Annotated in this window: 52 protein-coding genes, 2 pseudogenes and 1 riboswitch (1 of these 55 running past the window's edge); of the genes and pseudogenes, 33 read left to right on the top strand and 21 right to left on the bottom strand. The window is 59.2% G+C overall.

Annotation, left to right across the window (positions count from 1 at the left end; translation table 11 throughout):
* The 14 genes and pseudogenes from NKJ17_RS16905 to NKJ17_RS16835 all read left to right on the top strand — a co-directional run.
* Nucleotides 1-376 carry the 3' end of an NAD-dependent succinate-semialdehyde dehydrogenase gene (locus NKJ17_RS16905; protein ID WP_352689483.1) on the top strand. The gene continues 1,100 nt to the left of window position 1, outside the view, so the window shows 376 of its 1,476 coding nt (coding positions 1,101-1,476); its start codon lies beyond the left edge, outside the window; it ends in the stop codon at nt 374-376.
* Between the two features lie 656 nt (nt 377-1,032).
* Nucleotides 1,033-1,494, top strand: coding sequence for a phasin (locus NKJ17_RS16895; RefSeq protein WP_352689482.1), 462 nt, complete (start codon nt 1,033-1,035; stop codon nt 1,492-1,494).
* A gap of 572 nt (nt 1,495-2,066) precedes the next feature.
* The gene (gene queC / locus NKJ17_RS16890) at nt 2,067-2,765 is read left to right on the top strand and encodes a 7-cyano-7-deazaguanine synthase QueC (protein ID WP_352689481.1); all 699 of its coding nucleotides are present in this window, start codon (nt 2,067-2,069) and stop codon (nt 2,763-2,765) included.
* Entirely contained in the window at nt 2,765-3,121 is a 357-nt protein-coding gene (queD, locus tag NKJ17_RS16885) for a 6-carboxytetrahydropterin synthase QueD (protein WP_352689480.1), read from the top strand. Before queC ends, queD begins: the two co-directional genes overlap by 1 nt.
* Nucleotides 3,118-3,856 (top strand): annotated as a pseudogene (gene queE / locus NKJ17_RS16880) (7-carboxy-7-deazaguanine synthase QueE). The gene queD and the pseudogene queE overlap by 4 nt, the downstream one beginning before the upstream one ends.
* A gap of 232 nt (nt 3,857-4,088) precedes the next feature.
* Nucleotides 4,089-4,205: riboswitch (TPP riboswitch) on the top strand.
* A gap of 103 nt (nt 4,206-4,308) precedes the next feature.
* Nucleotides 4,309-6,144 carry a phosphomethylpyrimidine synthase ThiC gene (thiC, locus tag NKJ17_RS16875; RefSeq protein WP_352689479.1) on the top strand — a complete coding sequence of 612 codons (1,836 nt, stop codon included), beginning with the start codon at nt 4,309-4,311 and terminating at the stop codon, nt 6,142-6,144.
* A complete protein-coding gene (gene thiO, locus NKJ17_RS16870) occupies nt 6,141-7,142 on the top strand; it encodes a glycine oxidase ThiO (protein WP_352689478.1) in 1,002 nt (333 codons plus the stop codon). Before thiC ends, thiO begins: the two co-directional genes overlap by 4 nt.
* Nucleotides 7,111-7,308 carry a sulfur carrier protein ThiS gene (gene thiS, locus NKJ17_RS16865; RefSeq protein ID WP_352689477.1) on the top strand — a complete coding sequence of 66 codons (198 nt, stop codon included), beginning with the start codon at nt 7,111-7,113 and terminating at the stop codon, nt 7,306-7,308. Before thiO ends, thiS begins: the two co-directional genes overlap by 32 nt.
* A 3-nt stretch (nt 7,309-7,311) precedes the next feature.
* Nucleotides 7,312-8,085 carry a thiazole synthase gene (locus NKJ17_RS16860; protein WP_352689476.1) on the top strand — a complete coding sequence of 258 codons (774 nt, stop codon included), beginning with the start codon at nt 7,312-7,314 and terminating at the stop codon, nt 8,083-8,085.
* The gene (locus NKJ17_RS16855) at nt 8,082-8,687 is read left to right on the top strand and encodes a thiamine phosphate synthase (RefSeq protein WP_352689475.1); all 606 of its coding nucleotides are present in this window, start codon (nt 8,082-8,084) and stop codon (nt 8,685-8,687) included. Before NKJ17_RS16860 ends, NKJ17_RS16855 begins: the two co-directional genes overlap by 4 nt.
* Nucleotides 8,678-9,442, top strand: a complete 765-nt coding sequence (locus NKJ17_RS16850) for a hydroxymethylpyrimidine/phosphomethylpyrimidine kinase (RefSeq protein WP_352689474.1) — start codon at nt 8,678-8,680, stop codon at nt 9,440-9,442. Before NKJ17_RS16855 ends, NKJ17_RS16850 begins: the two co-directional genes overlap by 10 nt.
* Nucleotides 9,443-9,723: 281 nt before the next feature.
* Nucleotides 9,724-10,833: an alanine dehydrogenase gene (ald, locus tag NKJ17_RS16845; RefSeq protein WP_352689473.1), complete on the top strand. Its 1,110-nt coding sequence runs from the start codon at nt 9,724-9,726 to the stop codon at nt 10,831-10,833.
* A gap of 648 nt (nt 10,834-11,481) precedes the next feature.
* Nucleotides 11,482-12,906, top strand: a complete 1,425-nt coding sequence (dgt, locus tag NKJ17_RS16840) for a dGTP triphosphohydrolase (RefSeq protein WP_352689472.1) — start codon at nt 11,482-11,484, stop codon at nt 12,904-12,906.
* Nucleotides 12,903-13,703, top strand: a complete 801-nt coding sequence (locus tag NKJ17_RS16835; RefSeq protein ID WP_352689471.1) for a hypothetical protein — start codon at nt 12,903-12,905, stop codon at nt 13,701-13,703. The genes dgt and NKJ17_RS16835 overlap by 4 nt, the downstream gene beginning before the upstream one ends.
* Before the next feature lie 138 nt (nt 13,704-13,841).
* Here NKJ17_RS16835 and NKJ17_RS16830 read toward each other — a convergent pair whose 3' ends face one another.
* Entirely contained in the window at nt 13,842-14,543 is a 702-nt protein-coding gene (locus NKJ17_RS16830; RefSeq protein WP_352689470.1) for an RES family NAD+ phosphorylase, read from the bottom strand.
* A gap of 5 nt (nt 14,544-14,548) precedes the next feature.
* On the bottom strand, nt 14,549-14,947 hold the full coding sequence (locus tag NKJ17_RS16825) for an antitoxin Xre/MbcA/ParS toxin-binding domain-containing protein (RefSeq protein WP_352689469.1): 399 nt from the start codon (nt 14,945-14,947) through the stop codon (nt 14,549-14,551).
* Nucleotides 14,948-15,101: 154 nt separating this feature from the next.
* Between NKJ17_RS16825 and NKJ17_RS16820 the strand changes: the two genes are divergently transcribed.
* The 4 genes from NKJ17_RS16820 to NKJ17_RS16805 are packed head-to-tail and all read left to right on the top strand — an operon-like array spanning nt 15,102 to nt 17,533.
* Nucleotides 15,102-15,806: a multiubiquitin domain-containing protein gene (locus NKJ17_RS16820; protein WP_352689468.1), complete on the top strand. Its 705-nt coding sequence runs from the start codon at nt 15,102-15,104 to the stop codon at nt 15,804-15,806.
* Nucleotides 15,803-16,132, top strand: coding sequence for a hypothetical protein (locus tag NKJ17_RS16815; RefSeq protein WP_352689467.1), 330 nt, complete (start codon nt 15,803-15,805; stop codon nt 16,130-16,132). Before NKJ17_RS16820 ends, NKJ17_RS16815 begins: the two co-directional genes overlap by 4 nt.
* Nucleotides 16,129-16,647, top strand: a complete 519-nt coding sequence (locus tag NKJ17_RS16810; protein WP_352689466.1) for a hypothetical protein — start codon at nt 16,129-16,131, stop codon at nt 16,645-16,647. The genes NKJ17_RS16815 and NKJ17_RS16810 overlap by 4 nt, the downstream gene beginning before the upstream one ends.
* Entirely contained in the window at nt 16,634-17,533 is a 900-nt protein-coding gene (locus NKJ17_RS16805) for a HesA/MoeB/ThiF family protein (protein ID WP_352689465.1), read from the top strand. The genes NKJ17_RS16810 and NKJ17_RS16805 overlap by 14 nt, the downstream gene beginning before the upstream one ends.
* Before the next feature lie 85 nt (nt 17,534-17,618).
* On the opposite strand, the gene NKJ17_RS16800 is transcribed toward NKJ17_RS16805, so the two are convergent.
* From NKJ17_RS16800 to NKJ17_RS16780, 5 genes are all read right to left on the bottom strand, one after another.
* Nucleotides 17,619-18,707, bottom strand: a complete 1,089-nt coding sequence (locus NKJ17_RS16800; RefSeq protein ID WP_352689464.1) for a PfkB family carbohydrate kinase — start codon at nt 18,705-18,707, stop codon at nt 17,619-17,621.
* On the bottom strand, nt 18,704-19,720 hold the full coding sequence (locus NKJ17_RS16795; RefSeq protein ID WP_352689463.1) for a hypothetical protein: 1,017 nt from the start codon (nt 19,718-19,720) through the stop codon (nt 18,704-18,706). The genes NKJ17_RS16800 and NKJ17_RS16795 overlap by 4 nt, the downstream gene beginning before the upstream one ends.
* Nucleotides 19,721-19,820: 100 nt before the next feature.
* Nucleotides 19,821-21,731: a hypothetical protein gene (locus tag NKJ17_RS16790; protein WP_352689462.1), complete on the bottom strand. Its 1,911-nt coding sequence runs from the start codon at nt 21,729-21,731 to the stop codon at nt 19,821-19,823.
* 7 nt (nt 21,732-21,738) lie between these two features.
* Entirely contained in the window at nt 21,739-22,881 is a 1,143-nt protein-coding gene (locus tag NKJ17_RS16785; protein ID WP_352689461.1) for a phosphoribosyltransferase-like protein, read from the bottom strand.
* Nucleotides 22,878-24,821: a sucrose-6-phosphate hydrolase gene (locus NKJ17_RS16780; RefSeq protein WP_352689460.1), complete on the bottom strand. Its 1,944-nt coding sequence runs from the start codon at nt 24,819-24,821 to the stop codon at nt 22,878-22,880. The genes NKJ17_RS16785 and NKJ17_RS16780 overlap by 4 nt, the downstream gene beginning before the upstream one ends.
* Before the next feature lie 595 nt (nt 24,822-25,416).
* Here NKJ17_RS16780 and NKJ17_RS16775 point away from each other — a divergent pair.
* The 14 genes and pseudogenes from NKJ17_RS16775 to NKJ17_RS16710 all read left to right on the top strand — a co-directional run bounded on the left by NKJ17_RS16775 (nt 25,417) and on the right by NKJ17_RS16710 (nt 41,607).
* Entirely contained in the window at nt 25,417-26,061 is a 645-nt protein-coding gene (locus tag NKJ17_RS16775) for an RraA family protein (RefSeq protein WP_352689459.1), read from the top strand.
* Nucleotides 26,062-26,174: 113 nt separating this feature from the next.
* The gene (locus NKJ17_RS16770) at nt 26,175-26,474 is read left to right on the top strand and encodes a UxaA family hydrolase (protein ID WP_352689458.1); all 300 of its coding nucleotides are present in this window, start codon (nt 26,175-26,177) and stop codon (nt 26,472-26,474) included.
* Nucleotides 26,471-27,661, top strand: coding sequence for a UxaA family hydrolase (locus tag NKJ17_RS16765; protein ID WP_352689457.1), 1,191 nt, complete (start codon nt 26,471-26,473; stop codon nt 27,659-27,661). The genes NKJ17_RS16770 and NKJ17_RS16765 overlap by 4 nt, the downstream gene beginning before the upstream one ends.
* A 351-nt stretch (nt 27,662-28,012) precedes the next feature.
* Entirely contained in the window at nt 28,013-28,795 is a 783-nt protein-coding gene (locus tag NKJ17_RS16760; RefSeq protein ID WP_352689456.1) for an IclR family transcriptional regulator, read from the top strand.
* A 471-nt stretch (nt 28,796-29,266) separates the two neighbouring features.
* Complete coding sequence (locus NKJ17_RS16755) at nt 29,267-30,931, top strand: phytoene desaturase family protein (RefSeq protein ID WP_352689455.1); 1,665 nt, start codon at nt 29,267-29,269, stop codon at nt 30,929-30,931.
* A gap of 168 nt (nt 30,932-31,099) precedes the next feature.
* Nucleotides 31,100-32,227, top strand: coding sequence for an S-(hydroxymethyl)glutathione dehydrogenase/class III alcohol dehydrogenase (locus NKJ17_RS16750; RefSeq protein ID WP_352689454.1), 1,128 nt, complete (start codon nt 31,100-31,102; stop codon nt 32,225-32,227).
* A gap of 169 nt (nt 32,228-32,396) precedes the next feature.
* Entirely contained in the window at nt 32,397-32,966 is a 570-nt protein-coding gene (gene gfa, locus NKJ17_RS16745; protein WP_352689453.1) for an S-(hydroxymethyl)glutathione synthase, read from the top strand.
* A 103-nt stretch (nt 32,967-33,069) separates the two neighbouring features.
* Entirely contained in the window at nt 33,070-33,456 is a 387-nt protein-coding gene (locus tag NKJ17_RS16740; protein ID WP_352689452.1) for a RidA family protein, read from the top strand.
* A gap of 342 nt (nt 33,457-33,798) precedes the next feature.
* Entirely contained in the window at nt 33,799-35,007 is a 1,209-nt protein-coding gene (locus NKJ17_RS16735; RefSeq protein ID WP_352689451.1) for an aromatic ring-hydroxylating oxygenase subunit alpha, read from the top strand.
* A gap of 64 nt (nt 35,008-35,071) precedes the next feature.
* The gene (locus NKJ17_RS16730) at nt 35,072-35,968 is read left to right on the top strand and encodes a PDR/VanB family oxidoreductase (RefSeq protein WP_352689450.1); all 897 of its coding nucleotides are present in this window, start codon (nt 35,072-35,074) and stop codon (nt 35,966-35,968) included.
* Nucleotides 35,969-36,539: 571 nt separating this feature from the next.
* Nucleotides 36,540-38,128: pseudogene (locus tag NKJ17_RS16725) on the top strand (ABC transporter substrate-binding protein).
* A 3-nt stretch (nt 38,129-38,131) separates the two neighbouring features.
* A complete protein-coding gene (locus tag NKJ17_RS16720; protein WP_352689449.1) occupies nt 38,132-39,088 on the top strand; it encodes an ABC transporter permease in 957 nt (318 codons plus the stop codon).
* Nucleotides 39,089-39,097: 9 nt separating this feature from the next.
* Complete coding sequence (locus NKJ17_RS16715; RefSeq protein WP_352689448.1) at nt 39,098-39,922, top strand: ABC transporter permease; 825 nt, start codon at nt 39,098-39,100, stop codon at nt 39,920-39,922.
* On the top strand, nt 39,922-41,607 hold the full coding sequence (locus NKJ17_RS16710; RefSeq protein WP_352689447.1) for an ABC transporter ATP-binding protein: 1,686 nt from the start codon (nt 39,922-39,924) through the stop codon (nt 41,605-41,607). Before NKJ17_RS16715 ends, NKJ17_RS16710 begins: the two co-directional genes overlap by 1 nt.
* Before the next feature lie 259 nt (nt 41,608-41,866).
* Here the strand turns inward: NKJ17_RS16710 and NKJ17_RS16705 are convergent, their stop codons facing one another.
* The 8 genes from NKJ17_RS16705 to NKJ17_RS16670 all read right to left on the bottom strand — a co-directional run bounded on the left by NKJ17_RS16705 (nt 41,867) and on the right by NKJ17_RS16670 (nt 49,042).
* Nucleotides 41,867-43,213, bottom strand: a complete 1,347-nt coding sequence (locus NKJ17_RS16705) for an aspartate aminotransferase family protein (protein ID WP_352689446.1) — start codon at nt 43,211-43,213, stop codon at nt 41,867-41,869.
* Between the two features lie 53 nt (nt 43,214-43,266).
* A complete protein-coding gene (locus NKJ17_RS16700; protein WP_352689445.1) occupies nt 43,267-44,274 on the bottom strand; it encodes a Gfo/Idh/MocA family protein in 1,008 nt (335 codons plus the stop codon).
* A 150-nt stretch (nt 44,275-44,424) separates the two neighbouring features.
* Nucleotides 44,425-45,270: a fumarylacetoacetate hydrolase family protein gene (locus NKJ17_RS16695; protein ID WP_352689444.1), complete on the bottom strand. Its 846-nt coding sequence runs from the start codon at nt 45,268-45,270 to the stop codon at nt 44,425-44,427.
* 15 nt (nt 45,271-45,285) lie between these two features.
* The gene (locus NKJ17_RS16690) at nt 45,286-45,963 is read right to left on the bottom strand and encodes a hypothetical protein (protein ID WP_352689443.1); all 678 of its coding nucleotides are present in this window, start codon (nt 45,961-45,963) and stop codon (nt 45,286-45,288) included.
* 17 nt (nt 45,964-45,980) lie between these two features.
* Nucleotides 45,981-46,565 carry a fumarylacetoacetate hydrolase family protein gene (locus NKJ17_RS16685; protein WP_352689442.1) on the bottom strand — a complete coding sequence of 195 codons (585 nt, stop codon included), beginning with the start codon at nt 46,563-46,565 and terminating at the stop codon, nt 45,981-45,983.
* Nucleotides 46,566-47,126: 561 nt separating this feature from the next.
* Nucleotides 47,127-47,303, bottom strand: coding sequence for a hypothetical protein (locus tag NKJ17_RS16680; protein WP_352689441.1), 177 nt, complete (start codon nt 47,301-47,303; stop codon nt 47,127-47,129).
* Nucleotides 47,300-48,016 carry an SMC-Scp complex subunit ScpB gene (gene scpB / locus NKJ17_RS16675; RefSeq protein ID WP_352689440.1) on the bottom strand — a complete coding sequence of 239 codons (717 nt, stop codon included), beginning with the start codon at nt 48,014-48,016 and terminating at the stop codon, nt 47,300-47,302. Before scpB ends, NKJ17_RS16680 begins: the two co-directional genes overlap by 4 nt.
* Before the next feature lie 3 nt (nt 48,017-48,019).
* A complete protein-coding gene (locus NKJ17_RS16670) occupies nt 48,020-49,042 on the bottom strand; it encodes a DUF1403 family protein (RefSeq protein WP_352689561.1) in 1,023 nt (340 codons plus the stop codon).
* A gap of 124 nt (nt 49,043-49,166) precedes the next feature.
* On the opposite strand from NKJ17_RS16670, the gene NKJ17_RS16665 reads away from it, so the two are divergent.
* Complete coding sequence (locus tag NKJ17_RS16665; RefSeq protein ID WP_352689439.1) at nt 49,167-50,279, top strand: tyrosine-type recombinase/integrase; 1,113 nt, start codon at nt 49,167-49,169, stop codon at nt 50,277-50,279.
* Between the two features lie 16 nt (nt 50,280-50,295).
* Here the strand turns inward: NKJ17_RS16665 and NKJ17_RS16660 are convergent, their stop codons facing one another.
* From NKJ17_RS16660 to NKJ17_RS16635, 6 genes are all read right to left on the bottom strand, one after another.
* Nucleotides 50,296-50,640, bottom strand: coding sequence for a helix-turn-helix domain-containing protein (locus NKJ17_RS16660; protein WP_352689438.1), 345 nt, complete (start codon nt 50,638-50,640; stop codon nt 50,296-50,298).
* Between the two features lie 76 nt (nt 50,641-50,716).
* Nucleotides 50,717-50,926, bottom strand: a complete 210-nt coding sequence (locus tag NKJ17_RS16655; protein WP_352689437.1) for a hypothetical protein — start codon at nt 50,924-50,926, stop codon at nt 50,717-50,719.
* A gap of 375 nt (nt 50,927-51,301) precedes the next feature.
* Nucleotides 51,302-52,507, bottom strand: a complete 1,206-nt coding sequence (gene repC, locus NKJ17_RS16650) for a plasmid replication protein RepC (RefSeq protein ID WP_352689560.1) — start codon at nt 52,505-52,507, stop codon at nt 51,302-51,304.
* Nucleotides 52,508-52,665: 158 nt separating this feature from the next.
* Complete coding sequence (gene repB, locus NKJ17_RS16645) at nt 52,666-53,709, bottom strand: plasmid partitioning protein RepB (protein WP_352689436.1); 1,044 nt, start codon at nt 53,707-53,709, stop codon at nt 52,666-52,668.
* Nucleotides 53,709-54,911, bottom strand: a complete 1,203-nt coding sequence (repA, locus tag NKJ17_RS16640; protein WP_352689435.1) for a plasmid partitioning protein RepA — start codon at nt 54,909-54,911, stop codon at nt 53,709-53,711. The genes repB and repA overlap by 1 nt, the downstream gene beginning before the upstream one ends.
* A gap of 1,535 nt (nt 54,912-56,446) precedes the next feature.
* Nucleotides 56,447-57,517, bottom strand: coding sequence for a site-specific integrase (locus tag NKJ17_RS16635; protein ID WP_352689559.1), 1,071 nt, complete (start codon nt 57,515-57,517; stop codon nt 56,447-56,449).
* Nucleotides 57,518-57,671 lie beyond the last annotated feature (154 nt).

Raw genomic sequence — 57,671 nt, 5'->3', positions numbered from 1 at the left:
CCGTATTGGCAAATCAGGAACATTCTTCGAGCCGACGGTGATCACAGAGGTCGAAAGGACAATGCGGGTCGCACAGGAAGAGACCTTCGGACCGTTGGCTCCTCTCATCCGCTTCAACGATCCCGACCAGGTGGTGCGCGAGGCCAATGACACCATCTACGGTCTTGCAGCCTACTTCTACGCCTCCAATCTCAAGCGTGTCTGGCGCGTTGCCGAAGCTCTCGAATACGGCATGGTCGGCATCAATACGGGACGCATGTCCTCCGAGGCCGCACCCTTTGGCGGAATGAAGCAATCAGGGATTGGCCGGGAGGGGTCGCGCCACGGCCTCGAGGATTATCTCGAAATGAAGTACCTCTGCATGGGAGGCCTTTAGCACATCCCGGGCGGATCGCCACGACTCTGCCCGTGACCGTTGCAGCGTCTCGCGACCGCTCCGATCCGAATTTCATTCGGCTTCGCGACGAGGTGTTATCCTGGCTTGGCGTGTCGCGGACTGGAAACGATGCTGACGCCGAGGGCCACGCGCCGCGGCGCCCGACCGGCAGGTCAATGAGGCTTGACCACCCAGGCCTGCAGGCTGGGCGGCTTTTGCGCATGCTGACGCAACAGCGGCGGCAGGAACGGTTGCGCGCACACGGATTGCCGCCGCGCCAGAAGCTGCTCATGGTCGGACCGCCCGGTTCCGGCAAGATGATGACCGCCGCAAGATGGCGGGCGAGTTGAAGTTGCCACTGTTCACGGTTCTTCATGATGGCCTAATCGGCAAGTTGATTAGCGAGACTGCCATTCGTCTGCCGCTGGTTTTCTAAGCGATCGCAGCCCAGCGCCGCGTCTCTTCTTCGACGAGGTCGACGCCATCGGTTCGCAGCGGTCTTCCCCAGGATCTGTGCGATGCCCTCTATGACCCCGCGCAGCATCGGTGCAGCCAGCTCGCGCAAATTCATGGCAGCTTCATAAATCCGTTGCGACGATTTCGTACCAGGGGGGGACGGCTTTGTTTTGAGGCCGCCCCTGGAATAGGATGGAAAAATGTCCAAGATCACCGGCAAGACCGAAACGATCGAAAACGTCGAATTCCCTACCTTCGACCCGTCCAAGGCTACAGAGCAAGTTCGCGCTGTCGCCGACCAGGGCGTTGAGCAGTCGAAGGAGGTATTTTCCAAATTGAGCTCGGACGCCGAAACGACTCAAAGGGCTTTCGAGTCCACCTTTGACATGGCCAAGACCACCAGCAAAGAGATGCTCCTGAAGACGATTGCCGCTCTGGAAGCAAATGCCGAAGCCGGCTTCACGCACCTCGAAGCACTGGTTGCCGTGAAGTCGCCGTCCGAGTTTTTCGAACTGCAGACCGCCTTCCTGCGCAAACAGATCGAAAATTCCGCCGAACAGGCCAAGGCCCTCCAGGCATTGATGTTGAAAGCTACCGAGGGCGTGTCCAAGCCGATCAAGGATGCCTTTGAGACGGCTTTGAAGGTGCGCAAGGCCGCCTGATTGCTTAAGGCGACCGAGACTGGAGGACAGTGCCTCGTAGACTGAGGCGCCTGGCGCCGGTCTTCTTCCATGTGGTTGGACGGCTTTGTCTGCCCGACCGCATGGGATCATCTGGACCAAGGTTTTCGAACTGCTGGCTAGCAGCCTGTCTCCGTGTCAAAGCTGGTCCAACCCGCCTCGTAAGTCGCGTTCGTCGCGCTTGTAGAAGCACGTCACCCATTCGAGAATACCCATATTGGTGGAAGCCGAGATCGACGGCACCCCGCTTTGCGCTTCTCAATCCGCACATGAAGTCGAAGGCGCCTGGGGCTCTATAGCAACGCCGCGGATCCAAAGGCCGGAAACAGCCGAGCGACGCCGGCTTCAGGCAGTCTTTATGCAGTGCCGGCCGCAGCCGCCAGCGGTCGAAGATGCGCGACAAGTCGGGTGCAAGTCATGCTTTGGAACCTGACACCAAGGCATGTGCGCCTCAATCGCGTCCATCCCATTCACAAAACCAGCTCGGTGGAGTACTGGGAGCGCAGAGAAATCTCCGGTCGCAGCCTTACCCGGTCAAAACAAGGACTCAAACCATGAATGCCCTCGTCATCTGCTCCGGCGGATTGGACTCTGTTTCGCTCGCTCACAAGGTGGCGACCGAGCAGAAACTCATTGGCCTGCTTTCGTTCGATTATGGCCAGAGGCACAAAAAGGAACTCGGCTTTGCCTCCATCTGCGCCAAACGGCTGGGTGTTCCGCACCAGATCGTCGATATCCGCGATGTCGGCCGGAACCTAGGCGGCTCGGCGCTGACTGACAGTGTGGACGTGCCCGACGGGCACTATGCCGAAGACTCCATGAGGATCACGGTGGTGCCGAACAGGAACGCCATCATGCTGGCCATCGCCTTCGGGGTTGCCGCCGCGCAGAAGGCCGATGCGGTGGCCACTGCCGTCCATGGCGGAGACCATTTCATCTATCCCGATTGCCGGCCCGCTTTTATTGATGCCTTTCAGACGATGCAGAACCATGCGCTCGCAGGCTACGCCGATATCCGCCTTTACGCTCCCTATGTGAATATGACGAAGGCCGACATCGTCAGCGAGGGGGCAAAGTACGCCACGCCGTTCGAGGCGACGTGGTCCTGCTACAAGGGCGGCGCACGTCATTGCGGTCGCTGCGGGACATGCGTCGAACGGCGCGAAGCATTCGATCTGGCCGGCATTGCCGACCCGACAGACTATGAGGACGCGGACTTCTGGCTCCACGCTCTCCAGACAAGGAGCGCGTGATGTTCCGCATTACCAAAGAGTTCCACTTCTCGGCCTCGCATCAGCTCGGCTCCTTGCCACCCGATCATCAGTGCGCGCGTCTACACGGCCACAACTACATCGTCGTGGTGGAGCTTTCAGGTGGCGAACTGGACGAACATGGCTTTGTGCGCGACTACCAAGACCTGGCGGCGCTCAAGCACTACATCGACGAGACGTTCGACCATCGCCATCTTAACGACGTCCTGGGGCATGACCGTGTCACGGCGGAATGTCTGGCCAGGCACTTCCACGACTGGTGCAAGGTGCGGCTACCACAAACCTCCGCCGTGCGGGTGAGCGAGACGCCGAAAACCTGGGCGGAATACCGGCCATGACTTGCGCAATGCATCCCGGAATTCGGGTGAGCGAGATTTTTGGGCCGACCATTCAGGGCGAAGGCATGCTGATCGGCTTGCCGACGGTGTTCGTAAGAACGGGCGGGTGCGATTATCGCTGTTCCTGGTGCGACAGCCTGCATGCGGTGGACAGTCGCTTCCGCCATGATTGGGAGATGATGTCTGCCGACGCGGTGTGGCAAAAGGTCATTGCGCTTTCCGGCGGCCAGCCCGTGATGGTGTCGCTGTCGGGCGGCAATCCGGCTATCCAGCCGCTTGGCCCGCTGATCGACCGCGGGCATGGCGAGGGCTACCGTTTTGCATTGGAAACCCAAGGCTCGGTGCCGAAGCAATGGTTCGCTAATCTCGACGTGCTGGTGCTCAGCCCCAAGCCGCCCTCAATGTGAAATGACGACAGATTGGGCCGCGTTCGACACCTGCGTCGAGGCGGCGCGGGACAAGCCACAGATGGCGCTCAAGCTCGTTGTCTTCGATGACGATGACTATGCCTATGCCAAAGACGCCGCGGCGCGCTATCCGCAATTACCCGTCTATCTGCAGCCCGGCAATCACACGCCGCCGCGTCCCGGTGACGAAGACGCGTTGATCGACATGGCCGGGGTGATGAAGCGCATGGAATGGCTGGTCGAAAAGGTGACCCGCGACAGGTGGTTCGAGGCGCGTGTACTGCCGCAGCTTCATGTTCTGCTGTGGGGAAACAAACGGGGCGTCTAGTCCACGCGGAAGGATTGCCGATGACGAGCAAGATAGATATCTAAAGCAATCTCATCAATTGGGCGATAGCAACGTCGGTTCGGCAAGCCCGAAAATGCCGTGCTGAAAAGGTTTCGAATCCGCATGATGGCTCCCCTATCGTGATGCGACTTGCTCTGGTTTGAGTGGTCGCCGATCACCGCCGCGGGCCGAAATGCAGCTTGACAAAATAGCGCTAGCCCGTTCAATTCGGCGCATTCACCAGGGGAGTCCCGGCAAGGGGCTGAGATACTGCTGGCTTTCGCGGCGCAGTGACCCGTTGAACCTGATCCAGTTCATACTGGCGTAGGGACGGTGCAAGCGCTTTGCGGGAGTTCACGCCCGTAGTCCTGTTTCGGCAGGTCGACCGAAGCGTCTTTTCATCCTTCCGGCACAGAACTGGGTCTCCAATGCATGAGCAAAGGAGCCTCAAGATGAATGCCCTCACCCCCGCCGTGTCGACGGGACCACTGCCCGCCTCACGGAAAATCCACAAGTCCGGCGTCCTCCATCCGCACATCAAGGTGCCGATGCGCGAAATCTCCGTCCACCCGACGGCCGGCGAACCGCCCGTCATCGTCTACGATCCGTCCGGCCCCTATACGGACCCGACTGCCGAAACCAGCATCGAAAAGGGTCTTGCCCGGCTTCGCCACGAATGGATTACGGCGCGGGGCGATGTCGAAGCCTATGACGGCCGCCATGTCCGGCCGGAAGACAATGGATTCGCGGCGGGCGAGCGCCTGACCCCGGAATTTCCGATCCGCAACCGGCCGCTTAGAGCCAAGGCCGGCAAGGCGGTGACACAGTTTGCCTATGCGCGCGCCGGCATCATCACACCCGAAATGGAGTTCGTCGCCATCCGCGAGAACCTCGGCCGCGAGATCGCCCGCGGCAAGCTGCCGCGCGACGGTGAAGCCTTCGGCGCATCGATACCAGATTTTGTCACGCCCGAATTCGTGCGCGAGGAGGTGGCGCGCGGGCGGGCAATCATTCCCGCCAACATCAACCACCCAGAGAGTGAACCGATGATCATCGGCCGCAATTTCCTGGTCAAGATCAATGCCAATATCGGCAATTCGGCAGTCACCTCCTCGATGGCCGAAGAGGTCGAAAAGATGGTCTGGGCGATTCGCTGGGGCGCCGACACGGTGATGGACCTGTCGACCGGCCGCAACATCCACAACATCCGCGACTGGATCGTGCGCAATTCACCGGTGCCGATCGGCACGGTGCCGCTTTACCAGGCGCTCGAGAAGGTCGGTGGCATCGCCGAGGACCTGACCTGGGAGGTGTACCGCGACACGCTGATCGAACAGGCCGAACAGGGCGTCGACTATTTCACCATCCACGCCGGCGTGCGGCTGCACTACATCTCGCTGACGGTCGACAGGGTCACGGGCATCGTCTCTCGCGGTGGGTCGATCATGGCCAAATGGTGCCTGCACCATCACCGGGAAAGCTTCCTCTATGAGCATTTCGCGGAGATCTGCGACATCTGCCGCGCCTATGATGTGTCCTTCTCGCTCGGCGACGGCCTTCGTCCCGGCTCGATCGCCGATGCCAACGACGCGGCGCAATTCGCCGAATTGGAAACGCTCGGCGAGCTGACGAAGATCGCCTGGGCGAAGGATTGCCAGGTGATGATCGAGGGGCCAGGCCACGTGCCGATGCACAAGATCAAGGCGAATATGGACAAGCAGCTTGCCGTCTGCGGCGAGGCGCCGTTCTATACGCTTGGACCGCTGACGACCGACATCGCGCCGGGCTATGACCACATCACCTCGGGCATCGGCGCCGCCATGATCGGCTGGTTCGGCACCGCAATGCTCTGCTACGTCACGCCCAAGGAGCATCTCGGCCTTCCCGATCGCAACGACGTCAAGATTGGCGTGATCACCTACAAGATAGCCGCCCATGCCGCCGATCTGGCGAAGGGCCATCCGGCAGCAAAGGTCAGGGATGATGCCCTTTCCCGCGCGCGCTTCGAGTTCCGCTGGGAGGACCAGTTCAACCTGTCGCTCGACCCTGAAACCGCGCGCTCCTTCCACGACCAGACCTTGCCCAAGGAGGCGCACAAGGTGGCACATTTCTGCTCGATGTGCGGGCCGAAATTCTGCTCGATGCGTATCTCCCACGACATCCGCGCCGAGGCACAGAAAGAGGGCATGGCGGCGATGGCGGCCAAATACCGCGAGGGTGGCGATCTCTATATGCCGGCTGACGAGACCGGCCTACCGCGTGCGCCAGAGGTGCCAGAGCCGTCATGAGGGTGCTCGTCAAAGGGGCCGGCGTCGCCGGGCTCACCGCGGCCTTCGAACTCGCCACTCGCGGCGTGCCAGTGACCGTTACTGAGACCAGGCAGACTCTTGGCCGCAATGCATCGTGGTTCGCCGGCGGCATGCTGGCGCCATGGTGCGAGCGTGAAAGCGCCGAGCAGCCGGTGCTGGATCTCGGACGCGACGCCGTCGACTGGTGGGATGCGGTGCTGCCCGGCCAGGTGACGCGGGCCGGAACGCTGGTCGTGGCCGCGCCGCGCGATGCGGGCGAGCTCGACCGGTTCGCCAGCCGCACGTCAGGGCATCGGCGTGTCGGTGAAGACGAGATTGCGATCCTGGAGCCCGACCTCGCCGGCCGCTTCCGGCGCGGACTGCTGTTTCCCGATGAGGCTCATCTCGACCCGCGCCAGGCGATGGCAGCACTGCATGACAAGCTTGCAGCCATGGGTGTCGAATTCCACTTCGGCTGCGGCGCCCGGCATCGTTCCGGTTTCGATCGTCGGATCGACTGCACAGGAATGGCAGCAGCCGATGACAGGCTGCGCGGCGTTCGCGGCGAAATGCTCATCCTGCGCACCCCTGATACCTCGCTGTCGCGCCCCGTCAGGCTGCTGCATCCGCGCTTTCCACTCTATGCAGTGCCGCGCACCGACCACCGTTTCATGATTGGTGCGACGATGATTGAAAGCCAGTCCGCCGGACCAATCACGGCGCGCTCCATGATGGAGCTTCTGGGTACCGCCTATGCCCTCCACCCCGCCTTTGGCGAGGCCGAGATCGTTGAAACCGGTGTCGGCGTCCGCCCAGCCTTTCCCGACAATTTGCCGCGCGTCGAAACCAAGGGTGAAATCATCGCGATCAACGGGCTCTATCGTCACGGTTTTCTCCTGGCTCCCGCCATGGCGCGCCAGGCTGCCGACCTGGTTTTCAGTCAAGACAGAACCAAGGAGCTTGCTCATGAAACTGATGGTCAACGGCGAAGCGCATGAGGTTGCCGCCACCACGCTGGAGGCGCTGCTTGCCGCGCTTGACTATGAGGACGATTGGCTGGCGACGGCCGTCAACAATGACCTCGTGCACAAAGCCAAGCGGGCGGAATTCCAGTTGAACGACGGCGACCGGATTGAAATCCTCTCGCCCATGCAGGGCGGCTAGGCCATGATCGAGCTTTATGAAGCCGAGCTTCCGTCGCGCCTGCTTCTTGGCACGGCTCAATATCCTTCGCCGGCCATCCTTGCCTATGCAGTCAGGGCTTCGGGCACGGCGGTGGTGACCGTCTCGTTGCGCCGTGAAATGGCAGGCGGCAGGGCTGGCGAAAAATTCTGGTCGTTGATCCGCTCGTTGGGCGTCAGAATCCTGCCAAACACTGCTGGCTGCCACTCCGTCAAGGAAGCGGTCACGACCGCACAAATGGCGCGCGAAGTCTTCGGCACGAGCTGGATCAAGCTCGAAGTGATCGGCAACCACGACACACTGCAGCCGGATGTGTTCGGCCTGGTCGAGGCCGCCCGCATCCTGTGCGAGGACGGTTTTGATGTATTTCCCTATACCACCGATGACCTTGTTGTCGCCGAGCGGCTGCTAGCGGCGGGCTGCAAGGTCTTGATGCCGTGGTGCGCACCGATCGGCTCCGCCCTCGGGCCGATCAATATTCCGGCGCTGCGCTCGATGCGCACACATTTCCCCGGCGTCGCGCTGATTGTGGATGCAGGCCTCGGACGGCCGTCGCACGCGGCAACCGTCATGGAACTCGGCTTTGACGCCGTGCTGCTAAACACGGCGGTCGCCAAGGCGGCCGATCCGGCCGGCATGGCGCGTGCGTTCGGCAAGGCAGTCGATGCCGGTCGTGAGGCTTTCACCTCGGGAATGCTCGAACCGCGCGAAGTCGCCGTGCCATCGACACCGACGATCGGCAAGGCAGTTTTTTCATGAAGCTCGATCCCTTCTACCTGATCGTCGACAGCGCCGCCTGGATCGAACGGCTGGTGCCGCTCGGCGTCAAGCTGGTTCAGTTGCGCATCAAGGATAGGGACGAGAAAGAGCTGCAGACGGAAATCCGCACAGCGAAGGCCTTGTGCGCTCGATTCCGGTGCCAGCTCATCATCAATGATTACTGGCGGCTGGCGATCGAGGAAGGCTGCGACTTCGTTCATCTGGGTCAGGAGGATTTGCAGACCGCCGACCTTTCGCGGATACAGGCAGCCGGCGTGAGGCTTGGACTGAGCACCCATGATGATGTCGAACTGGAAACGGCGATGGCCGCCAAGCCCGACTATATCGCGCTCGGCCCCATCTACCCGACCATCCTGAAGAAGATGAAATGGGCGCCGCAAGGGCTCGAACGGATCGCTGAATGGCGGGCACGCGTTACTCCGATTCCATTGATCGCCATTGGTGGCCTCAACCCTGACCGGCTCGACAGTGCTTTCGAGGCTGGTGCGGACAGCGCGGCGGTGGTGACCGACATCACGTTGAATGACGACCCCGAAGCGCGCACGCGGGAATGGATCGAAAAGACGAACCAATGGCGCTGAGGCGAGACCCTTATGTGCTCGTCGTTGGCGGGTCGGACTCCAGCGGCGGAGCCGGAATAGCACGCGATATCGAGACGATCGCTGCGATTGGCGTGCGCACCTGCCTTGCCGTCACAGCGCTGACGGTGCAGACGCACGACGCCGTGATGGAAATCCATCCTTCGCAGCCCGATCTTGTGGCCGATCAGATGCGCGCCGCGCTGCAGGCCAACAAGGTGGCGGCAATTAAGATCGGCATGCTCGCAACGGCCGAGATCGTTGTTGCCGTTGCCGGCGTGCTGCGCGAAAATCCGCGGGTGCCGGCAATCCTCGACCCCGTGCTCGCCTCGACCTCGGGCCGGGCGTTGCTGGAAGCAGATGCCATCGCCGTCATGAAGCGCAATCTGATGCCGCTTTGCCGTCTGGTCACCCCCAATCTCATCGAGCTGGCGCTCCTTATCGGCGCGGAGCAAGCGGTCGATGAGGATGACGCGGTCTGGCAAGGCCAGGAACTCTTGGCCGCCGGCACGCAGGCCCTGCTGATCAAGGGCGGCCATGCAGCGGGACCTCGATCAACCGATATTCTGTTGCGCTCCGATCACGAACCAGTCCGCTTCGACACACCGCGTTTGGCTACGTCGATGCGCGGGACGGGATGCATGCTGGCTAGCGCGATTGCAGCGCATCTGGCGAAGGCGAGATCACTTGAAGGCAGCGTGCGCAAAGGCAAGCTGTTTGTGTTCGAGAAGCTTCAGAAGGCAGCCGGACGACAGTGACGTTGCCTCACTCAATCTAGTCGCGGCCCACAATCACGACATCCACGCTATGTCCGCGCATCACAGATGTCGCCATTCTTCTGCAAAGCCTTGAGAATGGCGATATCAATCCCGTCGAGCGGCATTTTTCGTGAATCCTGCGAATACCCCGCTATTTCGCGCAACGATTATCGAAGAGCGCCCTTTCGCGCAAGCGCATTCGCAAACACCTGCGCAACGATTTGTGGTTCACTCCAGCAATACAGGGAACGAGCCCAAAAGGGCCGGATCAGGAGAAGAAAATGCGCGTCGGCTGCCCCAAGGAAATCAAGAACCACGAATATCGCGTCGGCCTGACGCCGGGCTCGGTCCGCGAATATGTCGCCCACGGCCATGAAGTGCTGGTCGAGACCGGCGCCGGCATTGGTGCCGACGACAACGCCTACCGCGCCGCCGGCGCCACCATCGCTAAGACCGCCGCGGACGTGTTTGCCAAGTCCGACATGATCGTCAAGGTCAAGGAGCCGCAGCCCAACGAATGGGCGCAGCTTCGCGAAGGCCAGATTCTCTACACCTATCTCCACCTGGCTCCGGACCCGGAGCAGACCAAGGGCCTGCTCGCTTCCGGTGTCACCGCAATCGCCTACGAAACCGTCACCGACGACCGTGGCGGCCTGCCGTTGCTGGCGCCGATGTCGGAAGTTGCCGGTCGGCTGTCGATCCAGGCCGGCGCCACCGCGCTGCAGAAGGCCAATGGCGGCCGTGGCGTGCTGCTCGGCGGCGTGCCCGGCGTGCTGCCCGGCAAGGTCACTGTGCTCGGCGGCGGCGTCGTTGGCCTGCATGCTGCCAGGATGGCGGCAGGCCTTGGCGCCGACGTTACCATCATCGACCGTTCGATCCCGCGCCTGCGCCAGCTCGACGACCTCTTCACCGGCCGCGTGCACACCCGTTACTCGACCGTCGAGGCGCTCGAGGAAGAGTGCTTCTCGGCCGACATCGTCGTCGGCGCCGTGCTGATCCCCGGCGCCGCGGCGCCGAAGCTCGTCACGCGCGAAATGCTGTCCGGCATGAAGAAGGGTTCCGTGCTGGTCGACGTCGCCATCGACCAGGGTGGCTGCTTCGAGACCTCGCATGCCACCACCCATGCCGATCCGACTTACGAAGTCGACGGTGTCATCCACTACTGCGTCGCCAACATGCCGGGCGCCGTGCCGGTCACCTCGGCGCATGCGCTCAACAACGCGACGTTGCATTACGGCCTGCAGCTCGCCGACAAAGGTCTGAAGGCGCTGGTCGACGATCATCATTTGCGCAACGGCCTCAACATCCACAAGGGCAAGATCACCAATCGCGCTGTCGCCGAAGCCCTCGGCTACGAGCTGGTCGAGCCGAAGGCCGTTCTCGCCGCCTGACGCGGACGAACGAATTCCTCCTGTCACCCGCCGGTTCGTTCCGGCGGGTTTTTCTTGGCGACAATTGGCCAAATGCTCTTCCCCTCCTCCTCCTCCCGTGAGGACGCGCTTTGGCGCCTCCGGGGTGCTCGGTGCAATCGTTCCACACTGCCTTTTTATGCGACTTTCGACGCACATAACGTGAACATCGAGCCTGAAAAAAAGCCGTATTTGCTCTCCGCTCCATAAGTCATTCGCGCCGAAGGACCGCGATCGGTATTGCGGCACTAAAGGTCTCGGTTGGGCCTGTGTGGAAGGTCGGCTTTCGACTCACCACAGCAAGCAACCGCCATTCGTCTCACGACCCTATCGGACGCGTCACCCTTTTTGCGATTCCCAAAACCAGACTTTCGACGCCAGAACTTGAGTGGCCGCATCGCGGAGCACGTCGACTAGTAGGCTAGGTGCTGCGGATACCGTTGACCCTACGATTAATCCGATTTAGAACAGATAGAGAACGTCACCGGTAGGACTTGATGCGCCAATTGGGTGAAGAGCCAGTGATCGTTTGTGCTTGCTGTTAGCGTGGTTTCTCCTAGCAACAGGTTCTGCCAATTGACGAATCGTAGCGCCGAGCCGATACCGGAGCGAAGAAAAGGGCGACGGACATTGGCTGACCTAAATTGGGAAAAGTTGCTCAATGCGCAACGGCGCAAGGATAAGGCTAAGGGCAAGGCTGCCGAACGCTCCGCCAAAACCGTCGAACATCGGACCGAGTTGGAGCGTGATCATGACCGCATTCTGTTCTCGACGCCCGTTCGACGCATGCAGGACAAGACGCAGGTTTTTCCACTGGACCCTCACGACAGCGTACGGACGCGCCTGACCCATAGCCATGAAGTAGCAAACATGGCCCGCGGCTTCGGTACCGCGCTGGTCCACGTCTATCCTGACAAGTTCAATTTGCCCGAAGCCGTAAACGCAGGGCGTAACATCCCTGCCCTGCTCGAAGCGATCGGGCTGGCCCACGACTTGGGCAATCCGCCCTTCGGTCACCAAGGTGAGGATGCGATCCAATCCTGGGTGAAGTCCAAGGGACCAGAGATCTTTGAGGGTCTGGATGGCGCCGCATTGCGCGAAGATTTCCTTCGGTTCGAAGGAAACGCTCAAGCATTCAGGCTGCTGACCCGGCTACAGATCGTCAACGATGATTTCGGACTGAACATGAGCTACGCGTTCCTCGCAGCTCTAATGAAATACCCCAGCCCTTCAGACAAGGTGAACAAGTCGGTTCTGGCTCGCAAGAAGTTCAACTTCTTCCAGTCGGAAGCCAACATCGCCAAGGAAGTCTGGGCTGAAACCGGGCTTGCCGAAGGCATTCGCCACCCGCTTACCTTCGTCATGGAAGCCTGTGACGACATCGCCTACTCCGTCGTCGATGTCGAAGATGCCGCGAAGAAGGGGCTCGTCAATTTCGACCGTCTCGTGGGCTACCTGTTGCACAAGGCAGAGGAGGACGAGTCCGTTCTGAAGGTAGTCGAGAAGGCCAAGGAGCAGCACCAAGAATTTCGCGAGAAATCCCTGTCGGCGGCAGAGCTTGACGACATCACAATGCAGATGTTTCGGGTCAACGCGATTGGTGTGATGATCGTCGCGGCGACAGATGCCTTCGTGACAAACCTGGACGCCATTATGGCCGGCACGTTCGACAAGGAGCTAATGGCGGCGTCCAAAGCGGCGCGCCTATGGCGTTTGCTCAAGGAATTCGCCGGCAAGCACATTTACCCTCACCGCCAGGTGCTCGAGGTGGAACTGACCGGCCATCAGACGATTCACGGACTCATGGACATCTTCTGGGCAGCCATCACCAACCGGAAAGATCCGCTTGATATCGCCTCGAAGCGAACATCGCCCCTTCACAGCTATGTCTATTCGCGAATTTCGGAGAATTACCGCCGCGTCGCTGAGGCTCCGGACAACCGCATGCCTATCCGCTACCGTGAACTGCAACTGATGACGGACATGATGTCGGGCATGACGGACGGCTTCGCGATTTCGCTGCTGAAAGACCTGCGGGCACGGGGTGCGGCATGACTATTTCCCAGCATGTGCTGGACCACGGTCTCAGCTCGGACGTCGCCGACTTCATCCGAGGCCCGCAAGGGCACGATATCGGCGATCTTATCGACCGTCTGAGCCCGGTCGGGGATTGTGCGATCTTCGGCGGCCTGCCACGCGATTTCGCCCGCGAAGGCCGCAATTCCTTCAGGTCGGATGTAGATGTCGTGGTCGCCGCCGCCCCCGGAGCATTGGACGCGCTACTCGGGCAATTGGGCGGTGAGCGTAACCGGTTCGGCGGATATCGCTTGAAGTACGGCCGCTTCGACTTCGACGTCTGGGCCTTGCAGACGACATGGGCGGCCAGCAATGACTACGTCGCGGTCCACTCGCTGACTGACCTAGTCAAAACCACGTTCTTCGATTGCGATGCAGTCCTGTTCCATTGCCGCACGCTGGAGATCACCCGGTCCGAGCGGTTCTGGGCGAGCATCGAACATGGCATCGTCGATATCAATCTCGAGGCCAACCCCCACTACATCGGCACGCTCGCGCGCACCTTGCGCATCCTGTTCGATTGGCAGCAACAACTGACGCCGCGGCTTGCCAACTACCTGGCAGAGGGCATCGCGCGTAGCCGCAACGAGATCCTGGACTACGCCACGCGTAATGGCGCCGGTCTTGGCCTAGCGTCTGGAACGGACCTCGATGCCGCGATTTCGGCGCTGTACGAGCACCGTGTCGGAAAGGCCGTCCTCAAGTGCAAGTCGGTATCGGTCCCGCTTCCACCGACCCCGGGCGTTGACGAGCCACCCCGAGGATCTGCTTTGTAGACGAGTGCCGAAGTCGCCGGGCGGCCGGATGGGCGAATTGCTGCACAGCAGCTTTGGGCCGACAGTGGACGGCCAGCTTTCGAGATTCCGGATACTAACCCATGAAATGACCTCGTAGGTCCTAGAGATTTGGATCGGCTAGGCGGCGACCCTTCTTATCGGGATGATGTCGCTGCGATCGATGTCACGGTTTTCTCCAAAACTGTAGATGCGGTGGATCTGAGTGCCGTCCCAGCGAAACCGATAGTGTGCGCCCTGGATACCCTTATCGGGGAGCGCATCCGACGTGAAGATGCTTACGAAATCGTGGCCGGGCAGTTCTGTCATGCCAAAGACGACACCCTGCGCGCCCTCCTCATAGAGATGTCGGCCGAGCTTCTGACGCGCCGACCCAGGCGTGTCCGGCGGCAATCCGCGCAGGTCAACGAATGTTCCGAGGACACGGTTCGTGATCATTCTCATGTCAACACCGCAGGCTGGTTCTTCCGTACGGGCGAGGAATTCCTCGCGACGAACGATCGCGCGCGCGAGCGCGCCCCGTTCGTCGCCGGCAAGTTCCATCACTGAGTATGGGCCTGGAAGCATGTATGTGCCTTCCGGCATAGGATAGGCGAATGGGGCGTGATTCCAGTTCTGGAGCCGCGGTGATCCAGAATCAGCTGAGATATCACCCCCTGTCAGACGCGACTTGGCTGCGAGCCGGGGATTGGTCACCTTCTCGAGTTCGGCCGCGAATGCCCGCATTTCAGGGGATCCGAACCGCTCATAAATATCGATGGTCGGGTATTTCGACGGTATTAACCGGCGATATTGCCCATGAACTGCGATCTGCGGGTACACTCTACTCAGCCTCCGCGTTGGGCATCGACGTAATGCCTAACCCTGATGATATCCGTCAAAGTCCCATTTAGCAGGATGTCCAGTGCGGACGCTCCCTCGAAGTATCTGTTTGGCTTTCTCAGCCATTTTACGGCTGAGTCTGGCGTATCGAGCAAAATCATCAGCGCCTTATAGATTGAACCAAGGTGGGATATTCTCTCAAGTACATCTGTCGAAACCTCTCCGCCGTCCTTGCGCCACCGGAAGTATGTTGAGCGGGCCGGGGATCCGAGCAGCTTCATTTGTTGGTCAGTGTTCAGGTCCCAGATTTCAGCGAGGTCGAAGAAGAAGGTTAGCGGGTTCGGCGGGTTTGAGTGCGTCGTGCGGGGATGATCGGGCGAGGTTGTGTGTTCATGGGTTTTCATTTGTCTCCTCAAAATCCCAAATCGGACTTGAAATTCGAAAACAGTCCGATTAGATACAGTCTCACAACGGACTGAATCGGGACTATCTGTTCCTTTTGGGATTTCGTCAAGGCTTGGGGCGTGGATCCGTGCGCGTCCTGCATGGAGAGTTGCTATGGAAACTCTGGTGGACAATGACAGCGGGCGCCATCCCGGCCGTACCGAGTTCGAGGTCGAAATCGGTGACCGCAATTTTGAGTTTGAAAGGGCCGAGTTCGATGATGCCATCGTGACCGGCGCCCAGGTTGCAATGGCAGCGGGAAAGCACCCGCTGGAAGACTTCGTGGTGCTTAAGCATCTCAAGTCGGGGGAACTGGAGTCGCTGCGGCCGACTGAAGCCATCGAGCTTAGCCGGAAGGACACGAACCGCTTCTTCGTTATCAAGGGCGGCGACGTGAACCGGTTCTTCGTCGAAGGCTTGTCGATGGAATGGCCGCGCGCCAAGCTCCTAGCGTGGCAGATCAAGTTCCTCGCCGGCGCCGGCGAGGACAAGTCGCTGGTTCTGGAACGCGCTGGCGTTGATCAGGTCTTCGATGATGCCGATGAAGTTGATCTCGGCGGCAACGGGACCGAGCGTTTCAAGCTCCGGAAGCGCAGGAAGACCGTCACCGTGATCTACGGCGGCGACATCGAGTTTGAACTCGAGCGTCGTGCCTACACCACCGCCGAATTGATCGCGGTGTTCGGCGTTCCTGAGGGTTACCGCCTCGATCTTATCGGCGCCGACGGCGTCTTTCGCGAGATGGCCCCGGAGGAAAGCCTGAAGATCCGGGACGGCATGGAGTTCGGCTCGCATCCGCCAATAGGGCAGTCGTCATGACACCCGAGCTGGGATTGGCCTCCCTTCGCCGGATCAACCGGCGCGCCGAACTGTGGGAAGACGTGGGCGGTCCCCTCGTCTTCCTGCCCGCCATGAAGATCGTTCACAACGGAGAGACAGTTGTGGTCGATGGCCTGCTCTCGCCGCGGAACCACTCAAGCTATACCACGCGCCTGTTTCTCTCCAGGCCGTTTCCTAATCGCGGCCAGAATTGGACTGTGCACCAGATCATGGGCCGGGAATGGCATGCCATGTCCTTCAACGAAGTCCCGGCAACGCTGCCCTGGACTGACATCCTCGCCAATCATCTGGGACCGCTACAATGAAGGTTACGCTCAAGATCAACGGTTTTCTGCTGGATGGAGCCCGGCATGACCTTGAAAGACCACATCGCTTCGCACACGAACGTGTCGGCTTCCTGACAGCTGGTGTTGCGGCCATGAGGGACGGACTCATGCTGATGGTACGCGGCTACATGCCCGTGGCGGACGATGACTATGAAATGGCACACGATGTCGGCGCCCGTATCGGATCGAACGCAATGCGTAAGGCCGTGCAAAACGCTTATCGGCCCGCCTCGACCCTACTGCATATCCATTCACATGGCGGCCGGGGAAGGCCGGGATTCAGCGGCACCGATTTGGAGAGCGCAAACGAGTTTGTCCCGGGGTTTTTCCAGTCCGTCCCCAAGATGCCGCACGGATTGCTCGTGCTGAGCAATAACGCTGCCACGGGGATTCTGTGGTTGAAAGCCGCGGCGCGACCAGTGGCTATCGAGCGTTTTGTACGCGTCGATCGACCGGTCACCGAACAATGGAGTGGACACCATGAATTGGCTTGATCGGCAGTCTTTCCTTGGCAGTGACAGCGGAAGGCGCCTGGACGAGGTCACGGTCGGGCTCGTTGGCGTCGGGGGTGGAAACTCGCACGTCGCGCAGCAGCTGGCCCATGCGGGATTGGGAGGATTCGTGCTGGTCGACAGCGATCAGATCTCGTTGACGAACTTGAATCGGCTGATCGGAGGAACCTGGCGCTACGTTAGGGACGCTACGCCCAAGGTCGAAATCATGCGAAACATGATCCTTGCGATAAACCCGAATGCACGTGTTGAAATCCACCGCAAGCAATGGCAGGAGGTCGGAGACGCGCTGAAGGACTGTGATGCCGTGGTTGGCGGGCTCGATAGCGTGCGTGCTAAGGACGAGCTCGACGCATTCTGCCGCCGGTTCCTCATTCCCTATGTGGACCAAGGCATGGACGTTCACAAGCTGGGAGCAGGGAATGGCCACCTGGTGGCCGGACAGGTTGTGCTTTCGCAGCCGGGAAGCCCCTGCCTTCGCTGCCTCGGTATCGTCACCGAGAATGCGTTGGCCGAAGAATCACGCAACTACGGCGCGGCCGGCGGACAGCCTCAGGTCGTATGGTCGAATGGTGTTCTCGCATCGCTTGCCGTGGGTTTCGTGATGCAACTCATCACGCCGTGGCATCGGCAAACCCGGGTTGGCGCTTTTCTAGCTTATGACGGCAACTCGGGTTTGGTAACGGAGTCCGCCCGGTACAAGCGCTTGTCCGAAACACCGTGCTCACACTATCCGCCGTCGGCCGTAGGTGACATGGGTTTCGACGTCCGAAGCGTTGGTAGGACAGATCCGGAAACTACAGATCCGGAGACTATTGAGCAAAAACCTTCATGGACGCGCCGACTCGCGCGCTGGCTGTTGGGCTGAACAAGGGCGGATCACTCTCGGCAGGCGTGTGGTGTTGACGCGCGCGCAGCTGATCCAGATATCTATCACCCTTTGCGAACGGCCACTAGGCTACCGACCTGCGCCCTCGGCGGTGAGACCTATCGCGTTCGTCATCTTCGGGCGGGCAAGCGGGACAAGCCACCGATGCGTCAATCATGGTTTTTGCCGCTACCATCGACAGCTTTGGCCTACCTTCCAAAAGAGAGACAATCTGCTTGGCGAAGGTGCGGCCGTCGACTGCGTACATACCGCCTCGTGCGCCCTCAAATCCGCAGTTCCATGCCGCAAGCGCCTGACCGTATCGAAGGGCTTGGTGAATCGCGACGCCGGTACCATCCCGTAAGCCTATTTGTCCGTGAGCGGCGACTTTCGTCAGAAGCCCTGCGGTACACCAATCTCCCGAACCGCATGTATCAACCATGTTCGGTGCATTGATTGCACTCATATGCGCCCATTCTGAAATGCCCGCTCCAAGGCGATGACGGTATCTCAAACCGTCAGAGCCGAGCGTCTGCACCTCGAGGAGAGTGGCGCTTTCGGCCTGCATTGTGCCGCCGGCCGTTGCGAGGCGCTGATCGGAGTATTTAACGATGTGAGCCAGTTGGATCGCCTCTGCGAAGAGCTTCTCATCCGACCTAGCCGATGGTTCATAGACGATGACGGCACCCTGAGCTGACGCCGCGGACGCGAGCGAGAGCGCGGCGCGCGAAAGGCGATCCATGAAAAATACGGCTGCTCCAGGAAGGGTCGCAGCGACGGTTTCGATGGCGTCCTGGGTGACAGGTCGGTAGCTGGGCAAGCGTTGACCGCAGCGCGGACATGACCATAAAAACCGATGGGTTGGAGAGCCGTGACGGTCCTGACGAATCTGCTGAATGATAATCGGCGTGTGGCTGGTCGGCGCACAATTCGTGAAGTCGAGAGCCACACCCCATCGCTTGAGATCAGCGCGGACGCGATGGGACGCCGGATCCCCGTTCATCCTTGCGATGGGGAAGGAGTTCCAGCCGAGGTATGCCAGGATAGCCATCACGTTGCCACAGGTGCCGCCCGCCCAGGACTGAACGGGCGATGTGGCGTCGGCGCCCATGACCAGATCGAGAGCGATCAATCCGGTGCCGAACGCTTTGGGCCGGGAGTCTTTTGTGTTCATGAGGCACTCGTCCCTTCACGGTGAAGCACTGGCCGAGGCTGTGTATACACGTCGCCTTCCAACCAGATGTGTACAAGATTTGGCGTCGAGCTTGTAAGCGGAACTGACCCGTCGAGATCGTAGCTTATCGATTCGAGGTATGCGACCGGTAAATCTCGTTCCAAGGCGGCCATCAGCGCTCCCAATGCCATGACCTTGCTGCCGAGCGGCGACAAGACCAGTAGCGAGCCTCCAACCTCGCGGAAGACCGGCTTTCGCAAGTCGTCAAGCCGCAGAATGGTTCTGTAGAGATCGAGGGGATCCGCCTCGTCCGCATAGACGATGTTGCGGGTGTCAACTGACCATCCGCTCTCCATCTCAGTCAGGAATTCTTCGGCCAGCTTGTCGCCAAGTCTCGGATCACTGGCAGGGAACGGCAGGATTGGGCATGTGTCATGCGGCCCGACGAACTCATGAAGTCTTCCGAGTGCGCCGCGTCGGCCTGCCGCAAGCTGCGGTAGCCAAAGCTTGGCTGCGGCTGCCGAACCATCCAGAGTGGAACCACCCTTGAAGCCATGGACGTAGCCCGGAGCATCGCTCGGGACTGACTGGATAGCTGCATCAAGCGTTGGGTCGTGAGCAACGAAGACATGAAGATTGGAAGGCCCCTTACCGCGCTCTATCCGCTCCACAAGATAGCGAATAATCGGAAAACTCGTGCCAACGGACAATGCGCTCGCATCTACCACGACATCGGTAATGTCTTCGAACTTTTCCCGTCCCAGGCTGCTGGCAACATTTCTGCCGCCGACGACAGCTCCGTCGGTTCCAAAGATTTCGATGGGAACGACGATATGGTTGGTAACGGCCGTGGCCAGGGATCCGGCGTTTGACGTGGCTCGGTCCATGAGTTCCTGCGCCGGCTTAGGCCGGTTCTCTTGAAACAGAATCGCCCGGACGGATGCCCCGACAGCCGTCAGGCGCTCGACCACGGCGGTCGAGCGCGGATCGAAGCCGGCGCCGGCAATCAGCAAGACGTTCCGACCGACGCCTCCGAAATAGTCGGCTATGAAGCTGTCAACCTCCGCGCCCCGATGTGAGACACACGGATCCCAGCGCCGCTCTTGTGCCATGTCAAACCTCGCCCAGGAGCCGAACGAGATCGTCGGACCGGCGCTCGAGGAAGCCGCCGCGTTTCAGGGTGAGACCATGATGCAGCAGCAGGACACCGCCGAGTTCGATCAGGCACCATAGGCGCTTCTTCGTTCCATGGTTGGGAACTAGCATGAACGCGTTGTATGCGACACCGAACTGCAGCACTCGGGCAAGGTCGGGATAAGTCGACGGGATCGTGTCAAATTCGTCTTGAGGAATCCCGAATGCCGATGCCCCTCCACCCAGCGAGGCATTGCCTTCAAGGCTCTTAGCCAAGCATTCAGAAGCAATCCCCTCCGCGAGACGGCGGACGAGCTGATGCTGGGGAAAATCCCACTCGCGCACCATTTCCGAGGCCCGGTCACGCAACAGATGGTGTTGAACGCCACCGGTAAGTGTCGCCGGCTTCGATCGGATCAGCTGAGTTTCGGATTGCGATACCAACCTGGCGGCCAGCTGCAGAAATTGTTCCGCATTCTCGGAGCTGGCGTCACAGAGCGGATCGATGCCAAAATAATATGGTCGATCATGTCTGTGGAGCAGGTGGATGCGCGCGCCATCTGCGACACCAGCATCGGCCGTTAGGGGACGACTTGGTTCCGTGTCTTCTGCGTTTTCCTCAAAGAGGCCGCGCTGAGGGACTCGTTTGGCATAACGCTCGAGGAGAATTGCGAGCATAGCCAATCGAAGATCCTCACCGTCTTCGTCGCTACCCTTCAAATAGTCGGCAATCTCCTGTTCAAGTCCGCGTCGACGCTCGGCTGAAACAGCATAACGACGTTGAAGCGTCTCAACCTGCTTGGCGAGTTTCTCCCGCTTCGATTGCGCAATCGTCTCCGCTTGTGTCGAGAGAAGATCGCCTAGGTTGTGGAGCCGTCGGCGATTGAAAACCTCCATCTGAACGAGATAGCGGCCAGCCATGTCCTTCGCCATCTTGCGAAACGCCCGACGCTGGTTGGCTCGGTCTTCCCCGCTTTGCATCCAGATGCTGGTAATTTCCCTGGCGCGCTTGAAGCCCGGCTCATCGGCCGTCGCGGCGGACCCGTCGTCGAGCAACACATCGGACGGGGTGAGCGCATCAAGCCGCGTGAGTATCCAACGTGACACCCTCAATTCACGTCGGCTGAGCCAGCGCTGTAGGGCGATGAGCTGTGTCGGATGAAGGCTGTGCGCGTCATCAAAAATCACGAGCGGGCGAAGATCGAAGGTCTCCTCGCCGGCATCGATGTGAAACGCCTCGATGACATCGAACGGTCTGTAGGCAGCGGCCGCCTCGCTGTCGATTTCGTCGATCTCCGGAGGAACCAAGGCTGCCGAAATTCGATATATGGCAAGTTCCACCTCCCGCGCCCGAGCGTGCAGAGCCGGCCCTGTCGTTCCGCCGATGGCGGTGAGGGCTGCCACAGCGTCGGCGCGCGGCACAATCTGGACGTGATCCAGGCTGATGCCAGCGGCCTGGACGTTCCGCAGCCAGGCAAGCACGGTCCGCGCTTGAAGGAGGGCGATCATCAGCCCTGTCTTCAATTCATCGGAGTAAGGGAACTCCCAGAACTCGCGATATTCGGCTTCAAGCGGGATCCGTCCGCCAATCAATGTTGGCCGTTGATCGGCAATTGCCCCACAGGCGCTTAGGGTATCGATCAGCGGCTTATATGAGTTCATGGTGCGGTTGCGCAGTAGCGTGCGCAATGTCGAGAACTGGAAAAGCCGCGCGAGGGTCGTTTTGCCGCTGCCCGGCGTCCCGATGATCATCGCCAGTCGATCGTAGAGCCTGCCCTCCTCCGCGGGCTTCTGGAAAAAAGTTGCCAGAGGTTCCGGCGTGACGACGGCAAGAAAGGCCTCGTCGTCACGTAGATATTCGGTCGCGCGCTTCTCGAATGGGTTTGCCATGTGTGACCTATGCGTGCCGTTGCCGACGGCGGAAAAGCGGCCGCATCGCTGGAGCGGTCACGCCATCACGGTCGCCTCCATCTGTCTCCGCCCATAGCAGCGCAACCGAGTTGTTCGGAGTGTTATGCTCGAGCACAAGCGGAAGCGCGCAACCGCCATAGCCGAGCCCCAGATGCGTCACGCCACCAACATCGGTGTGCCGTGTTCTGATAATAGGATCGTAGTACGTTTTGGTGAGCTCTAGGAATTCATCGGAGCGACCTGAAACTGCATCGATCGGTAGGTCTTCGGGAAGAACCATACCAAAGCTGAAATGGACGCCGGTTGCCCACCCCTCTCCACTCAGCGCCTTGCTTGCCTCGGCCCATCGGCTCTGGACCGCCTTGGCCGCCGCCGAAGTCCCGATATAGTGATGAATGCAGAGTTGCCAGTCGGCGGCAAGAATGTGATCGCCCTCCAGGGCTTTCACGGCATTGTCGACAGATTCCTTGAACTTCAATAGCTTGCCGGACCACTTTTTCTTCTCGGAATTGTAGCGAAGGAACGAGGTCCCTGTGCCCATGAAATCGTCGATGAGATAAACTAGCCGAAATCGAGCGTTCTTGTCCTTGAGGTCCTCGCGCAGATTCGCAACCAAATCCTGCCATTTTTCCTTGTCCACCTGCGTCGCGAGCACCAGCTGTTCGTTCGTCAACAGACCAACGTTGCTATGGCGAACGATATCGATCCGCGCGCCATCGCTCAGTCCCATGAACAAGGTCTGGCGCCGAAGCCGCTCGGCGGCAGCACGCGCTTCAAGATCAGCGAGCACGCGATAGGTAGGCAAGCCACGCTCCCCGGCGATCGTTGCGATCACACGATCCCGTACGGTTCGCGGATAGAATTGTTCGACTAGCCGCTGCATTTCGCTGGGACCAACGTAAATGAGTGTGTGTCGAACGAATGCGTATGCGGTTTCGCGCTCTTCTGGCGTGAATTGCTGTAGCCAAGTTGCAAGGCTTTCGATGAACCGCATTCCCGCCTGGAAATCCCTGTAGCCGTCATACTTAAAGCGGGCTACGAGACGCAGCCATTGAAATTCCCGCCGGGCCCGGTCGTCGTCCCAGCTCATAATCTCGCCAAGTATCTTCAGGCCGAGGTCCTGGTTCACTGAAGCGCTCCAGAGCTCAACCGGACACCGCCTGGATGAGCCTCGAGTGAGCGAAGATAGTCGAGAGTCACAGCGACGCCCCGCTGACCGCATTCCGCAAGATTCCAGCAGGTTTCCGGATCCACGCTTATCTCGTCGACGCTCAATGCGAAGGTTTCCTTCAGCAAGGCATAGTCGTTGCCAGGCCATCGACCGCGATCCCCAATCGACAGAACAGAGACATCGCCGACACGCTCTCGCAGTTTCGTCAGGACATTCAGCTTCGAGACTCCCGCCGCGACGATATCTATGGAATGGCTGGACCGTGTAACCGTCATGTTCGCGCCACCACTGAGCAGGATTACCTGGTGCGCGAGATCCCAAAGGCGATTCTCGGGCATCGCCCGTCTGCCTTGCAGAGTAATTTGAAACCGCCGGTCGGTCTGTTCGGCCGACTCGGCAAGCTCCGGTTGGGCGCGTAACGCGGCTGCGAGTGGCGCTAACGATTCACATGTCCCTTCCTGGCCGTCGGGCACACGATCATCATCCAACATCGCGACCTCAGCACCGTTGTAATATCCGACTACAACGCGTGGCCATAGCGCCTCTGGCAAGCGCGCCCTGAGATCCCTGCGAACCGAAACACCACGGCCTGTGGCGATCGCCAGGTGGCAGCCGAGCTCGAGGATTCGGGAGAGTTCGGCTGTCACGTCTTCACGCGCCAGGTCGAAACGATTGCGGGTATCGACGATTGTGCCGTCGTAGTCGAGCACGACGGCACCGAAGACGGTGCTGTGCAGGCGACCACGGAATAGATTGAGCGCCGTTCTCCAGTGCTGCAGTTCGCCCAAAGCGTCAAGGCGTGTAGGCGTTACGCCAGCCTTGCGGGATATGGCAGCCGCGTCACGATCCGAGAGAATGCGATGCACGTTCGACGGCAAATGTTTGGGAAGCGGGAGGCTGTACAGCTTGCGTCCGAAGTCAGGAACGCCCGGCCGACCCGGATCAATCCCGCGTGCGGCACCTGCCCATCCGGCGATTCGGAGCGCAGCCACCAGGGAGGCGAGACCGGCTGCCGATGCTGAGCCAGCAAGATCTAGTCGTGCGCGCGGGATTTCAGCCGGAATGAGCTTGAGCGTCCGATCTGCCAGCGCACGGTCATGCTCTGACACGAAGGCTAGAACTGCGCTCGTCTCCCCGCGTTTGGCGAGCCAGTGGTGTCGCCCGTGACCAAAATTCCGATAGTCCGCAAGTTGAAGGTTCCCAAGCGCGGCCTCGGTAAATTTCGACTCAAGGTCGATAGCACCGATTCGAGTTGACGGACCGTAGAGAACGAGCGTCGTTTGCCGGGACCAGAGCGGCATAGTCGTGGCCTGCCAGGCGTCGCGCGTATCGGAGCGCTCCGCGAGCAGCGGCCAAGTCGTTTCCCTTATCGCGTCCCAATCAGCGTCGCGTCCGAACTCGGTCACGTAGGCCCGCGTCAAAAGTGCGATGAAGCCCAGAAGGGAGTTGGTCGCTAGGAATCCGTCCTTGCCCGCAGGCGGCGCGTAGATAAGCAGGTCAACGTAGTCATGTCGCCGGCAGAGATCGGTGAGGGGGCTGTCCTCGCGCCCGCATAGAATGCCGACTTGGCGTGGTTCGCGTGCGATAATGGCTTTCGTGGCCGCCAGAATATCGACGTTGCCACCTCCCGCACTGAGCAGCCACGGCGCAACGCTGGCTTCCAGTGGATCGGCGACTGCATCGAGTGGTGTAGCCACCGCGGCGACTCGACCTGTGAACCGCTGGTGGAGTCCGGCTAGCGCATGGGCTGCGGTCAGCGAGCCCCCAGATCCGATGGCAAGAAGGGAAGAAAGGCCGGCGGTGCGCACAGCTTCGCGAAGCGGCGCAATATCGACTGCGGCCGACCATGCAAACGTCTCGGCGAGTTTTTCCATTTCCGCGGCATAAGGCTTTGCCATTTGGCGTCCCACCTCTCTGGAAGAGCCTTTAATGTTTCATTTTGCCAGCGGGTTGACAAGAACATATCGAGAACACACACCGCAGCGTTTGTCGAGGGAGCCATAGCAGGCTCTGTCCGAAAAAAGTAGCATCGTTCTGACAAGGACTATTGCGACAAGGGGCGTTCAGCGTTCGGAATCGATTCCGTAAGGAGTGAGCTCGACGACCGGGTGCAATGCGAACATGATCGGAAGGCCACGCCCGACGTGGTGTTTTTTGATCTCTGTTATCGTGAGAGCGCTGCCGGGCGGGGACCACAGAGGGCCGAGACCCGACATGAGCCCCATAACAAGATCACGGCGTTTTGTGAGGCATTCCGGTAGTCTTGACGCGAAAAGGGCACGGTGCTAATGGAATACGCTCATCATATTGAACGATGTTCCAATAGCGAGATTGGAGTGAGATAGTCGCCACGGTGCAGAGGAAGTTGCCGCGCGGCAGCGGTCGCCATCTCTGCCTTGCGGAATGCCGCTCACCCTAACTATTCCCTCCCTCGTCCTCCCGCTTGTTCGGGCGGCCGGAAATCGCCTTGGTTCACAACCTAAGGATTTTGCCGTGACAGATATCACCGGTCGCCTAGGGCGCTGCTACACCGGCGTCGTGCACGACGTCATGCGCGCCATGGGCTTTCGCGATTTCACGTTTCCTACCGAGCTCAGGCCGCTTGATCCAGCGGGCGTCATTTGCGGTCCGGCCTTTACCGTCGAAGGCGAAGCCAGCCCTACCGATGCGCACGAGACCCTGCTCGCCTGGACCGGCCTGCTCTCTAAGGCGCCGGCGGGCCACGTCTGGGTATCGCAGCCGAACGACAGGATCGTCGCGCATATGGGCGAACTCTCCGCAGAGACACTGAAGAACAAGGGAGTCCTCGGTTGCGTAGCCGACGGGTTCATTCGTGACACCAACTTTCTGCTCGAGATAGGGTTTCCGTCCTGGTCGCGGGGCTACACGCCGCGCGACATTGTCGGCCACTGGCTGCCCAAGTCTGTGAACCTCGAAATCCGGATCGGCGACGTGACGGTGGCGCCAGGCGATTACGTGCTTGGCGACCGCGACGGCCTCCTGCGCATCCCAAAGGCGTCAGTCGGCGAAGTCCTCGAAAAGGCCGAGACGGCGATCGCCACCGAAAATCTTGTGCGCAAGGCGATCCTAGCCGGTGTCAACCCGCAGGAAGCTTATCTGCAGCATGGTAAATTCTGAGACGGCAGGACTAATGAAAATCTTCAAGATGGCAGCCGCCGTTTACGAACACGGAAAAGAGCTTGCGCAGAACCAAGCTCAAGTCCCCGTAGGCAAGTTCGCGGTGGTCCTGCATGCGTGACGATTCGAAGCTGCTGATCCTAAATATGGCTGACAACGTCGCCACCGTGCGCACGCGGCTTAGGGCCGGCGACGTTGTCGCCGTGTCAGGCGTTCGAGTGGAGGTTTCAGCTGACATCCCTCTCGGCCACAAGGTGGCGCGAGCCGCGATCGCGGCGGGCGAGAAAATCATAAAACTTGGCGCGCCGATCGGCTACGCAACCGAGGCGATCACGCTGGGGGCTCATGTCCACACGCACAATATCGCAAGCGCTTATATCCCCACTTATACGCTACCGAAGGACACACTATGAAAGGCTATTTGCGTAACGACGGCCGTAAGGGCATCCGCAACGTGCTCGTTGTCGTCTATACGGTCGAATGCGCGCACCATGTGGCGCGCGAGATCGTGCGGTCCTTCGAGGGACACGACATACAGGTCATTGGTTTCCCAGGCTGTTACCCGAATGACTATGCGCGACTGATGTTAGAGCGGCTCTGTACGCATCCGAACGTCGGTGCCGCGCTTCTAATTTCGCTTGGCTGCGAGTGCATGGATAAGAATCGCCTTGCAGCTGCGATCCGCGAGTCGGGCCGTCCAACGGAATTGCTCACCATTCAAGCAGTCGGTGGCACACGCACTACGATCGAGCAGGGCCGCGCCTGGGTGCAGAGTACCCGCGCCCTTCTTGACACGCAGAGCCCTGTCGATATGGCGGTGAGCGAGCTCGTCGTCGGTACAATCTGCGGGGGCTCGGATGGGACCAGTGGCATTACCGGCAATCCGGCAGCGGGTCGCGCCTTTGATCTGCTGATCGGCGACGGCGCCGCCTGCATTTTCGAGGAAACGGGCGAGTTGATCGGTTGCGAGCACATCATGGCCGCACGCGCGAATACCGCTGAACTGGGACAATCGCTGATCGACAGCGTCGCCAAGGCGGCGCGCTATTATGCGACGCTTGGCTACGGCTCTTTCGCCGTCGGCAACGCCACAGGTGGTTTAAGTACCATCGAGGAAAAGTCGCTAGGCGCTTACGCCAAGTCCGGCGCTTCACCGATTTCCGGCATGCTAAAGCCTGGCAACCTTCCCCCGCGAGGAGGGCTCTATCTGCTCGACGTTGTGCCAGACGGCGAGGTACGCTTCGGCTTCCCCAACATCAACGACAATGCGGAAATCGCAGAACTGATGGCTTGCGGTGCGCATGTCAATTTGTTTGTCACTGGCCGTGGATCCGTCGTCGGCTCTGCCATTTCGCCTGTCATAAAAATATGCGCCAATCCGGAGACCTACGACCGAATGGCGGATGACATGGACGTCAACGCCGGTAGAATTCTGCGCCGTGAGGCCTCTATCGACGAGGTGGGCCACGAGATTCGGGACTTGGTCGTTTCGCTTGGCGAAGGCGCTCGCACGCGGTCCGAGGAGCTCGGCCACCAGGAGTTTATTTTAACCTACAAAAGTTTCGAGCCGCTTGGGCCATCGTGCCTGCCGGGTGGATAAACTCAGGTTCTTGTCGATGGATTGTGGTTATCACTGGCGGGCGGCACACTATTGGCTTGCGGCCGTAGGATCAAGAGACCGCAAAAAGGTCGCGGCGAACGCTCAGAGACAGATTTCATCGATCGTGCCTCGCGCCGGTCCACCGGCTTGATGTTGCTTTCCAGCGCGACCGGAGAGTTCGCTGCGTTTTGCCCGCCCGGTCCAAATCATGCGCTTGCATCCAAGGTACTGATATCGGTAGGTCCACAGCTGTTAGCCTACGCCCTGCGTAGACCACGGGAATGTGCTTGACCGATCCACTTCTGCGGCTGATAGAATGTCATTATTTTTGGAACGATCCCTAGGAGGTGCATGGTGCGAGTGGTGAATTCCCTTGTGGAGCGTTGCTTTGCCGTAATTGAGCTATTAGCGAATGAGGCGGCAGCGATGCGCCTCGGTGAAATTGCTGAGAAGCTCGACCTTCAAAAGAGCGCGGCCCATCGAATGCTCACGATTTTGAGTGAAACCGGTTGGGTGGAGCAAGAGCCTGTTACTGGTTTTTATAAACTCACGCTCAGGCTTGCCATTTTTGGTCAACGGTTTCTTAGCGCGACCCACCTGACTGATGTTTGCCAGCCTGCATTGGAACAATTGGCGGCAGAAAGCTCTGAGCTTGTTCGAATGGCTGTCGTGCAGGGCGAAACCCTCACCTGGATTGCACAGGTTCAAGGCGCTCGAAATGGCTTGAAATATCAGCCTGAATTGGTAGCGAAAGTGCGCTTGGCGAATACAGCCAATGGCAAAGCTTATTTGTCGACGCTCGACCAGACAGACGCAATTCGCATCGCGATTCATGACAGCGCTGATGGACCGGAGCGGTCTAACGTCCGCGTGGAAGAATTCATGGAGGAGTTGAAACGAGCTCGCAACCGAGGCTGGGCGATTTCGAATGAAGAGGCTGAGCCGGGCGTTGTTGCGATTGCTGCACCGATTACATTGGGGGGCGTTCAAACGGTTGGCACGGTCAGCGTTGCAGGTCCGCGGTCGCGCCTGACCACGGAGCGGCAGAAAGAAATAGCATCATCGGTCGTGTTCACTGCTGCCAAGCTTGGGGAGTTATGGCCACTGAGGCAACGACAACATGCCGATAAGTGAATTGCTCAGGGGATAATGAACTGAGCTGGATCGAGATTTACGGCAACTCCCATGCCAAGTCTCTTCTTTTCCCTTCCTGCGGTTATCGCCTTCGGTCCCGGACCGGCGATATCTGCACAAGATATTGAGTGGCCAGGTGGGACCCCGGCGGCTACGTTCTGTAAGTGCTCCCCGCCGATTTCCGCATCAAGGCGCCCGCGTCAACGAGGTAATATCAGGCCGAGCCGGGAGGTGCGGCGGAGTTTGACACGCGTGAATTAGTCGGATCCCCACCATAACACACATCACCTACAGGCGACCCACTCCAGGGTCGCGAAAAAGCCCCTGGACACAATTGACACGCCATACTAAATGGAATAACGTTCTATCTAGGACATGCAGAGCCGACTGCTATCAGCGGGGCGTCCTCTGACGCGCTACTAATCCAGAGCCATCCATTCCACCTACCGTGACCCAGGGGAAACCTACCGCATGATTGCTTCAGCATCCGGTTCCGTAGAAGGCAAGTATTCGAAGTCCAGCCATTATGATGCAATTATTATCGGCGGGGGGCACAACGGGCTGGTTTGCGGGGGTTATCTCGCTCGCGCCGGCCTAAAGACTTTGGTGCTGGAGCGACGAGACATCGTGGGTGGCGCGGCCGTTACCGAGGAAATTGTTCCTGGATTTAAATTCTCCGTCTTTTCATATGGGCTCGGTCATCTGCATCCAAAGGTAAATAGGGAGCTCGAGCTCGAGAAGTTTGGGTTGAGGGCTGTCAAGCACAATGACCTGTTTGTGCCAATTTCCAACAAAGAGTTTTATATATATAGCAGTGACCTTGCGACGGCCCAACGACATATCGCTCGCTTCTCACAAAAAGATGCGATTAAGTATCCAGAGTTTCTTGCGTACCTAGCCGATCTGGGTCCAATATTTCACAAGCTTCTTCTTGAAACCCCGATAGATCCGTCTAAACGTGACTGGAAGTCTTTTAAGGAGAATTTCTCGTTCCTTTGGCGCTACAGAAAGATTGGCGATCGGATTTATAAGATCGCGGACCTGTTCACACAAAGTGCTGACGAGTTTTTGTCGCAGTGGTTTGAAAGCCCAGTTATTCGAGGACACTTCTCTTATTGGGCTGGTGTGGGCAATATGATGGGTCCCAAGTCACCAGGCTCGGCGTGGGCTACCCTGTATTACCTATTTACTATGGCAGACGGCGGAAAAGAAAATGTTCCGTCGCCAGCCGGTCACGCCGTAGGTGGAATGGGCGCCGTATCCCAAGCGCTGGCCGCCTCCGGCAAACAGTTCGGCCTTGAGATCCAGCTGAACAGCGAGGTAACGAAGGTTGAAACTCGTAATGGACGAGTAACAGGTGTTGTCACTCTCGACGGCTCCGAATATTTCGCGCCCATCGTGATCAGCAACGCTCACGCCAAGATTTTGTTTGACGATCTCGTGGATGAGCGCGAACTTCCTACGGGATTCATTGATCAAATCCGGCGGTTCAAGACTTTTTCGACGGCATGGAAAATCAATGTTGCGTGCGACACGGCGCCAAAGTTCGCCTCATTCGATCGCGAGCGTAGCGGTATCGATGCGGTCACGTTCGCTCACATCGGCCCTGATATCGACTACCTCGAGCGAGCCTATGATGACGCCAAGTATGGTTGGTATTCAGAAAAGCCTTGGATGTCCGTTGGCGTGCCTTCACTCATTGATGACACGATGGCGCCGGCCGGGAAACATGTTGTCCATCTTTATGGTGGGCATGCTCCTTATGAGTTGAAGGGTGCCAGTTGGGAGACTGAACGAGCGGGCTTCGTCAAAAGTGTTATGAAGGTCCTGGACGATTTTGCTCCCGGTTTTTCGAGTAGCATCATTGATATGCAGGTCTTGCTTCCTCCAGACATTGAACGAATTCTGAATATACCTCATGGACACATCCTTCACGGCGAGATGTCAGCGGATCAGCAGTTTTTTAAGAGGCCAGTTCCACACTACTCCGACTATCGTTCTCCAATCCACGGGCTCTATCAGTGCGGCTCCTCTTGTCATCCGGGCGGCTGTGTAAGCGGTATACCAGGGCACAACGCCGCACGAGAAATCCTCCAGGATGTCTCGAAAGGCAAGCGGCTTTGGGCTCAGAAGTAGTGGCGATGCGCGCGCGATTGAAGAAAGTCTAGCTAGCGCGAACGTCCGCCTTCCCTGTTCAGTTCGTGATTGCGGACGATCTCCGAAGAGAACGGTCGGGCCTGCGATCCAGATTCTGCGGCGAGCAGAATTTGCCGGCGATTAAGATACATTTTGGGAGAAACCCTGATGAAAACCCGCGCCGCTGTCGCTGTCGCCGCCGGAAAGCCGCTGGAGATCATGGAGGTCGACCTCGACGGTCCGCGCGAGGGCGAGGTGCTGGTCGAGATCAAGGCGACAGGCATCTGCCACACCGATGAGTTCACTTTGTGCGGTGCCGATCCCGAAGGCCTGTTTCCGGCGATCCTTGGCCATGAGGGCGCCGGCGTCGTCGTCGATGTCGGCAAGGGTGTCACCTCGGTCAAGAAAGGCGATCACGTCATTCCGCTCTACACGCCCGAATGCCGGCAGTGCCCGTCCTGCCTGTCGCGCAAGACCAATCTGTGCACGGCCATCCGCGCCACCCAGGGCCAGGGCCTGATGCCCGATGGTTCATCGCGCTTCTCGATCGGCAAGGACAAGATCTTTCACTACATGGGCTGCTCGACTTTCTCCAATTTCACCGTGCTGCCCGAGATCGCGCTGGCCAAGGTCAACCCCGACGCGCCCTTCGACAAGATCTGCTACATCGGCTGCGGCGTCACCACCGGCATCGGCGCTGTGATCAACACTGCCAAGGTCGAGATCGGCGCGACAGCCGTGGTCTTCGGCCTCGGCGGCATCGGCCTCAACGTCATCCAGGGCCTGAAACTTGCCGGCGCCGACATGATCATCGGCGTCGATTTGAACAACGACAAGCAGGAGTGGGGCGAGCGGTTCGGCATGACGCATTTCGTCAATCCAAAGGAGATCGACGGCGATGTCGTGCCCCACCTCGTCAACATGACCAAGCGCGGCGCCGACCAGATCGGCGGCGCCGACTACACCTTCGACTGCACGGGCAGCACCAAGGTGATGCGCCAGGCGCTGGAAGCCTCGCATCGCGGCTGGGGCAAGTCGGTCGTCATCGGCGTTGCTGGCGCCGGCCAGGAAATCTCGACGCGGCCGTTCCAGCTGGTCACCGGGCGGACCTGGATGGGCACTGCCTTTGGCGGCGCGCGCGGCCGCACCGACGTGCCAAAGATCGTCGACTGGTACATGGACGGCAAGATCGAGATCGACCCGATGATCACCCACACGCTGAAGCTCGAGGACATCAACAAGGGTTTCGACCTCATGCATGAGGGCACGTCCATCAGGAGCGTCGTGGTTTACTAGGACGCGTCCGGCAGGCGCGGATGCAAGTCGGCGTCCGGCCGCGTTCCACTGAATCTGCGTATGACCAGCCAAAATCGTTCAGCCTTGGCGGATCATACGCTGTAAGAGCGACACGCCGCGGACCAACCGGCCCGCGACCTCTGTGGTTCACAACATGGGAGGAAAAGACATGGCGGAAAAATTGCATCCGAAAATCGACAATGGGCTGCCCAAGGAAAGCGCAAGCTTCGCCGGCGGCACGCTGGTCTGCGCCTGCACCAGCAAGCCGGTGAAGGTGAAGGTCAAGGGCCAGATCGCCCACAACCATGCCTGCGGCTGCACCAAATGCTGGAAACCAGACCGTGCGGTGTTCTCGGTCGTGGCCGTCGCCGGCACCGGCGACGTCACCGTCACCGAGAACGGCGACAAGCTGAAGGTGGTCGACCCCTCGGCGCTTATCCAGCGTCACGCCTGCACCGGCTGCGGTGTCCATATGCACGGGCCAGTCGAGCGCGACCATCCGTTCAAGGGCCTGTCCTTCATCCATCCCGAACGTTTTGAGGAAAACGGCTGGTCGCCGCCGGGCTTTACCGCTTTCGTCTCGTCGATCATCGAATCCGGCGTCGACCCGAAGCGGATGGACGGCATTCGCGCGCGGTTGAAGACAATCGGGCTCGAGCCTTATGACTGCCTCAACCCCGGTCTAATGGACTACATCGCCACCTGGACGGCGAAAAAGTCCGGCGCCCTGCCAGAATAAGCTAATAAGCCGCGAACCGGAGCCCGAGCCTCGGCGTGACGCGCACGATCGTCACTTCGTTCTGTCGCTCGACAACAACAAATTCGATGATGAACCGACTGGTTTGAAGGGAAGACCATTGAAATCGACCGCAATAGAACCTGCTACTTTGCACATTCCTTCAGCTCCGTTTAGCCAAGCCATGCTCACGCCATCTGGCGCGGACTGGCTTCATGTTTCTGGACAGCTTTGTGCTGAAGGATCCTGTGAGGAACAAGCTCACACAGTTTGGGACCAAATAGCGGCTTTGCTTAAGGAAGCCGGAATGGAGATCGACAACCTTACCAAGATCAATCAGTATATCGTCGCGGGCACGGACGTTTCCGCTTACACCAGAGTGCGAAATAAGTTTCTCGCCGGTCATCGCCCTGCCAACACGCTGGTCTTAGTACCGGCGTTGGCTGCACCGGGAGCGCTTGTCGAGGTAGAGGTAATAGCCGCCAAATTCTAGGCTGCCAATTGTCGGCGCAAACGGGTCAGGCCGCGCTTGGACATGGCCTGACGTCACCCTTTTTACGCATTGTCGTGCGCACGCGACGATCGTGGCGGCTGCATTTGATCGGCCGGTGATCAACCAAGCGCGATCGGCCGATCCCTGGCAGCGGCCCTACGTCCAGCACCTGCGCTATGGCCCTACGCAGCAAGCCCGCGCACCAATTCCGGCAAGGTGGGATCGAGTTCCAGATTGAATACCGTTCCACTGACGATTGACTTTCGGCGTAGGATTTTGTAGCAAATACTCACCCCCAACGTTCGAATAGTCCAGCAGAGAGAAGTTGCCGAGATGGAGAATATGGCTGAAAAGACGGTTGTGGAGTTGGCGGCCCTTCAACGGCCTGGGCATTCACTCGACCGCGTCTTTTACGTTGACAACGATATCTTCGAGCGAGACATCGAGGTGATTTTCGCTCGACAGTGGCTTTTCGTTGACCATGTCTCGCGCATACGGACACCGGGGGATTTCATAACTTTTGAGATCGGCGGCGACTCGATCGTCATCGTGCGCGGCACAAACGGCGAAATCTTCGCGCACCACAATGTCTGCCGGCATCGGGGCAGTATAATTTGCCAGAAACCAGAAGGGAAGGTCCGGACGTTTACCTGCCCTTATCACGGCTGGGTTTACGATTTAAGTGGCCGTTTAATGCACGCCAAGAATATGGGCGAAGGGTTTGATCGCTCGAAGTGGGGGCTGCACTCATGTGCAGTGCGTGTGACCGCGGGATTGATCTTCATTTACCTTGGGAACGAGAAGGACGCCCCTGATTTTGCTGGGATGGAAGCGGATGTGCTCCCCTATCTGGAGCCGCATGGGCTGACGAGAGCAAAGATCGCTCACACTGAAGTGTACACAACACTCGGAAATTGGAAGCTTGCGGTTGAGAACTTTCGAGAGTGCTATCACTGCGTAATGGCACATCCGGAATACACAGCGGTTAATGCATATGTCAAAACGAATGATGCCGTTCCAGGGTCGTTTGAGGCGAATGTTCTTCCCGCATGGGAAGCGGCCGCCAGGGATGAAGGATTCGTGGTGGGGTCTGTCGCCCTTGCCACTGGACTTCAGCCATATCAAGTCAGGCGGCGGCCGATCCGCGATGGGTGGCAAACCGCTTCCAAAGACGGCCAACCGGTTGCTCCCCTCATGGGAAACCTGAAGAAGTTCGATGGGGCCGAAACTGCCGTGGACTTTATGCCTCAGTTCGGACTTCATAGCACCAGTGACCACACAACCCTAATTCGTTTCACCCCGATAGATCCGACGCACACGGAGATGCGGCTCACTTGGCTGGTGCACGAAGACGCAGTCGAGGGGACGGACTATGACGTGGAGCGACTGAAGTGGATGTGGCATGTGACCACCCTGCAAGACGCAGAGCTCATCGCCAACAACCATCGAGGGGTGACTTCGCGCCACTACACTCCGGGCCTATACTCGGTTCGGGAGGAAATGACGGCAGCGTTTATCGCTTGGTACTTGAATAGGCTGATCAACGAGTAGTGTTGTGAGGACACTCAGGATCAGTCGATGCGTAGATGAGGCCCTTGGCATACGCTCTTACGAGATGGCAGACCCTGACGGCGCGCTTCTTCCTCCTTTTGAAGCCGGTGCCCACATAAATTTGCACTTGCCCGACGGCCGCACACGGTCTTACTCACTGTGCAACGATCCTCACGAACGCCAGCGCTACGTTATCGCTGTTCTTCGCGAGCCCGCCGGGCGCGGCGGCTCTGTCTACGTGCACGACAACCTTGCCGTGGGCAGTCAAGTTCAAATCTCAGATCCCCTGAACAATTTTCAGCTGATGGCGGGAGCTAGTATCTATACCCTAATCGCCGGAGGTATTGGCATCACACCAATTTTGTCGATGGCCCGTTATCTCGAGAGAACAGGCGCGGCATACTCGATTCACTACTGTGCTCGAAATCCTGAGCGAGCCGCCTTTCGAGAGATTCTTGACGCGACACCCTTTAGCCGACGCACGGTGATGCACTTCAATGGCGAACATTCCGGGAAAAGACTCGACCTCGCTTCCCTGCTCCGTGAACGGGTGGAAGGACAGCAAGTATATTGCTGCGGGCCTGCTGGTCTCATTGAAGGTGTTAAAGCCGCCACATGGGATTGGCAGGCAAACTCCGTTCATTTTGAACGGTTTAAGATAGACCCGACTCTATCAACCGGGTCAGGACAGGACTCGACCTTCGAAATAGAGATCGATTCAACCGGACAAATCTTGAACGTCCCGCCGCAAAAATCCATTCTGCACGTCCTACGCGAGAACGGGATATTCCCTGATAGTTCATGCGAAGAGGGAATTTGTGGGACATGCGCAACAGGTCTTCTGGGCGGAACAGCAGATCACCGCGACTTCGTCTTGACCGATGAAGAGAAGGCGTCGCAAACCGTCGTGATGATTTGTTGCTCGCGCGCGGGTTCCAGGCGCCTAAAGCTCGACCTCTAGGCCGTTCCTGTCGATTTGTGCTCAGCTACGTAGCCCTGGCTCTTATACGCTTAACGGCTGAATCGGATCTTTAGGGCCCAACCAAGGCCGCTGTTCCGGAGACTATTGGTGAGTGTCTATCGGGTTTAGATCGCTTGGCAGGCAGCATTGACCTGTGCCCCTGCGCAGAGCCCTGTCGGCCGGCCCGACCGCTGATTTACCGTCCGCAGCTCATGTGAGCGTCGACCGCAGCCAATCCCTAAATCCGTTAGATCGATACGTCGTCGTGCCCTTGTTTGAGCCGCAAAGCAAAACTTTACCGCAGCCCTTGACGGTATTTTGAAACGGTGATCTAGTTGGAACGGGCTTCCACTTTGGGCACGGTAGCTCCATACCGGTAGCGTGCGCTCGGGGCCATCTAATGGCTGCCAGGCATACGAAAATAGGAAGGACGTTCATTCGTTTTGTCGGCGGCCTGTGTGCCCCAGGCCCGTAACAGAGTTCGGCAATTCACATCTTATCCACGCCTAAATGCTGGATAGACCGACTGAGAAACTACTTATCACTGCTAAGAAACGACAGGGGAAGAGTAATGAAAAACGATGAGTTCAGTCATGTCGCAGAAATTGCCGGAGAAGCCGGGTATAGCCGTCGGGGCTTCCTCCAACGGACCATGGCTCTAGGTCTCGCCGCGGCCGCCGCAAATAGCATGTTCGGCACCGGCGCAAACGCGGCCGCGCCAAACAAAGGTGGTACCCTGACAATGGGGCTCGGGGGCGGAGGTACAACAGACTCCCTGGACCCTGCACTGGCTTCCAACGGCGTCGCCCTCGTTTACCTCCACACCTTGGGTGAGACCCTGGTCCAAGTCTCACCAAAGGGCGAAGCGGTACCCGCCCTTGCCGAAAGCTGGGAAAGTTCGGTCGATGCCGCCACTTGGACATTCAAAATTCGCAAGGGCGTCGAGTTTCACAATGGTAAGACGATGTCGCCGGACGACATCGTGAAGACAATTCAGCGCCATTCCGACAAGAATTCCAAGTCGGGCGCCTTCGGCATCCTTCAGCAAATCGCGGACGTGAAGGTGGATGGCAGCAATGTCGTCATTTCGCTTAAATCCCCCAACGCAGATCTGCCCTATTTAATGTCCGATTGGCATTTGCTGATCCAGCCTGGTGGGGGAATAGACAAGCCGGACGCAGGGATATTCAGCGGCGCCTACAAGCTGAATAGCTTCGAGCCGGGCGCACGCATCCAGATGGAAAAGTTTAAGAATTACTGGGATCCGACCGTCGGTCATTTCGACGCGGTCAATATCCTAGTGATAAACGATTCGACCGCGAGGAATTCGGCGCTTCAGTCTGCCCAAGTGGACATGGTCAACCTGGTCGAACCACGCGTTGCCGGGCTTCTCAAGCAGGCACCGAAGGTCATCGTTGAGTCAGCAGTTGGCCGCGCATACAACTGCTTCAACATGTTCTGTGACACTACTCCCTTTGACAACTACGACCTCCGGATGGCGCTGAAGCTGGCGATCGACCGTGAGGAAATGCTGAACAAAATTCTTGCCGGTTACGGGTCGATCGGCAACGATTCCCCCATCAATGCATCCTATCCGCTGTTTGACGACTCCATCCCGCAGCGCGCCTATGACCCGGATAAAGCCAAGTTCCACTATAAGAAGTCCGGCCATGACGGCTCGATCCTGCTGAGGACCTCCGACGTCGCCTTCGCCGGGGCCGTCGACGCGGCCCAGTTGTTCCAACAAAGCGCAGCTAAGGCAGGCATTAACATCGAACTCAAGCGCGAGCCGAGCGACGGCTATATGACCAAGTCTGGAACAAGGAGCCCTTTTCGGCCGGAGAGTGGAGCGGTCGGCCTACGCAGGATCAGATATACTCAACCGTCTATTTCTCCTCGGCGAATTGGAACGATACCCGTTTCAAGGATCCAAAGTTCGACGCGTTGATCTTGAAAGCGCGAGGCGAACTCGACAAGACCAAGCGCAAGGATATTTATCGCGAAGCGAACCTGATCCTGCGAGACCAGGGGGGACTGATCACCCCGATGTTCAAGAGCTTCATTAAGGCCTACCGCAGCGACCGTGTCGCTGGATGGGAGGAAAACCCCAATATGGACATGATGAACGGTAAGGCCGCCGTCCTGTGCTGGCAGGCCTAAGAGGTGAGTCTCGTCTTAAGACTGGTGGCCCAGCGCATTGCGCTGGGCTTCCTCCTTTTGTTGGCCGTTTCGGTCCTGATCTTCGCCGGCACCCAGATCCTGCCCGGCGACGTCGCGCAAGCCATTCTCGGACAATCGGCAACACCGGAGTCGCTCGCCAATCTGCGCGAGCAGCTCGGCCTCAACGATCCCGCCTATATCAGGTATTTCCACTGGCTCGGCGGCGTCCTGACCGGCGATCTCGGCACGGCGATGTCGAGCGGCCAGGATATTGCGACGTCGATCAAGGGACGATTGTGGAACACGCTGTTCCTCGCCTTCTGGGCGGCGATCGTCGCCGTGCCGCTGGCGATCATCCTCGGCCTGATCGCGGTGCGCTACCGCAATGGCTGGGTCGACAAGCTGATCTCCGGACTCGCGCTCGCCTCGACATCGTTTCCCGAATTCTTCATCGGCTACGTGCTCGTCTATTTCTTTGCGGTGAAATATCAATGGTTCCCAGCCATTTCGACCGTCTATGACGGCATGCCGTTCGGCGAGCGCATGCAGGCGATCGCGTTGCCGGCGACGGCGCTGACGCTGGTGGTGCTCGCCCACATGATGCGCATGACGCGTGCGGCGATCCTCAATGTCATGCAGTCGGCCTATGTCGAGACGGCGGAGCTCAAGGGGCTTTCGGCATTCAACGTCATCCGCAAGCATGCCTTTCCGAACGCCATCGCGCCGATTATCAACGTCGTCATGCTCAACCTCGCCTATCTCATTGTCGGCGTCGTCGTGGTCGAAGTGATCTTCGTCTATCCGGGCATGGGGCAATATCTCGTCGACCACGTCACCAAGCGCGACGTGCCGGTGGTGCAGGCGGTCGGCCTGATCTTCGCCGCCGTCTACATCAGCCTGAACATCATTGCGGACATTGCGGCGATCATCGCCAATCCGCGTCTCAGACATCCGAAGTAGGGGGCGGGTATGCTCGATATCAAACGCATCCCCATCCCGGCGCTGATCGGCATCGTGCTGACGGCATTGTTCGTGCTGGCGGCGATCTTCGCACCGTTCATCGCGCCGCACGGCAATGGCGAGATCGTAGGCGATGTCTGGGAACCGATGTCGGCGACCCATTGGCTGGGCACCGACAATCTTGGCCGCGATCTGTTGTCGCGCATGATCTACGGCGCCCGCATCACCTTGTTCATCGCGGTGCTTGCCACCGCGCTGTCCTTCTCGCTCGGCGCCATCCTCGGTTTCTCAGCCGCGGTTTTCGGTGGATGGTTCGACACGCTGCTGTCGCGTCTTGTCGATCTCTTGATGTCGATCCCCACGCTGATCATGGGCCTCGTCGTGCTCTCCGTGCTGCCAACCAATCTGGTGACGCTGATCCTGGTCATGGGCATACTCGACTCGACCCGCGTCTATCGTCTGTCGCGGGCGGTCGCGGTCGACATCAACGTCATGGACTATGTCGAGGCGGCCAAGCTGCGCGGCGAAGGCAGCGCCTGGATCATCTTCCGAGAAATCCTGCCCAACGCGCTGTCGCCGCTGGTTTCGGAACTCGGCCTGCGCTTCATCTATGCCGTGCTGTTCCTGTCGACACTGTCCTTCCTCGGCCTTGGCGTGCAGCCGCCGGACGCCGACTGGGGCGGCATGGTCAAGGAAAACAAGGACGGCATCGTCTTCGGCATAGCGGCGGCCCTCATCCCGGCGGCGGCGATCGCGATGCTGGCGATCTCGGTCAACCTGGTCGCCGACTGGGTGCTCAACCGCACGACAAGCCTGAAGGGAGGACGCGGGTAATGGCCGACAAGCAACCGAAACCCGGGCAACCGAAATCCGGCTTGCTGCTCGACATCCGCAATCTGCGCATCGAGGCCACCGTCTTCCCGCCGGGCGAAGCGCCGAAGAACATCGTGCTGGTGCACGACGTCTCGCTGACGCTGGAAAAGGGCAAGGTGCTTGGCCTGATCGGCGAATCCGGCGCCGGCAAGTCGACCATCGGCCTGTCGTCGATGGGCTATGGCCGCGGCGGCGTGCGCATCACTGGCGGGGAAGTCATCCTCAACGGCCGCGATATCCTGAAGGGTGGCAAGGAAGGCTTCCGCAAGCTGCGCGGCCGCGAGGTCTGCTATGTCGCGCAGTCCGCCGCAGCTGCCTTCAACCCGGCGCACAGGCTGATGGACCAGGTGGTCGAGGCAACGCTGCTGCACGGCACGGCGACTCGGGCAGAGGCCGAAAAGCGCGCCATGGCCCTGTTCAAGAAGCTCAGCCTGCCCAATCCCGAAACCATCGGCCAGCGTTTCCCGCATCAGGTCTCGGGCGGCCAGCTGCAGCGCGTGATGACGGCGATGGCGCTGTGCTCGGAGCCGGACCTGATCGTCTTTGACGAACCAACCACGGCGCTCGACGTGACAACGCAGATCGGCGTGCTGGCGGCAATCAAGGATGCCATCCGCGACACCCATGTGGCGGCGCTCTACATCACCCACGACCTCGCCGTCGTCGCCCAAGTCTCCGATGAGATCATGGTGCTGCGCCACGGCCGGATGGTCGAATGCGGCGGCACCCACCAGATCATCAAGGAGCCGCGCCAGGAATACACCAAAGCGCTGGTCTCCGTTCACGATATCGAACATGCCGAGCAGAAGCCGGGCGCCACCCCGTTACTATCGGTAAGAAACGTCACGGCCGCCTATGGCGGCGGCCACGTCAAGGTGCTGAAGAACGTCTCGGTCGATATCTACCCCGGGCAGACGCTGGCGGTGGTCGGCGAGTCCGGCTCTGGCAAGTCGACGCTGGCGCGGGCCATCACCGGGCTTTTGCCGCCGAAGCAAGGCAGCGTTACCTTCGACGGGCGGCCGCTCGCCAACCGGCTTTCCGACCGGCCGAAGGAGGATTTGCGCCAGTTGCAGATGATCTATCAGATGGCTGACGTGGCGATGAACCCGCGCCAGACCGTCGGCACCATTATCGGCCGGCCGCTGGAGTTCTATTTCGGCATGCGCGGCAGGGAACGCGACAAACGCGTTGCCGAACTGCTCGACGAGATCGAGATGGGCAAGGGGTTTGTCGACCGCTACCCCGCCGAGCTTTCCGGCGGCCAGAAGCAGCGCGTCTGCATCGCCCGCTCGCTCGCCGCCAAGCCGAAGCTGATCATCTGCGACGAGGTGACATCGGCCCTCGATCCGCTGGTGGCCAACGGCATCCTCAAGCTGCTCTTGAATTTGCAACAGCACGAGAAGGTCACATACCTCTTCATCACCCACGACTTTGCAACCGTGAAATCCATCGCCGATTCGATCGCGGTGATGTATCGCGGCGAGGTTGTGCGCTACGGTGCCAAGAGCAAAGTGCTGATGCCGCCCTTTGATCCCTATACCGACTTGCTGCTGTCGTCAGTGCCAGAGATGCGACCTGGTTGGCTGGATGAGGTTCGCGACGCGGTAACAACCGACTTCGCGAAAATGGCGGAGATGTCGGATTAGCGTACGTCTCGCATCAGGACGTTAGAGATGGCACCGAAAAGTTACAAATGAAAACCGGAGATACCAGACAGCTCCGGTTTCATATTTCTCATCGACATAACTTTCGTAGGTGGGCTCGTCCGGCTAATCCAGATTATGTAGTGATGCTCTCCAACGGTGACCATACCGCAATGGCCAGCGGCCGCGGCGACGCAACGCCATCGGGAACAGTAATCGTTCCCGATGGCGCCGATAGCGACTACAACCCTCTACCTAGCGTCTACGCCGCCTTTGCGCCTACCTCTTCCAAGCCTATCGCTATAGCCTCACTTAGCAATCCCGAGATTGTCTCGACATTTTCCGGAGTCGCGATCAGAGGTGGGCAAATAACGACGTGGTCTCCGACATGGCCGTCAACGGTTCCACTCTGCGCATGTGTGATCAGACCCTTAGCTTGTGCGCTTTGATAGATCTTCGAGCTCAAGCCGAGCGCCGCCGCGAACGGAGCCTTCGTTTCCCTATTTTCGACGAGTTCCAACGTCATGAGCATACCTCGACCTCGTATGTCGCCGACATGCGGATGTTGAGCAAACCGGTCTTTAAGCTGAGCGGCTAGCACATTTCCTGTTGCCTTTACGTGGTCAAGAAAGCCAGGAGCACGCAGAATCTTTTGCACCGCAACTGCTGCCGCACATGCCGTGGCGTGCCCGGAATAGGTGTATCCGCCCTTGAAAGTTCCTGAGCCGCCTACAATGGCGTCGTAAATCTTCTGATTCACCATGGTCGCGCCAATTGGCTGGTAGCCAGCTGCAATGCCTTTTGCAAAGGTCAGAAAGTCGGGAGCCACGCCATCCTGCTCGCAAGCATGGAGAGTACCGGTTCGGCCCAAGCCACAGAAAACCTCATCCAAGATGAGTAGGACACCATATTTGTCACAGATCTCACGAATACGCTTGAAGTAACCCGGAACAGGCGGAGTCGCACCGCTCGTAGTACCGGTCACAGTTTCTGCGACGAAAGCCATTACGCTTTCGGGCCCGAGCCCAAGAATTGCCTGCTCCAATTCATTGGCTGTGCGCAGACCGTATTGTTCCGGCGTCTCGCCTTCCAATCGGCCTCGGTATTCATAGCAAGGCGAAATGTGAAAGACGCTTGGGGATATGTCTTCAAATGGTGTTCGACGTGCCACCTGGTATCCAACGCTTAGCCCCGTTAAGCCGGCTCCGTGGTAACTGCTCCGGCGTCCAATTACTTTTTTCCGCCTAGGATCGCCGATCTCCACAAAATATTGCCGAGCCATCATGATGGCTGTTTCCACCGCTTCTGACCCACTGTTTGTGAAAAAAACACGAGTTAGGCCTTCCGGAGCATCAGTCGTCAAAATGGATGCAAGTTCCTCGAGCGGTTCCGAGGTAAACATCCCGGCGTGGAAGAAAGCCATTTCACCGACTTGATGCCTAATGGCGTCAATTACCTCTTGTTGACTATGGCCGAGGCATGAGACGCAAGCGCCGCCGGCGTAGCCGTCGATGTATCGCTTGCCATCTCGGTCGAAAATGTACATGCCGTCACCCTTGACGGCGACAGGAAGATGCCGCTTAGGAATTCGGTGGAACACGCTGCTCATATCAGCTCTCCTTGATTGGTTCTCATTCGAAACGGGGGCCGGATACTAAGACTTTAGGTCGAGAGGCGGATTGTTCGCCCCCCCTCAGCCGCTGATATGTAGGCGGCTTCGACAAGCTCCAGCACGCCAGCCGCGTCCTGGAAATTTGCTATTGCGGCGCTGCCTGCCTTCAAAGCATCAAGCACATGTTCGACGAATTTGGAGTAACAGGGCTCGAGTTCGAAATCGGCAGCCACAAATTCATGTTCGACACCCGCTCTTATGTCTTTGATGACTTCGATGCCCTTATCAACGGACCGCAAGAACCGGTCGCTGGACCGAATAGAGAACGAAAAGTCACGTTGCATGCCAGGGGCACTGGGGAATGTGTATCCACATTCGATTGTGCCGATAGCCCCGGATTCGTTTTGAAGCGTGACGGCAATGAAATCTTCGATGGACAACTCGTTGATGTGTGATGTGGCAAAAGCCGATACCGCGACGATCCTGCTTTCACTTAAGGAGTGGAAAAGGTCGACCATATGCACACCAACGTTGATTAGTGGCCCACCGCCGGCGATATCGCGCTCCAGCATCCAAAGATTGCCCGCCTGCCTATAACGGCTTGGCGGTCCAGCAATGAACCGAAAGCTGGCGTGGTCAATTTTTACAGGAACTCCTCCACTGCGAATGACCCTCATCGTGTCACTCAAGCGGAAGATAAAAGGAACTGCTACAAATGCCTGCTTCTGGGCCGCTTTCTCGGCGAGCTGTCGAACATCAACAGATCTTATCCCACACGGCTTTTCGATCGCGAAGGGAATGTCGTGATCCAACAACAGGTTAGCTGAAATAGGCATGTCGATGTGCCGGCCAAAGACAAATGCCAGATCTGGCCTCACCTGGGCGATAAGCTCCTCGCAACTTGCAAAGCACTTTGTCTTTAATTTTTGAGCGAGGGCGGGTCCGGTCGTTCCTGTGGGATCGGAGATGCCTACAAATTCGACGTCGGCTTTGAGCAGGGCGTCGAGGTAGAGCGGAACGTGCCAATGGGCCGTATCGATCAATGCAACTTTTATCAAGGGAGCATCTCCTTTGCGGCAAGCCATAGTGAAAGTGCTTCGACTCCTTTTCGGTACCGCAAGGGCCGTGCCGGATCTTGAGCCGCTCATAATCCTTGGCGCCAAGTGCGTCGCGGCACCGGTCCCCGTCGAGGGTATCAGGTCCGAAGGCTACCCACGGAGGACGACGGTTTGCCTTTGCCGGCCGAGCCCACTGGCCCCCAATTCCACCACATCGCCCGGCTGTAAAAATACCGGGGGTTTCATTCCGAGTCCGACACCATGGGGCGTACCGGTGGTAATGACGTCCCCCGGCTCAAGCGCCATGAACTGCGAGATGTATGAGATCAGATATTTGAATGAAAAGATCATTTTGGCGGTCGATCCTGACTGCCTCATGTCCCCATTAACCGTGAGCCAGAGATCCAGGCTTTGAGGGTCGGGAACCTCATCTGCCGTCACAAGCCAAGGCCCAAGGGGGCCAAAGCTCGGCGAGGATTTCCCTTTGATCCACTGTCCTGAACGATGGATCTGAAATTCGCGCTCGGAAACATCGTGGCAGACAAGATAGCCCGCCACAACCGACAACGCATCTTCTTCTGCCAGCTCAAAAGCATGCTCTCCAATGACGACGGCGACTTCCGCTTCCCAATCCAACATGCGGGATTTTGGTGGCATCAGGACGTCATCGTTCGGTCCAACAATGCACGACGGCGCCTTTGAAAAGACAACTGGCTCCTCAGGGATCGGAGTATTGGTTTCGATTGCATGATCGGTGTAGTTCAGGCCGACAGCGATAAAATGTCGAACATCGGCCACCGGAGGTCCTAAACGAACATTGCTGTCAATAGCGGGCAACGACGACGTATCTACTGAACGCAGCATCTCCAGGCCGGTGGGTGAGAGCGTTTTTGCGCCAATATCCGGAATCACACCACCGAGGTCACGGATAGTTCCATCATTGTCCAGCAACCCCGGCCTCTCAGACCCGGGTGCTCCAAATCGTAATAGTTTCATGACTTTTCCCTTAACCTACCCGGCCGCCGAATCGGTCTTCAAACGGGTGTACTCGAGTGAATAACGGCCGACCTGCGCCTGCCGTACCATTGGATGTTGGAGGACAGCCTGCACCGGTGCTTCCAGAGACTCCACGGTGCAAGCTTCCAAAAGCATGAACCAATTGGGCGGCGCATCAAAGTCCGTCCGCCCCTCACTCTCGGCAGTGCGCACCTCCGTAGCTTCTTCATCAGATTTGCATAAGTGCGCACCGGTTATGAGTGGTGCCTGCATAAGCTGGGATGCAAGCGATGAGAGTTCGCCGGCTACCTGCTCGTCGTTGACTGTCAAAGGATGGAAGCGCACTGTCGCAAGGACGCCGCCCGGTCCAGGTCCCTCCGACGACAAGACCCGCGCCAAACCACGAGACGTATTGAGAAAATGCGATGCCGCGCGTTTTGTCCAAGGCGTCGGGGCATTCAGGCGCTTGGCATATTCCTCGCCCTTTATGACGTCGAATTGCTCAACTTCGTAGAGCGTAAAGAACTCAGGATGGGTTTCCGTATCAGTTGCCCGATAGCGTCGCCCCCTTAAAAACCCAGAGATGCCGGTTCTCTCCGGCATGTGCTCGTGTATGTGCCACTGATAGAAGTCCTGGCGCCCGTCCTCGGATATTCCGTTCCAGATAGCAACCACGCCTTTGCCGCAGAGCATAAATCTCTCCCCAATTCTCAAAGCTGTTGAAATGCTACCGAGACTGGCGAGAACCCGTCAAACTCGGCTACTATCTCTTCACCGGATCTTGCTGTGTGAAAACCTGTGTAGCTTCCCGTCGTCACAATCTCACCGGGCCTCAAGACGAGCCCTCTTTCACGAAGATCGTTTGCGAACATGGTGAGGAGCCCAATAAGGTCTCCGTTTGGGTGCCCGCCCGAGCTTTGGCAGACGGTGATTCCGTTAATGCCGAGGCGAGCCTGGAGGGTGTTAAATGCCACATCTCTCCAGTTTTTGTTCATCGCACCAACGACCAGCGCGCCGTTCGAGAGCAGGTCCGCGATCATTGCGTTGCGAGGAGTCGAGAAGGCCGTCGTCCAGCGGCTGTCTACGATCTCGATTGCTGCGCAGGCCCCGTCGATTGCCTCAATAATTTGCTCTCTCGCGAAACGACCTTTGCCCGGAACTGGCTCGCGCGCGAAACGAAATGCAATTTCGCATTCCACACCACCGAGTCCGTAAGTCGTTTGAGAAACGGAGGCCGGACTATGAAGGAGGCGGCTCGTAATGATGGGGGCAGATATTAGGTCTCCATCGGGCAAGGCAGCCACCTTCCAACCCACGATGGGGACTGACAATGTGCTGACGACCTCATGTTGGATACTTAGAGCTTGAGCGCGGCTCAGAGCCTCAAGTGTGGATAAGTCGGCCCCGACGCGCTGGCCACCTTGGTGGGCAGCGACGAGACTTTGTGCGAGGGCACTCGAGGTTGCGGATGTTGTGTTTGACATGGCATATCATCTGGAATGGCGTTTCATTATTGTCATTACGCTTTTCCATTGACGAGGTCAACCGCGTCGGTCATGCCTTTCGCTGGTCGGCGGCTGGAACGTTAGAGTGCCAAATTATCGGTGGGCGGGAACGCGGGGGGTCGGACCAGGGACCCTCGCCCGGCCTCGGCCGGATTGATACCGGGCCGGGGGCGCATTGACAAAAAGAAGCGGGGGCATCACTGTCAGCTCAATTGACACCAGTGCCCCTATTATACGGCGAGCGACAGCCTCTTTCCTGCCATATCAGGCGCCTGCAACGCTGCCGAAGCCATCGCTTGTGGTCCAATTCCTTCCCTGCCTAAACGACCGCGTCTACTTTTGTTGCCCGCTCTATCGCTTCGCGGCATCCTCGCGGCCGCCGGCATCGCGCGTCACGCCCGCGATGTCGGCCTTCGACAGGCGCAAGAGGAACGAAGCTTCCGGTGCCATCATGCCAAGTTCGCCCATGAGGTTCAGGTCTCCGCACTGCATCACCTTCACGGTCTTGGCGAGAAGGTGCGGATTCACGCCGGTTCTTCAACGCCATCGTCGGGAAATGCGGAGACAAGGTCGCCCGCCAGCAGCTTCTCCTTCGACAGAAGCCCGGCATCCTCAAGGGCTTCAATGTCGGGAAGATCGCGCAGTGTGTCGAAGCCGAACTCCAGCAGGAATACTTTCGTCGTCACATAGGTATAGGGCGCGCCCGGTGTCGGGCTGCGTGGACCGGAGGCGATCAGGCCGGCGCCGCGCAAATTGCCGATCAGATCGCGAGAAATCTCCTTGCCGAAGAAGGAGGACAGTTCGGCGCGGGTGATTGGCTGGAAATAGGCGATGCACATCAGCACCAGCACCTCCGACTGCGAGAGGTTTTTTTGCTCCTGCTCGTTCGTGCCGATCGCAGCGCGAATGGCGTCGCCGTAGGCCGGCCGGGTCAGGTGCCGAAAACCGCCGGCGACGGCGACCAGATCGTAGGGCCGGTCACGCAGTTCCTCCCGGATGTCGTCAATCAAAAGATCGATGCTGCAGCTCTTGCCGACAATGCGCGCCAGCATTTCGCAGCTGACCGGTTCGCTGGCCGCGAAGATCGTCGCCTCGACGCGGTTCATCCATTCGCGCCAGCGCACCTCCGGCGGCAGATGATCCAACTCCCGGTCAAACAAATGGTCATTTGAACGACCGTCGCGTGGCCGACCTTCGCCTCTTCTTCCCTTGCTCTTCGCGCCCGGCGCCGCCTCCGACATCGCCTAAAGCCCGTAGATGCGGAACGTCAGGCGGCCGGACAGCTCGCGCACGGCCCCAAGATCGACCAGCCGGTCGAACAGGCGCCGCAGGCCACGGTCGCTCATCGCGGCCTTTTTGTCCCCGCGCGACGCGACGAGCGCGTCGTCGGATAGCAGCTGTTGGACAATAGCGTCCGCACCCTTTGCCCTCAACTTCGGCGCGATGGCGAGCAGGCGGTCGGCGCGGCGCTCCAGCTCGACCGACAGATCGATCGCCCGCAGTGCCGCGCGAGCCTGGGCGGCGAGCAGACCTTTTGCACGTCCACTGTCCGGCTCGCTGGCCGCTATGCCTGACGCCGCGCGGCGCGGGCGAGCCGCGCCTGTTCCAAAAACCTGCTCGGCGCCGAGCAGCGGCACGGCATGTACCCAGCCCAGCCGTTGGGCGAGCAGGGCGTCGGCCAGCCATGCTCCGACGCCGCTCCCGAAGCCATGACGCAAGGCGGCCGCGACCGCACCGGTCAGCATTTCGACCGTCCCGGCGCTGGCGCCGAGTTGGCGAAACTCGTCCACCAGACTGCTGACCACCTCCTCGTCGTGGGCATGGCCAAATTCATCCAGCACCGCGGCGAGTGTCTTCTTCGTCAGAAGACCCTCTGCGGGCCGACCGGCGAGCCGGCGCCAGGCGACCAGCCAAAGACCGGCGGGACCGAGGGTCGTCGACCCTGACAAAATATCGCCGGGGCGGGCGAACAGCACGGCGTCGCGTAAGGCAGCCTCATCCTCGACGCGCCCCGTCTGCCGTGCGGTCACCGCCGCCGCGGACAGCGCCAGCCGCTGCCGCCATACGCCGGCCCACCGCTCCTGCCGGCGCACCACAGCGTCCAACGCGCCGATCGCGGCTCCGGCGGCGATTGCAGCATCTTCAACGGTTCGCGCCGAGTCGACCGCCCGGCGCAGCCAGCTTGGTACCGGCGTCGCGGGAGCGGACAGCCGGAGCCCGGGAGACTGGGCATGGTGGCGCGGGGAGGGTTCGGGGCGAAGAATCATGCCCGACAGGATGAATCGACGCGGCGCTTTTTGCAAGGCGTGACGGCCAAAACCGCCGCGCCTGTCGGCAGGCTTTCATGTCCGGTAATGCCTTATCGGACATAAAGCGATAGCCTGCCAAACCATGCAAGATTCCCGGCAAAAGCCCGCCAAAATCGACGCAACGGCTGACAACGGTCCCGATGGTGACCTGCCCGACATCGTCGATCTGGTGCTGGAAATGGGCGCCCCGCGGGCGCCAACGCGTCTGGAATCCCTCGTCGAGACTGCGACAGCTTACGCGAAGGCCGCCAGTTCCGAGAACACGCAAAATGCCTACGCCAAGGACTGGCGGCACTTTTCCTCCTGGTGCCGCCGCGAAGGGTTCGAGCCGCTGCCGCCCTCCAGCCAGGTCATCGGGCTCTATATCGGCGCCTGTGCGTCAGGCACCGCTGCCGGCGATCCGAAGCGCCGGATCCCTCCCCTCTCCGTCGCAACGATCGAGCGACGTCTCTCCGGTCTCTCTTGGAATTTCACCCAGCGTGGCCAGCCGATGGATCGCGCCGATCGGCATATCTCGACCGTGCTCGCCGGCATTCGCCGCAAGCATGCAAAGCCGCCGCGGCAGAAAGAAGCTGTGCTCGGCGACGACATCAAGGCGATGGTCGCCACGCTCGGCCACGATCTGCGGGGCCTGCGCGACCGGGCTATTTTGCTCCTGGGCTTCGCCGGCGGACTGCGCCGCTCGGAAATCGTCGGCCTCGACGTCGTTCGCGACGACCACAGCGACGGCGCCGGCTGGATCGAGATTTTTCCTGACCAGGGTGTCCTGGTGACGCTGCGCGGCAAAACCGGCTGGCGCGAGGTCGAGGTCGGCCGCGGCGCCTCCGACCAAACCTGCCCCGTCGCCGCGCTTGAGACTTGGATCCGTTTTGGCCGCATCGCGAGTGGCCCGCTCTTCCGGCGTATCTTCAAGGACAACAAGACCGTCGACCTCGAGCGGCTCTCCGACAAGCATGTCGCCCGCCTGGTCAAGCAGACCGCGCTCGCCGCCGGCGTCCGGTCCGATCTTCCGGAAGGGGAACGTGAGCTGCTGTTCTCAGGGCACTCGCTGCGCGCCGGCCTCGCCTCCTCGGCCGACATCGAGGAGCGTTACGTGCAAAAACAGCTCGGCCACGCCTCGGCCGAGATGACCCGCAGATATCAGCGCCGTCGCGATCGGTTCCGGACCAACCTCACCAAGGCATCCGGGCTTTGAAAAGCCCCTCCCCTGCTCAGTGCGCGGCTGCAGGAGTTTTGTTGTTGCGGTTGGCCTCGGCATCATTGGGCGATAGAGCACGCAGCACCGCCTCAGGCTCGCGGTCCATGACGCGAAGCAGAGTTCGGGCAGCGCCACTTGGCTGGCGCTTGCCCTGCTCCCACTTCTTGTAGCCGGACGGGCTTGTTCCCAGCACGGTCGCCATCTCATCCTGTGTCAGGTCGAGCTTCTTGCGAATGGCTTTGGCGTCGACCGCGCCAACATCGACGCTGTGTAACTTAACACCGGCAACGTCCTTGCCCTGCGCGTGCGCCAGAGCTTCCGACATAGACTGGATCAGATCAGCGCCGAATTTTGTCATCTCGCTCATGTCCTGCTCCTGTTCGCTGCCTTGATCGCTTTGGCGAATGCAGCAACCGCCTTGGCTTCGTCGGGTTTCAGGTCAACCTTTTCATTCTTGCCGTACGCCAACAGCGCGTAGATCGGTGACACCATTGTTCATCAAGCAGGCGGCGGAGCTGTTTAGCGAGGATGAGCGGAAGGAACTGATCGACTTTCTCGCTGCAAATCCGCAGGCGGGTGATGCGATTCCAGGTGCCGGGGGCGTTCGAAAGATGCGATTCGGCGGTCTCGGCGACGGTCTGCATACGCTTCCTATAACCCAATGGGTTATATATGACCCATCGGTGGGCAGAGTCAATGGCCGATCCACCGAGACACAGCTTCCGGGTTTGTACAAACCGCCTTTTTCGAAATTGAGAGACGCAGCAAATGGCTACCGAGGTCCGAAATCAACGTTCTGCTCGACCACAGGGCCGGAAAAATTGCAATGCGCGCGTTTCAACGGACGAACGAGCGACGGAAGCGCAACAAATAGAACTCCTCGCAGCCGGCTGCGAGGAAATTGTGCGGGAGCACGGATCCGGTGCATCAGACCTCGGCCAGCTTCGATGGCCAAGAACTCGCGCGATCGAGCCTGATTGAGACACGCGCAGCAGCCCGAAATCGTGGTCTCCACACATTCATCCCGCCATCCTTACCGTCGCCCCATTCGCCTTCAACGCAGCCATCAGCATCGGGCCGACCGAAAACTCCCCTTCCCTCGCCTTGTCCGTCAACGCCCGCAAGTATCCGCCAGCCGAGTTGATGTGCTGCGCTCTCTGCAGGATGCACGCGATCACGATCGCGGCGGTTTCTTGACCCATCGTATGGCAGGCATCCTCATAGGCAGACGGCGAAACGCCAAGATATCCGCGCACTTGGGCCGTCGTTATCATGAAATCGCGCCAGTTGCCGATCCCGTCGACTGCATAGTCAGCAATTTCCGGGCAAGCTTTCAGGACTAGCCCAAGCGGATACCCTCTCGGCTTCTCGGCCTCTCGTCGTTCTGACTCGACCGCCGCCCTGCTTTGTTCGAAAGCCGGTTCAAATTCAAAAATAGAGTCGGTATTTGAATCAGATTGCTGCCGCTCGCTTTGAGAGGCATTGCCGATCGGATTCGTAGATTTCATATGGATTTCCAGCAGGTTATCCACTTCGTCACGCAACGAGGCCAGATCGGCCACGATAGCTTCCAGGCCTGCAATGCAAGCTCGGCGCGGAATTCCCTCCACAACGCCGCGGAAACGCTTCCACAGGCCTCCCCAGTCGCCCGGCACATCTTCCTCAACGGCCGCCTCGATCAGCTTGTGGATGTCACGGCGGTGCAAGGTGATCCGCTCGCGCATAAGCCTGAGCGCCCTGTTGTCGGCGCGAACATGCTCAGCCGCCGCCTCGAACTCGTTAGCACGAGCCAGCAGCGGTGCCAGGGAGAAGCCAAATGCTTCCTCAATCTCCCCTCCCCTGCCCTTCCGCGCATAACGCTTGCCGTTCGGGCTGTCCCGACGGATGATTAAACCGCTGCCCACAAGGGCCGCCATGTGCCGCCTGACTGTGGGTTCGGGCATCCCATGAGCTCTAAGGGACAGCTGTGCATTCGAGGGAAACACGATGAGGCTGTTTTCCTCACTCAGTTCGCTGTCAGGATAGAATGATAGCAACGCATTCAGGACGGCCAGAGCGCGATCGCCGATGCCGACGATGCTCTTGCCCTCGCAGAGGTTGCGGTAGACCTGCCATTTGTCGACGACACTGCCCTTGGGAATCTCACGTGACTCGTTTTGGGCTGCCAGCATGGCAAGCGACATCGGCCGCCGCCCAAAGGGCGTCGTTGCAATACCCGTCTCCATTTCTTCCTTCGCCTTCAATTAGGCAAAAGAAATCCGTCCGCCGAACCGACGCTTAAAACTCTTGACACTGATTCGCGGAAATGAGATTCTCGGCTTGCTAGAACACGAGAAGGGCTTCCGCGACGGTTTCGTTCGGGGGCCTTTTTCTTTTGCGGTCTCTATTCTCCTGGTGCTTCCATGTTGGACTTCCGGAAGGCCTTATAAAGGTCGTCCAGTTGCCCGGTGATGAACTCGGCGAAAAGCGGGCCGTCAGCCGATTCCAACGTGACAGTGGCCTTTTTCGCCGTCTTCTTCAGGGTGACGCTAATTGTTTTGTCATCAGGAACCCAGGACTTGGTCGACGCCTTTTGAGCAAGCGTCGTCTCTTTGCCCGCGCTCTTTGCTGACAGATGTCGAGCCAATATCTCCAGCCTGTCATCGCTGGTAGCAGCCTTGAAATCGGGAGAGCTAATGAGCTCCCTGACAGACACACCACCTACCCTGATTTTCTTGGCGAGGTCATACCAACGGTCTCGGCCGCTATTCTTGGCAGCTCCGACAGCTTTGATGATTTCGTCCGGAATGTCCTTGGTGACCGATATCATCTTCGAGACAACGGTCTTGTCGACAGACAGCGCTGCCATGATGACGTCGCGATCGTACCTATTGCGCTCCAGGTTGCTGGCAAAGACGGCCTTCTCAATAAACGAGAGATCCGCCCTCGCGCTGTTCTCCTGACCCTGTGCGATTACATGATCTTTGTCGCTAAGATCCTTGACGACGGCCCTCACTGGTCTTCCGAGAAATTCGGCCGCTCGTGTACGCCGATGGCCGAAAACAGTCATGTAACGGCCGTTCACTCCGGGATGCGGTCGCACTAGGATTGGGCTGTCCTGCCCCCGCTGGCGGATGGCTTCTACCAGTTCTTCGAAGCCTTCCTTGTCGTCGTCCATACGGTCGGCGACGAACGAGACATCGATTGTGTCGGGATCGAGATCGACAACGGTCTCGCCTTCGAGAAGCCGGGCTTCGAATTCTTTGGCTGTCTGCGCCTTCTCAGCCAACTCGTCGATCGACCTTGTGATGGCCCCGAAGGCTCCCCGGCTCCGGTTTCGCTCAAGCGCTGGTGACATTGCTGTGAGGGAATTTTCCACGACGGGAGCCGAGTTGACTGCAGTCAACTTTCGGTCCGTCAGCGAGCTCAGCAGATTCTTTCTGGACATTATCGACCCCATGCCCTGTGGATCAGGCCCGTGATCTCGGTATTCACCCGATGCAGGGATTCCATTGCACGGTCATAGGTTGAACGGGTGAATTGGGCCCGTTCGACCTCGTAAAGTGATTGCTTTGTGATCCCGGCATCGGAAATAGCAGTGCTCTTGAGCATCTCATTTACGAGTACATGCTGTTTGAAAAGCGAACGCATGAAGGCGACCATCTGGCTCTGAGGTCCGTCTGTCGGCTCGTAGCGGGTCACCAGGTACCGCAGCCAATCAAGCCGCATATTCGCACCCGCCCGCTTCAGGGTCCCCATGACCTCGCCCATCATCAAAAGGAACTGACACATCGACATCACATCAAGCATTTGCGGATGCACGGTGATCAGAATGCCTGTCGACGAAGAAAGCGCCGTCAGCGTCAGGTAGCCGAGCTGTGGAGGGCAATCGATGATGACAACATCATAGTTTTCTGCCACGTCAGCCAATGCGTCGTCGAGCCGCCCAAAGAAGATCCGTCCCATCGACCCATCTTTCTGCGACAGGGCGAGGGGGGTGTCATATTCGAACTCCTGGAGCTCGAGGTTCGCAGGAACGATATCCAGACCTGGGAAATTCGTCTTTTGAACAAGCTCTGATAGCGGCTTACGTTCGGCATCGTAGCGGAGGGATTCGTAGAGGGATTCGTTGTGATCGATTTCGGGTTGAAAACCGTGCAGGGCAGAGAGCGAGGCTTGAGGATCGAGGTCGATGGCGAGCACGCGATGTCCCGTGAGCGCCAGATGTTGCGACAGGTGGGCGGCCGTCGTGGTTTTGGCAGAGCCGCCTTTGAAATTTACTACCGCAATGATCTGCAAGTGTTCGATCCCGCGTCGGTGGGGAACATATTTCGCCATCGTGCGACTGTTTTTGTCGAGGAAATGCCTCATCTCCAGTAGCTGATCGGCGGTGTAGGAGCGACGGCCTGACGGTGTTACTATCGGCTGTGGTCCTTTGCCTTCGAGTGACAAATTTTTCAGATACCCGCTTGTTACGCCGAGATATTGAGCGGCCTCCGACAACTGGAGTGGCCGGAGAGTTTTCTGGGCGTTTGGTGGGAACATTTCCAGCCGATGCTCGTGAAGCATGGCAGACAACTCACGAGCCTGCTCGGTCAACAGCACATCGACCTCTGCGATCTCCTCACGGTGCGACGGCTTCATATTCATCGAAATATCCCGCACATGCGATTTGAAGCCCACTCCGGCCCACTAACCGCATGTAGCTCCGATTCTTTCGATCCGGCAAGAATTTTAATGTTAACGAAAGGTTAACGAGGTCCAGTTCTCGGCAAGTTGACTGCAGTCAACTTAGCCGCCTCAACTCGACTCACGCGAAACCCACCCGCTAGTCGCCTCTAATCCCACTCATAGGCGGGAGCAGGCGGTCAGACCAATCCTATGTGCGGTCTGGGCGTCGAGAAAAATAAGCCATGCGAGGACCTCGTGTAACTTGCCGACTTTTGTCGGCATATCTCCATAAACAATTTCCGCCTGCGAAATGCTCCCAAGTTCAAGCATGCCTTCGTTGCGATGTTCGCCGGCTATGCCGGATTATCGGCGCCCCGCTTCGCCAAAACGTGGAGTAGAACTCGACGATGTCGTTGCGGGCTATTGAGCGGCGCAGCGCAGCGAACGATTGGCGGCCCGGGTACTCCGTCGCGTCACCCACGAGTCAATGGTATGGCGCAGGAGATCGGAACCTTGCTGGTTATAATTGCGGACGGCACGTGCGTGAAGGCGATGCTCGTTCACCTCACGCGTACACTGCACATCCGGTATCTGACGACTGCTTCTTCGAGCCGGCCATACCGCATTGCTTTGGTCGGTCAGCGGACTCGCAAGCCAGCCCATTCTGTCGAACTGCGCCTCTGATCGCTCCCAGTTCCTGCACCGCACGTCGTCATCCAGCAGGCTACGATCCGGCGGGATCGGGACCGAATGCGCAAGCTAATCTCGCCGCTCCTCGAGGAATGGTCTTGACCCGGTCAGCACGACGACCGAGCAAGCACACCCTGCGAAGCGCGGCTTGTCTTTAGGGAACGCAACACGGGCGGGCGGGCGCTCGCCTGACGCCACCGCTGACCGGCGCGGTCCCTCGCCGCCAGAAAGCTGCCGGGAACGCCGCCCCGCACCCAAAGGGGTTCAACTGTTCAGTCGGTATCTCCAGTCCCCAATCGGATGCATTTCAAGATAGGCGATGCGGCCTGCGAGCGTCTCGCCAGTCTACCGGTGAGATCGATGGAAGCGGAACAAAGCACCAGAAAGCGCCTGGCCTTCTTGTCTCTGCGGCGCCGGCGGTCGGCCAAACCACGAAGATTCTGGAAGAGGTTGGGAAGCCGATGGACCTCATCCTGGATTGCCAACTCGTCCTCATACTCGCAAGGTACAGCTCCAGGCTCCACCCAACTTGGTTCTGTCCGCATCGGATTCGAGATTGAGATCGATCGACGGCCGTGTCTCGGCAATTTCGAACCCAACGGTAGTCTTGCCGACTTGGCGCGCCCATAACGCCACTGCCGGCTTGGTGTCTATCAGTTCGGCGAGTTGCGTTTCGATGCCCGGGCTTGATCATCCTCGCAATTACGGAGTGCAATTCCTGATTTGCAAGGACGGACTGGCAAGATCGGTCGGCGTTGAACTATCGGCACGGAACCCCGAATTGGGAGAGGTATGCCAGGATGGCAGGGAGGGGACTTCTTCCTCTATAATCCCGACGCCTTGGTTAGGTTGATCCGAAACCGGTCGCGCCGCCGCTGATATCTGCGGGTCATCTCAGCGCTGGTGTGGCCGAGCTGTTTCTGCACATAGCGTTCATCGACCTCGGCCGAGGAGGCGAGGCCAGCGCGCAGCGAATGGCCGGAAAACTTTTGGCCGCGTTCGCCTTCCGACAAGTCACCGCGCACGCCGGCAGCGAGCGCCGCGCGCTTGACCAGCCGCGCCACCTCCTGGTCGTTCAATCGCTCGGCGCCGACAGCCTTGCCTTGTCCGGTGACCCGCCGAAACAGCGGTCCATGCCCGATCCTTGCAAATTTCAACCAAGTCTGCAGGGCAACGACAGGGCAGGTCGCATCAGATGAGCCGCGGCCGACCTCCACTTCACGCCACCCGGTCTTGCCGCGCAGCGTAACCAGCACCCCTTTGTCCGGGAAAAACTCGATCCAGCCGCGGCCGTCCTCGGTTTGATCGCGCGCAACGTCGAGGCCGACGATTTCGGAGCGGCGCAAGCCGCCGGCGAAGCCCAGAAGCAACATGGCGCGATCGCGCAGGCCACGCAGCGTGCCACGGTCGAGCGTCTCCAGCATGGCGATGAGATCGTCGCGCAGGACGGCTTCCTTTTGTCGGGGAGGGGAGGCGTGGCTGTTGCGGATGCCGGCGAGCACGGTGGCAATGTGGCGGTCTTTCCTATCCAACGGCTGGCCACGCTGCGTATAATTCCAGGTCAAGGAAGAAAGACGACGCTCGATCGTCGCCACCGTTTTTTTGGCCCCTCCAGCCCCTGAAGCCTGCGCGGTGATGTAGAGACCGACGATCTGCGGATCCGGCGGCAACGGGTCAAAAGACTGGCGCCGGCACCAGGCGCAAAAATGCTTCCAGTCGGAGGCATAGGCGCGGCGGGTGTTGGAGGAGCTTGCCGCTTCCGCATAATCGCGAGCTCGATCGGCGAGCTTCTCCAGATGCGCCGGCAGGGGCGGGCCGCCATTCGCATGAGGTGCGACTACCGGCACGGTAGGGGAGGGGGCGTCCGTGTCCTCGCTCACCCCATCAAGTCCCATGGCACGGACGACCTCAATAACGTCCGGTAGATCGTCGTCCTGCGCGGAGCCTTTGGACCTGTCGGCGCCTGTCACTCTTCCTAGATGAGTGGACGGTATGTCTTTGTTTTGTAACATTCATCACTCATCCTAATCGAGTGGATTCGTCCCGGTT

This window comes from Mesorhizobium sp. M0208 (genome assembly GCF_040322015.1).
Taxonomy (GTDB): Bacteria; Pseudomonadota; Alphaproteobacteria; order Rhizobiales; family Rhizobiaceae; genus Mesorhizobium.
The sequence above is the reverse complement of the archived record's forward strand: the minus strand, read 5'-3'. Positions and strand labels throughout refer to the sequence as shown.

Bases quoted from the DNA above. Each gene is read 5' to 3' on its own strand.
- NKJ17_RS16895 (WP_352689482.1), top strand. From the start codon at position 1,033: ATGTCCAAGATCACCGGCAAGACCGAAACGATCGAAAACGTCGAATTC.
- queC (WP_352689481.1), top strand. From the start codon at position 2,067: ATGAATGCCCTCGTCATCTGCTCCGGCGGATTGGACTCTGTTTCGCTC.
- queD (WP_352689480.1), top strand. From the start codon at position 2,765: ATGTTCCGCATTACCAAAGAGTTCCACTTCTCGGCCTCGCATCAGCTC.
- thiC (WP_352689479.1), top strand. From the start codon at position 4,309: ATGAATGCCCTCACCCCCGCCGTGTCGACGGGACCACTGCCCGCCTCA.
- thiO (WP_352689478.1), top strand. From the start codon at position 6,141: ATGAGGGTGCTCGTCAAAGGGGCCGGCGTCGCCGGGCTCACCGCGGCC.
- thiS (WP_352689477.1), top strand. From the start codon at position 7,111: ATGAAACTGATGGTCAACGGCGAAGCGCATGAGGTTGCCGCCACCACG.
- NKJ17_RS16860 (WP_352689476.1), top strand. From the start codon at position 7,312: ATGATCGAGCTTTATGAAGCCGAGCTTCCGTCGCGCCTGCTTCTTGGC.
- NKJ17_RS16855 (WP_352689475.1), top strand. From the start codon at position 8,082: ATGAAGCTCGATCCCTTCTACCTGATCGTCGACAGCGCCGCCTGGATC.
- NKJ17_RS16850 (WP_352689474.1), top strand. From the start codon at position 8,678: ATGGCGCTGAGGCGAGACCCTTATGTGCTCGTCGTTGGCGGGTCGGAC.
- ald (WP_352689473.1), top strand. From the start codon at position 9,724: ATGCGCGTCGGCTGCCCCAAGGAAATCAAGAACCACGAATATCGCGTC.
- NKJ17_RS16835 (WP_352689471.1), top strand. From the start codon at position 12,903: ATGACTATTTCCCAGCATGTGCTGGACCACGGTCTCAGCTCGGACGTC.
- NKJ17_RS16825 (WP_352689469.1), bottom strand. From the start codon at position 14,947: ATGAAAACCCATGAACACACAACCTCGCCCGATCATCCCCGCACGACG.
- NKJ17_RS16820 (WP_352689468.1), top strand. From the start codon at position 15,102: ATGGAAACTCTGGTGGACAATGACAGCGGGCGCCATCCCGGCCGTACC.
- NKJ17_RS16815 (WP_352689467.1), top strand. From the start codon at position 15,803: ATGACACCCGAGCTGGGATTGGCCTCCCTTCGCCGGATCAACCGGCGC.
- NKJ17_RS16810 (WP_352689466.1), top strand. From the start codon at position 16,129: ATGAAGGTTACGCTCAAGATCAACGGTTTTCTGCTGGATGGAGCCCGG.
- NKJ17_RS16805 (WP_352689465.1), top strand. From the start codon at position 16,634: ATGAATTGGCTTGATCGGCAGTCTTTCCTTGGCAGTGACAGCGGAAGG.
- NKJ17_RS16800 (WP_352689464.1), bottom strand. From the start codon at position 18,707: ATGAACACAAAAGACTCCCGGCCCAAAGCGTTCGGCACCGGATTGATC.
- NKJ17_RS16790 (WP_352689462.1), bottom strand. From the start codon at position 21,731: ATGGCAAACCCATTCGAGAAGCGCGCGACCGAATATCTACGTGACGAC.
- NKJ17_RS16780 (WP_352689460.1), bottom strand. From the start codon at position 24,821: ATGGCAAAGCCTTATGCCGCGGAAATGGAAAAACTCGCCGAGACGTTT.
- NKJ17_RS16770 (WP_352689458.1), top strand. From the start codon at position 26,175: ATGCGTGACGATTCGAAGCTGCTGATCCTAAATATGGCTGACAACGTC.
- NKJ17_RS16765 (WP_352689457.1), top strand. From the start codon at position 26,471: ATGAAAGGCTATTTGCGTAACGACGGCCGTAAGGGCATCCGCAACGTG.
- NKJ17_RS16760 (WP_352689456.1), top strand. From the start codon at position 28,013: ATGGTGCGAGTGGTGAATTCCCTTGTGGAGCGTTGCTTTGCCGTAATT.
- NKJ17_RS16755 (WP_352689455.1), top strand. From the start codon at position 29,267: ATGATTGCTTCAGCATCCGGTTCCGTAGAAGGCAAGTATTCGAAGTCC.
- NKJ17_RS16750 (WP_352689454.1), top strand. From the start codon at position 31,100: ATGAAAACCCGCGCCGCTGTCGCTGTCGCCGCCGGAAAGCCGCTGGAG.
- gfa (WP_352689453.1), top strand. From the start codon at position 32,397: ATGGCGGAAAAATTGCATCCGAAAATCGACAATGGGCTGCCCAAGGAA.
- NKJ17_RS16735 (WP_352689451.1), top strand. From the start codon at position 33,799: ATGGCTGAAAAGACGGTTGTGGAGTTGGCGGCCCTTCAACGGCCTGGG.
- NKJ17_RS16730 (WP_352689450.1), top strand. From the start codon at position 35,072: ATGGCAGACCCTGACGGCGCGCTTCTTCCTCCTTTTGAAGCCGGTGCC.
- NKJ17_RS16715 (WP_352689448.1), top strand. From the start codon at position 39,098: ATGCTCGATATCAAACGCATCCCCATCCCGGCGCTGATCGGCATCGTG.
- NKJ17_RS16710 (WP_352689447.1), top strand. From the start codon at position 39,922: ATGGCCGACAAGCAACCGAAACCCGGGCAACCGAAATCCGGCTTGCTG.
- NKJ17_RS16705 (WP_352689446.1), bottom strand. From the start codon at position 43,213: ATGAGCAGCGTGTTCCACCGAATTCCTAAGCGGCATCTTCCTGTCGCC.
- NKJ17_RS16695 (WP_352689444.1), bottom strand. From the start codon at position 45,270: ATGAAACTATTACGATTTGGAGCACCCGGGTCTGAGAGGCCGGGGTTG.
- NKJ17_RS16690 (WP_352689443.1), bottom strand. From the start codon at position 45,963: ATGCTCTGCGGCAAAGGCGTGGTTGCTATCTGGAACGGAATATCCGAG.
- scpB (WP_352689440.1), bottom strand. From the start codon at position 48,016: ATGTCGGAGGCGGCGCCGGGCGCGAAGAGCAAGGGAAGAAGAGGCGAA.
- NKJ17_RS16670 (WP_352689561.1), bottom strand. From the start codon at position 49,042: ATGATTCTTCGCCCCGAACCCTCCCCGCGCCACCATGCCCAGTCTCCC.
- NKJ17_RS16665 (WP_352689439.1), top strand. From the start codon at position 49,167: ATGCAAGATTCCCGGCAAAAGCCCGCCAAAATCGACGCAACGGCTGAC.
- NKJ17_RS16660 (WP_352689438.1), bottom strand. From the start codon at position 50,640: ATGACAAAATTCGGCGCTGATCTGATCCAGTCTATGTCGGAAGCTCTG.
- NKJ17_RS16655 (WP_352689437.1), bottom strand. From the start codon at position 50,926: ATGCAGACCGTCGCCGAGACCGCCGAATCGCATCTTTCGAACGCCCCC.
- repC (WP_352689560.1), bottom strand. From the start codon at position 52,507: ATGGAGACGGGTATTGCAACGACGCCCTTTGGGCGGCGGCCGATGTCG.
- repB (WP_352689436.1), bottom strand. From the start codon at position 53,709: ATGTCCAGAAAGAATCTGCTGAGCTCGCTGACGGACCGAAAGTTGACT.
- repA (WP_352689435.1), bottom strand. From the start codon at position 54,911: ATGAATATGAAGCCGTCGCACCGTGAGGAGATCGCAGAGGTCGATGTG.
- NKJ17_RS16635 (WP_352689559.1), bottom strand. From the start codon at position 57,517: ATGGGACTTGATGGGGTGAGCGAGGACACGGACGCCCCCTCCCCTACC.